Origin of the sequence: Paraburkholderia xenovorans (genome assembly GCF_046030735.1) — a bacterium.
GTDB lineage: Bacteria > Pseudomonadota > Gammaproteobacteria > Burkholderiales > Burkholderiaceae > Paraburkholderia > Paraburkholderia xenovorans_A.
On the sequence record NZ_JAQQBV010000010.1, the window covers coordinates 172,522 to 215,736 of the forward strand.

At 58.8% G+C, this 43,215-nt stretch carries 39 protein-coding genes and 1 pseudogene; 28 read left to right on the forward strand and 12 right to left on the reverse strand.

The window, feature by feature from the left end; all coding sequences use genetic code 11:
• Positions 1 to 74: 74 nt before the first annotated feature.
• The 5 genes from PQQ51_RS12405 (at position 75) to PQQ51_RS12425 (ending at position 5,682) form a co-directional block, all read left to right on the forward strand.
• Entirely contained in the window at positions 75 to 947 is an 873-nt protein-coding gene (locus PQQ51_RS12405) for an NmrA family NAD(P)-binding protein (RefSeq protein WP_408497071.1), read from the forward strand.
• Positions 948 to 1,140: 193 nt separating this feature from the next.
• Positions 1,141 to 2,250 carry an NmrA family NAD(P)-binding protein gene (locus PQQ51_RS12410; protein ID WP_408497072.1) on the forward strand — a complete coding sequence of 370 codons (1,110 nt, stop codon included), beginning with the start codon at positions 1,141 to 1,143 and terminating at the stop codon, positions 2,248 to 2,250.
• 79 nt (positions 2,251 to 2,329) lie between these two features.
• Positions 2,330 to 3,529, forward strand: coding sequence for an MFS transporter (locus PQQ51_RS12415; RefSeq protein ID WP_408497073.1), 1,200 nt, complete (start codon positions 2,330 to 2,332; stop codon positions 3,527 to 3,529).
• 112 nt (positions 3,530 to 3,641) lie between these two features.
• Entirely contained in the window at positions 3,642 to 4,676 is a 1,035-nt protein-coding gene (locus PQQ51_RS12420; protein ID WP_408497074.1) for a fumarylacetoacetate hydrolase family protein, read from the forward strand.
• A 184-nt stretch (positions 4,677 to 4,860) separates the two neighbouring features.
• Positions 4,861 to 5,682: a hypothetical protein gene (locus tag PQQ51_RS12425; RefSeq protein ID WP_408497075.1), complete on the forward strand. Its 822-nt coding sequence runs from the start codon at positions 4,861 to 4,863 to the stop codon at positions 5,680 to 5,682.
• Between the two features lie 69 nt (positions 5,683 to 5,751).
• Here the strand turns inward: PQQ51_RS12425 and PQQ51_RS12430 are convergent, their stop codons facing one another.
• Positions 5,752 to 6,552, reverse strand: coding sequence for an HAD-IIB family hydrolase (locus PQQ51_RS12430; protein WP_408497076.1), 801 nt, complete (start codon positions 6,550 to 6,552; stop codon positions 5,752 to 5,754).
• Positions 6,553 to 6,642: 90 nt separating this feature from the next.
• Positions 6,643 to 7,479 carry an alpha/beta fold hydrolase gene (locus tag PQQ51_RS12435; RefSeq protein WP_408497077.1) on the reverse strand — a complete coding sequence of 279 codons (837 nt, stop codon included), beginning with the start codon at positions 7,477 to 7,479 and terminating at the stop codon, positions 6,643 to 6,645.
• Between the two features lie 279 nt (positions 7,480 to 7,758).
• On the opposite strand from PQQ51_RS12435, the gene PQQ51_RS12440 reads away from it, so the two are divergent.
• The 5 genes from PQQ51_RS12440 to phaZ all read left to right on the forward strand — a co-directional run bounded on the left by PQQ51_RS12440 (position 7,759) and on the right by phaZ (position 13,065).
• Complete coding sequence (locus tag PQQ51_RS12440; RefSeq protein WP_408497078.1) at positions 7,759 to 9,402, forward strand: fatty acid--CoA ligase; 1,644 nt, start codon at positions 7,759 to 7,761, stop codon at positions 9,400 to 9,402.
• Positions 9,403 to 9,424: 22 nt separating this feature from the next.
• Positions 9,425 to 9,895 carry a MaoC family dehydratase gene (locus PQQ51_RS12445; protein ID WP_408497079.1) on the forward strand — a complete coding sequence of 157 codons (471 nt, stop codon included), beginning with the start codon at positions 9,425 to 9,427 and terminating at the stop codon, positions 9,893 to 9,895.
• 46 nt (positions 9,896 to 9,941) lie between these two features.
• The gene (locus PQQ51_RS12450) at positions 9,942 to 11,648 is read left to right on the forward strand and encodes an alpha/beta fold hydrolase (RefSeq protein ID WP_408497080.1); all 1,707 of its coding nucleotides are present in this window, start codon (positions 9,942 to 9,944) and stop codon (positions 11,646 to 11,648) included.
• A 63-nt stretch (positions 11,649 to 11,711) separates the two neighbouring features.
• Positions 11,712 to 12,134: a phasin family protein gene (gene phaP / locus PQQ51_RS12455; RefSeq protein ID WP_408497118.1), complete on the forward strand. Its 423-nt coding sequence runs from the start codon at positions 11,712 to 11,714 to the stop codon at positions 12,132 to 12,134.
• 85 nt (positions 12,135 to 12,219) lie between these two features.
• Positions 12,220 to 13,065, forward strand: a complete 846-nt coding sequence (gene phaZ, locus PQQ51_RS12460; protein WP_408497081.1) for a poly(3-hydroxyalkanoate) depolymerase — start codon at positions 12,220 to 12,222, stop codon at positions 13,063 to 13,065.
• A 60-nt stretch (positions 13,066 to 13,125) separates the two neighbouring features.
• Here phaZ and PQQ51_RS12465 read toward each other — a convergent pair whose 3' ends face one another.
• Entirely contained in the window at positions 13,126 to 15,855 is a 2,730-nt protein-coding gene (locus tag PQQ51_RS12465) for a winged helix-turn-helix domain-containing protein (RefSeq protein WP_408497082.1), read from the reverse strand.
• 232 nt (positions 15,856 to 16,087) lie between these two features.
• On the opposite strand from PQQ51_RS12465, the gene PQQ51_RS12470 reads away from it, so the two are divergent.
• The 4 genes from PQQ51_RS12470 (at position 16,088) to PQQ51_RS12485 (ending at position 20,437) form a co-directional block, all read left to right on the forward strand.
• On the forward strand, positions 16,088 to 16,837 hold the full coding sequence (locus tag PQQ51_RS12470; protein WP_408497083.1) for an electron transfer flavoprotein subunit beta/FixA family protein: 750 nt from the start codon (positions 16,088 to 16,090) through the stop codon (positions 16,835 to 16,837).
• A gap of 17 nt (positions 16,838 to 16,854) precedes the next feature.
• Positions 16,855 to 17,802: an electron transfer flavoprotein subunit alpha/FixB family protein gene (locus tag PQQ51_RS12475; protein WP_408497084.1), complete on the forward strand. Its 948-nt coding sequence runs from the start codon at positions 16,855 to 16,857 to the stop codon at positions 17,800 to 17,802.
• A gap of 14 nt (positions 17,803 to 17,816) precedes the next feature.
• On the forward strand, positions 17,817 to 19,607 hold the full coding sequence (locus PQQ51_RS12480) for an acyl-CoA dehydrogenase (protein WP_408497085.1): 1,791 nt from the start codon (positions 17,817 to 17,819) through the stop codon (positions 19,605 to 19,607).
• A gap of 68 nt (positions 19,608 to 19,675) precedes the next feature.
• A complete protein-coding gene (locus tag PQQ51_RS12485; protein ID WP_408497086.1) occupies positions 19,676 to 20,437 on the forward strand; it encodes an OmpW/AlkL family protein in 762 nt (253 codons plus the stop codon).
• A 1-nt stretch (position 20,438) separates the two neighbouring features.
• Here PQQ51_RS12485 and PQQ51_RS12490 read toward each other — a convergent pair whose 3' ends face one another.
• The 4 genes from PQQ51_RS12490 to PQQ51_RS12505 all read right to left on the reverse strand — a co-directional run bounded on the left by PQQ51_RS12490 (position 20,439) and on the right by PQQ51_RS12505 (position 24,361).
• Positions 20,439 to 21,758, reverse strand: coding sequence for an SUMF1/EgtB/PvdO family nonheme iron enzyme (locus PQQ51_RS12490; RefSeq protein ID WP_408497087.1), 1,320 nt, complete (start codon positions 21,756 to 21,758; stop codon positions 20,439 to 20,441).
• 130 nt (positions 21,759 to 21,888) lie between these two features.
• The gene (locus PQQ51_RS12495) at positions 21,889 to 22,698 is read right to left on the reverse strand and encodes a fumarate/nitrate reduction transcriptional regulator Fnr (protein ID WP_408497088.1); all 810 of its coding nucleotides are present in this window, start codon (positions 22,696 to 22,698) and stop codon (positions 21,889 to 21,891) included.
• A gap of 138 nt (positions 22,699 to 22,836) precedes the next feature.
• Entirely contained in the window at positions 22,837 to 23,304 is a 468-nt protein-coding gene (locus PQQ51_RS12500; RefSeq protein ID WP_408497089.1) for a universal stress protein, read from the reverse strand.
• A 463-nt stretch (positions 23,305 to 23,767) separates the two neighbouring features.
• Positions 23,768 to 24,361, reverse strand: a complete 594-nt coding sequence (locus PQQ51_RS12505) for an acyl-homoserine-lactone synthase (RefSeq protein WP_408497090.1) — start codon at positions 24,359 to 24,361, stop codon at positions 23,768 to 23,770.
• A 152-nt stretch (positions 24,362 to 24,513) separates the two neighbouring features.
• On the opposite strand from PQQ51_RS12505, the gene PQQ51_RS12510 reads away from it, so the two are divergent.
• Positions 24,514 to 24,831: a helix-turn-helix domain-containing protein gene (locus PQQ51_RS12510; RefSeq protein ID WP_408497091.1), complete on the forward strand. Its 318-nt coding sequence runs from the start codon at positions 24,514 to 24,516 to the stop codon at positions 24,829 to 24,831.
• On the opposite strand, the gene PQQ51_RS12515 is transcribed toward PQQ51_RS12510, so the two are convergent.
• Positions 24,815 to 25,519, reverse strand: a complete 705-nt coding sequence (locus tag PQQ51_RS12515; protein WP_408497092.1) for a helix-turn-helix transcriptional regulator — start codon at positions 25,517 to 25,519, stop codon at positions 24,815 to 24,817. The genes PQQ51_RS12510 and PQQ51_RS12515 overlap by 17 nt on opposite strands.
• Positions 25,520 to 26,131: 612 nt before the next feature.
• Here PQQ51_RS12515 and PQQ51_RS12520 point away from each other — a divergent pair.
• From PQQ51_RS12520 to PQQ51_RS12540, 5 genes are all read left to right on the forward strand, one after another.
• Positions 26,132 to 27,070 (forward strand): SMP-30/gluconolactonase/LRE family protein, encoded by a 939-nt coding sequence (locus tag PQQ51_RS12520; protein WP_408497093.1) that lies wholly within the window; start codon positions 26,132 to 26,134, stop codon positions 27,068 to 27,070.
• A 260-nt stretch (positions 27,071 to 27,330) separates the two neighbouring features.
• On the forward strand, positions 27,331 to 28,500 hold the full coding sequence (locus PQQ51_RS12525) for an extracellular solute-binding protein (RefSeq protein WP_408497094.1): 1,170 nt from the start codon (positions 27,331 to 27,333) through the stop codon (positions 28,498 to 28,500).
• A 115-nt stretch (positions 28,501 to 28,615) separates the two neighbouring features.
• Positions 28,616 to 29,695, forward strand: a complete 1,080-nt coding sequence (locus PQQ51_RS12530) for an ABC transporter ATP-binding protein (protein WP_408497095.1) — start codon at positions 28,616 to 28,618, stop codon at positions 29,693 to 29,695.
• Positions 29,692 to 30,570 (forward strand): ABC transporter permease, encoded by an 879-nt coding sequence (locus tag PQQ51_RS12535; RefSeq protein ID WP_408497096.1) that lies wholly within the window; start codon positions 29,692 to 29,694, stop codon positions 30,568 to 30,570. Before PQQ51_RS12530 ends, PQQ51_RS12535 begins: the two co-directional genes overlap by 4 nt.
• Positions 30,570 to 31,499, forward strand: a complete 930-nt coding sequence (locus PQQ51_RS12540) for an ABC transporter permease (protein WP_408497097.1) — start codon at positions 30,570 to 30,572, stop codon at positions 31,497 to 31,499. The genes PQQ51_RS12535 and PQQ51_RS12540 overlap by 1 nt, the downstream gene beginning before the upstream one ends.
• A 132-nt stretch (positions 31,500 to 31,631) precedes the next feature.
• Here PQQ51_RS12540 and PQQ51_RS12545 read toward each other — a convergent pair whose 3' ends face one another.
• Together PQQ51_RS12545 and PQQ51_RS12550 are read right to left on the reverse strand one after the other, a co-directional pair.
• Complete coding sequence (locus PQQ51_RS12545) at positions 31,632 to 32,237, reverse strand: short chain dehydrogenase (RefSeq protein ID WP_408497098.1); 606 nt, start codon at positions 32,235 to 32,237, stop codon at positions 31,632 to 31,634.
• Between the two features lie 233 nt (positions 32,238 to 32,470).
• Positions 32,471 to 32,926, reverse strand: coding sequence for a DUF3005 domain-containing protein (locus PQQ51_RS12550; RefSeq protein WP_408497119.1), 456 nt, complete (start codon positions 32,924 to 32,926; stop codon positions 32,471 to 32,473).
• Between the two features lie 297 nt (positions 32,927 to 33,223).
• On the opposite strand from PQQ51_RS12550, the gene PQQ51_RS12555 reads away from it, so the two are divergent.
• Both PQQ51_RS12555 and epsC read left to right on the forward strand, forming a co-directional pair.
• Entirely contained in the window at positions 33,224 to 33,457 is a 234-nt protein-coding gene (locus tag PQQ51_RS12555) for a hypothetical protein (protein WP_408497099.1), read from the forward strand.
• A 129-nt stretch (positions 33,458 to 33,586) separates the two neighbouring features.
• Positions 33,587 to 34,513 carry a serine O-acetyltransferase EpsC gene (gene epsC, locus PQQ51_RS12560; RefSeq protein ID WP_408497100.1) on the forward strand — a complete coding sequence of 309 codons (927 nt, stop codon included), beginning with the start codon at positions 33,587 to 33,589 and terminating at the stop codon, positions 34,511 to 34,513.
• A gap of 132 nt (positions 34,514 to 34,645) precedes the next feature.
• Here epsC and PQQ51_RS12565 read toward each other — a convergent pair.
• Positions 34,646 to 35,020, reverse strand: a pseudogene (locus PQQ51_RS12565) (metal-dependent hydrolase); the annotation flags it as partial.
• Between the two features lie 84 nt (positions 35,021 to 35,104).
• On the opposite strand from PQQ51_RS12565, the gene PQQ51_RS12570 reads away from it, so the two are divergent.
• From PQQ51_RS12570 to PQQ51_RS12585, 4 genes are read left to right on the forward strand one after another with little or no spacing between them, the layout of a single operon-like run.
• A complete protein-coding gene (locus PQQ51_RS12570) occupies positions 35,105 to 36,295 on the forward strand; it encodes a tyrosine-type recombinase/integrase (protein ID WP_408497101.1) in 1,191 nt (396 codons plus the stop codon).
• Positions 36,292 to 38,013, forward strand: a complete 1,722-nt coding sequence (locus PQQ51_RS12575; RefSeq protein ID WP_408497102.1) for a hypothetical protein — start codon at positions 36,292 to 36,294, stop codon at positions 38,011 to 38,013. Before PQQ51_RS12570 ends, PQQ51_RS12575 begins: the two co-directional genes overlap by 4 nt.
• An 11-nt stretch (positions 38,014 to 38,024) precedes the next feature.
• The gene (locus tag PQQ51_RS12580; RefSeq protein ID WP_408497103.1) at positions 38,025 to 39,848 is read left to right on the forward strand and encodes a site-specific integrase; all 1,824 of its coding nucleotides are present in this window, start codon (positions 38,025 to 38,027) and stop codon (positions 39,846 to 39,848) included.
• On the forward strand, positions 39,826 to 40,206 hold the full coding sequence (locus PQQ51_RS12585) for a hypothetical protein (RefSeq protein WP_408497104.1): 381 nt from the start codon (positions 39,826 to 39,828) through the stop codon (positions 40,204 to 40,206). Before PQQ51_RS12580 ends, PQQ51_RS12585 begins: the two co-directional genes overlap by 23 nt.
• Before the next feature lie 213 nt (positions 40,207 to 40,419).
• On the opposite strand, the gene PQQ51_RS12590 is transcribed toward PQQ51_RS12585, so the two are convergent.
• Positions 40,420 to 40,668, reverse strand: a complete 249-nt coding sequence (locus PQQ51_RS12590) for a helix-turn-helix domain-containing protein (RefSeq protein ID WP_408497105.1) — start codon at positions 40,666 to 40,668, stop codon at positions 40,420 to 40,422.
• A 367-nt stretch (positions 40,669 to 41,035) separates the two neighbouring features.
• On the opposite strand from PQQ51_RS12590, the gene PQQ51_RS12595 reads away from it, so the two are divergent.
• Complete coding sequence (locus PQQ51_RS12595) at positions 41,036 to 42,076, forward strand: type IV toxin-antitoxin system AbiEi family antitoxin domain-containing protein (protein WP_408497106.1); 1,041 nt, start codon at positions 41,036 to 41,038, stop codon at positions 42,074 to 42,076.
• A 244-nt stretch (positions 42,077 to 42,320) separates the two neighbouring features.
• On the forward strand, positions 42,321 to 43,215 hold an 895-nt coding region (locus tag PQQ51_RS12600), incomplete at its 3' end, for an IS481 family transposase (RefSeq protein ID WP_408497107.1).

Genomic DNA, 43,215 nt, shown 5'->3' on the forward strand with positions numbered 1-43,215 from the left:
CATGACTGTCATCGCGAAAACACGTGTCGGCGCACAGAATTTCCCCAACGAACGATGCGAATCTGGAGGGGCACATGTTTGCGGTTACCGGAATTACCGGGCAGATAGGTGGGGTTGTTGCGCGTGTTCTGCTTGCGGCAGGCGTAGATGTGCGCGGAGTGGTTCGTAATCCTGCCAAAGGAGACGAATGGAAAAACCAGGGGTGCGAGATGGCGATAGCCGAACTGAACGACGCAGTCGCGTTGGCGCGTGCCTTTGATGGGGCTGAAGCTGTTTTTATTTCTCTACCCCTGAATCTCGATCCGGCCCCCGGATGTCCAGAGGCGAAGGCTGCAATTGCCGCGTTTAGCGACGCGCTGACCGTGTCGAGGCCCAAGCGTGTCGTTTTCCTGTCCGCAATCGGCGCTCACGCAACGCAGCCTAATCTGTTGCAGCAATTTGGCATGGCGGAGCGCGCATTCCGCTTGTTGCCTATGCCAGTCACCTGCCTCCGCGCAGGATGGTTCATGGAAAACGCCGCGCTGGACTTGGAACCAGCGCTCGCGTCTGGTGTTATTCCAAGTTTCGTTTATTCGTTAGACAAGCCAGTTCCGATGGTGGCAACTGCCGACGTAGGACGCGTTGCGGCTAGCCTGCTTCGCCAGAACTGGAGCGACCACCGGATCATCGAACTCGAAGGACCGCGCCGGACGACCCCGAACGAAGTCGCTGAAGTGTTTTCTCGACTATTAGGTAAGGAAATACGGATGGAACCTGTGGCTCGGGTTACGTGGGAGAGGCTATTTGTATCGCAAGGAATGAAAAATCCGTTACCGCGTATCCAGATGTTAGAGGGATTCAACGAAGGATGGATTGAGTTTGAATTCCCGACGCGCACGGTCAAAGGAAGTGTTCCGCTGGAAACAGTACTGCGTGGGCTGCTTCATCACATGTGTCAGGTCGTGTGAAGTGAAATCGTCCGGCAGCATCGTCAGTCCGGTTTTTTACATTCTGCCTGTTGTCCCGATATCCCGATCTCAACGCGAGGCCGGCCAGCCGCGCACAGCACATGCGCTGCGGGGCAGTGTGCTCATCGTCAATGCTCAATGGTCAAGACATCAATGAATTTTTGTCACCATTACCGTGACACGGACGCGCTTCGTGAATCCGTTCGGGAAATCTATACTCGGTAAGACAGGGACGCTTATTCGCCACAGCCTCGTCAATCAGCATCGCAAAGAGAAATCTGGTCAATTACTTCGGATAACTTTTAATTTATCACGAACCGTAATCGACTCGCGTGAAACGGGGCAGTCGCAGGTTGCCAGTCGGCTCTTACTTTCCGCGTTGCTGTTGTACTCACAGCGGCAGCGCTATTCGACAATCCTTCTTAGGGTACACATGTTTTCGATTCTCGGAATAACGGGCAAGGTGGGGGGAGCAGTGGCCCGATCGCTTCTTGCCGCGGGCCAGCCAGTGCGCGCGATCGTGCGCAGTCAGGAAAAGGGCCGCGTCTGGGCGGAGCGTGGCTGCGAGGTGTGTGTCGCGGACCTGGACGATCAACAGTCACTGATCCCCGCGTTTCAGGGCTCAAAAAGTGTCTTTGTCATGCTGCCGTCGAATTTCGATCAGGCTGACGGATTTCCCGAGACGGTCAGCATGGTGACTTCCATTCGCCATGCACTTGAGACGGCGCGCCCGCAGAAAGTGGTCTGTCTGTCGACGATTGGCGCGCAAGCGACTCAGTCAAACTTGCTGAGCAAGCTTGGGATCATGGAGCGGAGCCTTAGCGTGCTGCCGATGTCCGTCATCTTTTTGCGCGCGGCCTGGTTTATGGAGAATGCTGCGCGGGACATTCAAGCGGCCATGACAACCGGAACGATTGCCAGCTTCTTGCAGCCGCTCGACAAACCTGTGCCGATGGTTTCGACGGAGGACATTGGTCAGGTCGGGGCGGAACTACTCCAATGCGATGACGCGACACTCCGTGTCGTTGAGCTTGAAGGGCCACAGCGGGTGACGCCGGCTGAAATTGCAGCCGCGCTCAGCAAACTGCTCGCACGGCCGGTGTGTGCCGAGGTTGTCCCCAGACAGACGTGGGCCGAGCTGTTCCGCTCGCAAGGGGCGTCCAATCCTGAACCGCGCATGCGAATGCTCGACGGTTTTAATGAAGGATGGATCGAATTCGACAGCGACGAATCCGCGATAAGGAAGGGTTCTATCACGATCGATCAGGCGCTGACACGTTTGGTACAGCGAATTTCACAATGAAGCAGTAACGGCCGGCAGATAGCTTTTTGCTTGTGTCCATGCGATCCACTACCACCATTACTATTTCAGGATTCTGCATATGGTCAAGAAAACGCATGTGGTTTGGCAACTGATACCGTTTTCTGCGGTGGCGTTTCTGGGCTTTCTCGCGGTTGGTCTTCCATTACCCGTGCTGTCGCTTTACGTTCACGAAAGCTTAGGTTTCGGCACGCTCATTGTCGGCGGTGTAATTGGTCTACAGTCGCTCGCTACGCTTTTGACGCGCCAGTACGCCGGTCGATTGTCGGATACACGTGGTCCCAAGCTTACGTCTTTGGTGGGACTCATTGTCGCGTCCTTAGCGGGACTGTTTTATCTGGTTGCCGGCACCCTGACTCAGCACCCGGCGGAAAGTCTGGCGTTAATTTGCGCTGGGCGCTTGCTTCTCGGCCTGGCGGAAAGCCTGTTCATTACGGCATTGGCCGCGTGGAGTATCGGTCGTGTTGGTTCTGAATATGCAGGCCGAGCGATGGCGTGGTCGGGCATTGCGATGTATGCCGCGCTTGCTGTCGGCGCTCCCGTGGGTTTGGCCATCTATCGTGCCGCGGGCTTCAGAGTCGTTGCGGTGTGTGCGGTACTTGCGCCACTTCTGGGCGCACTGGTTGCAAGCGGATGGAAGGCCTTTGCCGTCGAACGGGCAACACAGCACACATCTTTTTTACACGTGCTGCGCATGATCTGGGTACCAGGACTTGGCATGGCGCTGGCGTCTTCCGGCGTAGGTACGGTCAGTGCCTTTCTACCGCTGCGTTACAGCATGGCGGCGTGGCCTCATGCGGGTTTCGCGCTTGCTGCCTTTGGCGCTGCTTATATTTTGGTGCGTCTCCTACTGGGTGGGCTTCCTGATCGATTAGGTGGGTATCGGACAGGTCTCGCATCGCTCTTCGCAGAGACCATTGGGCTTGGATTGATCGGGTTGGCCAGTAACCCTCTGATCGCGCTGGTCGGAGCCACGATTACCGGGCTAGGCTATTCGCTTGTCTTCCCCTCTCTCGGCGTAGAGGCAATGCGGCGCGTGCCTGGAGAAAACCGAGGGCTGGTAATAGGCGCATATCTGGCGTGCTTCGATCTGGGGCTTGCGATCGCCGGTCCTGGCGCCGGCGCGGTCGCACGATTCTACGGAATACCCGGTGCGTTTACCGTTGCAACGGTAGCTGCGGTTTCTGCCTTGTTACTGATCTGCGTCGACTGGCGATGGCTGAGGAAATTCGGACCGATCGGAAATCCAGATTTGACGTAACCGCTGCGATGAAATGCAGTCGCCAACCTATGGCGCTTCGGTTCCCGCGCCGCTATTAAAGCGGAACCCAGTCGTGCGTAGCACTAGAGTGACCTTAATCAAGGAGTTTGACATGTTGAATCGACGAGCGATGATAAAAACAGTGGGCGCGCTTTCTCTTGCTGCGTCGGCCCTGACGACAAAGTCTGTGTTGGCGCAACGGAATACTACGGTCGTGGCTGGGGGTTCTCGCGCTGCTGAATTGCCGCGCGGCGTTACGTTGCTTTCCATTAATCAGCGCGATGGTTCCGAAACGTTGGGCGTTAAAACGCCCAATGGCATCCTCGATGTCGTAAAGGCCAACGTGTTGCTTAATACGAACGTTCCTGTGACGCTGGAAGCATTGTTGCGTGGTGGCGCGGGCGCGGAATTGACATCGCTGGTCGCGGCGGCGGCTCGCAATCCGGCCGCTGCGTCCGCCTATATCCCTGAATCGTCGATACGGTACGGCAGGCTGTTTACTTCGCCCGGCAAGATCGTCTGCGTGGGATTGAACTATCGTGAGCACGTAGAAGAGACGCATGAAGAATTGCCCAAGGTACCCATTCTGTTCAACAAGTACAACAACACGCTCGCAGCGCACCGGTCAACGATCAAGTTGCCGCCGCGCGATGTGGCCTACAAGTTCGACTATGAAACAGAACTTCTTATTGTGATCGGCAAGACTGCACGCAATGTATCTGAAGCTGACGCGCTCGATTACGTCGCCGGCTATGCGGTAGGTCATGACTTCACGGCACGGGATCTGCAGATGGACACCGGAGGACAATGGATGGTGGGTAAAACGTTGGATGACTTCGCGCCGATCGGGCCGTATTTCGTGTCGGCCGATGTCGTGGGTGACCCGAACAACCTGTCACTCCAAACGCGGGTTAACGGTCAAGTCCGGCAATCGAGCAATACGAGTCGGTTCATCTTCAACACACAAGCGATGATCGCCTACACGTCGAAGCTGTTCGCGCTTGAGCCGGGCGACATTATTTTTACGGGCACGCCGCCTGGCGTTATTCTCGGCAAGCCAAAAGATCAGCAGATCTGGCTTAAGGCGGGAGACAAAATCGAAAGTACGATAGAAAAACTTGGCACCTTGCAGTTCGATCTGGCGTAACGGCTGTGCCCTGGGCGGGAGAGTATTGAGTATTGAGGGGAACGCTGGCTTTGTCGGCTTCCCGCCTTTTCACGTATTGACGCAAATCGGAGCCGACATTTCGCTCAACATAGACGGCCCAATAAGCAATTCAAGTTTTTCGTCGTTCTGTCGTAATACGATTGAAACCTGAAAGGAGAAGCGAATGGGTATTTCGATCAACTCTGCGAACGTCACACCACTTGCTGGCCCCGATTCTGCACTTAACCTCACGGCTTCGGCATTGAGTCTCCCGACTTCGCCGGATACTCCATCAGCCGTCACCATTACCGCGGTTGATCCACAAGACCACAGCCGCCTCGACAAATACCTGAAGGCCTTGGGCGCACCTTTGCAGATGGGCATCGACGCACAGAACATTGCCAATGCACTTGTTCCGATAATGCAGTCGCTCATTAAAGAGCGCCCCGATCTGGCCAGCACCCAGTTCGATTTCTCGTCGGACAGCGGCACCATTGCCGTCACGTCAAAAACGATGAGCGATGCGGACAAAACATGGCTTCAAACGAAGTTAAACAGCGATGGCTCTCTGGTTCAAGCCGTGAGATCGTTTCATGACGACGCCGTCGCGGGCTATGCGACCTGGGCAGAGGCCGATGGCGATCCGCTTTCGCCATCCGAGTCTGACGCGGTAAGTAAGCAGGCGGATGGGCTGACGAGTTTCATGGATCTGTTCAAGAATCTGGGGACCGACGCCCAAGCCTACCTGATGACCGGAGGCACATACCACACGCCCAATGGTGCAAAGATGGATTTTTCGCGCGACCCAGGCAGCGCGACGGGTTTCCTTAGCTTTATGCAAAGTGTCCAATCAGCGTCGGACGGCACGGCCACCTTTACGACTTCATCCGGGCAGTCGATGTACGGCGTCCTTCGGATGAACATCTTCGAAATGAATAGCCAGGCTATGCCGAACTTCTTTCCGCCGTCGGAAACCCGATCGCTCGGGGTTGATGAGACGGCTTGAGTTCCAAATCTCCGCCTGCGCATCAATTTCTCCATTACCTCGGGGCACACACGGCACTGTGCCCTACGCTTAAGTCGTCTCGCGCTCGTCACGTTGCCGTGATTCAAGAACCGCGTCCGCGAATTCGACGAACCCGGCGCCGCCAGGACCATTCGCGATCCATCTGGGTGGAATGGGTAATTGAGGCAAATAATCAATGACGGTGCTTACGCCAATCGTATGCTTGAAGAACCCAAACATCGGCGCGTCGTTAGTCGAGTCGCCGGAATAGGCGACTAGTTCCGTAGCTGACTGTGCATCAACCCCGTAATTTTCAGCGAGTATCCGCAGTGACATCGATAGCTTGTCGTAGCCGCCAATCCAACCCAGTATCCAAAGGTTGTTGATGGTTGCATCGGCTCCCGCGCCGATGAGTGCCTCAACGATTCGATGATCTGCATCCGTTCCGGTACGCCTGTAAGCCAGACTGGTCAGTCGAAAGACCTGATCGTCCGCCTGCTGCGCGTGCGGCACAGCTATCTCGACTATTTCTGCAATCGAGCGAAGCCGATTGCGTATGTCTTCAAGGCTGTCCGACGGATGCCAGTGATGCCGTTCGACGTCATGTCCGTGTGGACTGCGACGAAAAAAGAGGCCGCCATTCTCTGCAATAACGCCATCTACCGGCCACATGCGTGCCATCTGATCGCACCACCCGGCAGGCGCTGCGGTAACGGGTATTACGCAGATGCCGCTGGCCTGCAACCGCTCAAGCGCCCTGTAGGTGTCGGCGGACAATCGGCCTCGATAAGTCAACGTCTCATCCATGTCGGTGAGTACGAATTGGACGGCGGAAAACTGATGCGCTGGCGCCAAAGACAAATTCTGCATACTGTCAGCTATTGAATGAACGTCCTCAATTATGAGGACGGATGGAGGAGCCGTTATGCCGATTTTATGATTGCTTATCGCAACTCAGGGTTAAAGGTGAACATTTCCGCGGCGATGTTCCATAACAATATCTTCACTGTCGCGCTTCAAGAAGCACTCGACGATAGTCGCGAAGTACGGTGGACATTCCTGCATCGGATAATGACCGCAATTTTGGATGACCTGCAATTCGGCGTTCGGATGCCACGCAAGGAATGTCTTTTTCATTGCCTGCGCATCGAGTCCCGGATCCTTATCGCCCACGATGACCAGATACGGTATGTCGAGCCCTCGAACATCGTCGACAAAGTTTGCACCTACCATCATGTCCAGGTATCGCAACCGACACTCGGGCGCGACCCTTTCCCGGTTTTGCCGCAGCTTGTAATTTGCCCACTCATCCGAAAGTCCGCCGGTGACGTATTTGACGAGCCGTCGGAACGACTCGTCGTCTTTGCTCGTGCTCGCAAAGAATGCAAGGGCTTCAGGGTTCAACCGGTTTCCAGCCGCAGAGATCGGGCACACGGCAATCGCGCCCTTGATGCGATGTGGAGCGTCCGCAGCCATGCGTTGCGTGATCATCCCGGTCATGGAATGGCCAATCACATGAAAGCGTTCCCAGCCAAGTTGATCGACGAGTGAAAAGCAGTCGGCGGCAATCTCTTCGATCGTGAAAGAACCGGTCAACTCGATGGATTGTCCATAACCGCGCAAGTCGACGAACACGTACGTGAAGGTACGGGGGTCGAGATAGGCCATTAGCGCATCGTAGTTCGAGTGGTCTCCAAGCCAGTCATGCATGACCAGCACGTGATTCAAGCCATTCCCGAGTTGCGTGTATCCCAGGCGAATATCGGATGCCGGGCAGAAGTGAATTCGCGATTTCATTTCAAGGAGTTCCTTTTTGGGTGCGGAAACCAAAAAAAACGCCCTCCCGGCGAACCGGGAGGGCGTCTTGAAACTGCTTCCATCCTATCAATCGGCCATGCACCAGTCAACCGGTGTCAGCGAGGGCCTCCCGACCTCATCCTCAATGTTCCCCTTTTTGGGGGATGTTTCCTCCTTGCTAAAAACTCGAAGATGGCTTCACTCGGGATGCCGCCGCGTGCCACAGGCACCGTCTGGATTGTGTCAGCCCGATCCATTTCTCGACCTGAGGAGACGTAGATGCAGGACGCCGTGCAGGGAGCGACACCATCCCCTTATGCCTATCCGCTGCTGATCAAACAACTGCTGCATACAGCGTTCGTTCAGGCACCGGATCAGGAAATCGTGTACCGCGGCCAGCTGCGGATGACCTATTCCACGCTGAGAGAACGCATTGCGCGGCTCGCCAACGGCCTTCACGAGCTCGGAGTGCGGCACGGCAGCACCGTGGCCGTCATGGACTGGGACAGTCACCGCTATCTGGAATCGTATTTTGCGGTGCCGATGATGGGCGCCGTGCTTCAGACGGTCAACGTGAGGTTGTCGGAGGCCGAGATCGCCTACACGATCAACCACGCTGGCGCAGAAGTGCTGTTTGTCCACACCGATTTCCTGCCCGTGGTCGAAGCGATCAAGGATCAGCTTGAAACGGTCCGTACCTTCGTATGGATCGACGAACCAGGCAGTGAACCCGGCGCGCACACCATTGCATTCGCCACCGAATACGAGGCGATGCTCGCTGCAAGCGCGACGAGCTACGATTTCCCCGACTTCGACGAGAATACCCGGGCCACCACTTTCTACACGACAGGAACCACCGGACTGCCCAAGGGCGTGTACTTCTCGCACCGTCAACTGGTTCTGCACACCATCACCCTGATGGCGGCGCTGTCGAGTCCGGTATCGGGACAGCGCTTTCATCGCGGCGACGTTTATATGCCGCTGACTCCGATGTTCCATGTGCATGCGTGGGGCATGCCCTACATCGCGACGGTGATGGGCGTGAAGCAGGTCTATCCGGGCCGTTATGTGCCCGATCGTCTGGTGCAACTGATCCGCGAAGAAGAGGTCACGTTTTCGCACTGCGTCAGCACGATCCTGCACATGCTGCTCTCGTGCGACGACGCGAAGCACACGGACTTCAGCAAATGGAAGGTCATCATCGGTGGCGGCGCGTTGCCGCACGGTCTCGCGCGCGCCGCGCTCGACCGCGGCATCGACATCTTTACCGGCTACGGCATGTCCGAAACGTGTCCCGTGTTGAGCCTCGCGCAACTTCCGCCGCACAGCGAGCCGCTCGATCTCGAAGAAGAGGTGCGCTTGCGCTGCAAGACGGGTTTCCCCGTTCCGCTCGTCGACTTGCGCATCGTCAACGAGGACATGCACGACATCGTGCACGACGGCCGCGCGTACGGCGAGATCGTTGCGCGTGCTCCGTGGCTGACGCAGGGCTACCTGAACAATCCGGATGCGTCCGCGCAGCTCTGGACGGGTGGCTACCTGCATACGCAGGACATCGCGAACATCGACGCGACCGGCAACATCCAGATCACGGACCGTATCAAGGACGTCATCAAATCGGGCGGCGAGTGGATCTCTTCACTCGAAATCGAAAGCCTGATTTCGCTGCACCCGGATGTCTCGGAAGTCGCGGTGATCGGGATCAAGGACGAAAAATGGGGTGAACGGCCCGTTGCGCTAGTGGTGCGCAAGTCCGGCACCGCGCTCACCGAGGAGGACATCAAGGCGCACGTCATGGGATTCGCCAAAACCGGACGGATCTCGAAGTACGCAGTGCCGCAGATCGTCAAGTTCGTCGATGCACTGCAAAAAACGAGCGTCGGCAAGATGAACAAGAAGTGGTTGCGCGAGCAATTCGCCTGACCCGTCGCAAGGAGCACACACGATGAGTATCAAAGGATATAGCGTCGCCGCGATCGACGACTTCGTTGGCCGCGAACTGGGCGTGTCGGACTGGGTCGTCGTCGATCAGGCACGTATCGACGCGTTCGCGACATGCACCGGCGACAGGCAGTGGATTCACGTGGATCCCGAACGCGCAAAACGCGAAAGCCCGTTCGGCGGCACGATCGCGCACGGCTATCTGACGCTGTCGCTGCTGGCGTCGCTCGCGATCGAGATCGGACTCATTCCTGAGGACGCATCCGCTGGACTGAACTACGGGCTGGACAAAGTGCGTTTCATGACACCGGTGAAAGCGGGCGCCCGAGTGAGAAACCGCGTAACGCTGATTTCGGTGGAAAAGAAGAACGGCGGCCGGATCATCGTGAAGACGATGAACGAATTGCAGATCGAGGGCGAGGAAAAGCCGGCGCTCATCGCCGAGACATTGGCGATGCTGGTCTCGCAAGCGTAAGCAGCGCTATTGACGAAACGGATAGAGATGTTCGAGGAGCAGCAAGATGGCGGCAACTGACGAAAGCAACGCACGCGGCGAGCAGACGAACGACCTTGCGGCGTCTGCTGCGGAAGGCATGCTCGGACCGAATCCGTTCGTGGGGTTGCGGCCGCAAGACGTGATGGCAACCGCGCAGCAGATCGGCGCCCAGGCGCTGCGGCAACCGACCTTGCTCATGGAACAGGAGGCGGCGCTGGTGCGCGATCTGATCGCCGTGCTTGGCGGCAGCGCGGACAGTACGCCGCCTCAGGGCGACAAGCGCTTCACCGACCCTGCGTGGCAGACGAATTCGCTTTACCGGATGACGCTGCAAGCTTACGTGGCGTGGCGCAGCGCATTGACAGGGTTTGTCGAGCGCTCTGCGCTCGACGCGAAGAGCAAGGAGCGCGCGCAGTTCGTGCTGTCGCTCTTCACCGACGCGCTGTCGCCGACGAACACGCTGCTCGGCAATCCGGCTGCGCTCAAGAGAATCATCGACTCGGGCGGCGCCAGCCTGCTTGGCGGCATGCGCAATCTCGTGACGGATATGCTGCAGAACCAGGGGATGCCCGCGCAGGTCGACAAGTCGGCGTTCAAGGTGGGCGAAAACCTCTGCATGTCGCAGGGCGCGGTGGTTTTCCGCAACGAGGTTCTGGAACTGATCCAGTACGCGCCGGCGACTGAACAGGTATATGCGCGCCCGCAACTGATCGTGCCGCCGCAGATCAACAAGTTCTACGTGTTCGACCTGTCCGAAGGCAAGAGCATTGTCGATTACCTGGTGAAGAGCGAGTTCCAGGTGTTCATGGTGAGCTGGCGCAATCCCACCGCGGCGCAGAGTCACTGGAATCTCGATACCTATGTGACGGCGCTCCTCGAAGCGATCGCGGCCGTGCGCGACATTACCGGCAGCGACGACGTCAACCTGCACGGCGCCTGCTCCGGTGCGATGACGATTTCGGCGCTTCTCGGCCACCTCGCGAGCCGCGGCGACACGAGCGTCAATGCCGCCACGCTGATGGTCGCCGTGCTGGACAGCACGGCTGATTCGCAGCTCGGTCTCTTTGCAACGCCGGAGGCCATCGCGGCCGCGAAGCAGAACAGCACATCGAAGGGCGTGCTCGCCGGCGAAGAAATGGGCCGCGTGTTCGCATGGATGCGACCCAACGATCTCGTCTGGAACTACTGGGTCAATAACTATCTGCTCGGCAAAGCGCCGCCCGCTTTCGACATCCTCTACTGGAACAACGACGCAACCCGGCTGCCGGCGGCGATGCATGGGCAACTGCTCGATATCTTCACGGGCAATCTGTTCAGCAAGCCTCGCGCGCTGACGGTTCTGGGTACGCCGATCGATCTGTCTGACGTAACGTGCGACAAATACGTGGTCGCCGGCATGACCGATCACATCACGCCGTGGAAGGGCGTGTACAACACGGCGCGCACGTTCGGCGGCAAGACGCGCTTCGTGCTGAGTTCGAGCGGTCATATCCAGAGCCTGATCAACCCGCCGGGCAATCCGAAAGCGAAGTTCTTCTTCAATCCCGATTTGCCTGCCACTGCCGACGCATGGCTCGCCAACGCCCAGGCTGAAAAGGACTCGTGGTGGGCCGACTGGCGCACGTGGCTCGCCGAACGTTCCGGCGAGCGGCGTGCCGCTCCGGCGAAAGTCGGCAACAAGCAGCACCCCGCTGGCGTGAAGGCGCCGGGAACGTATGTGATGGAAGCCTAGGGCACTCACGCATACGCATCACGCAACATTTTCTTAACGTAGTTTTTCAATGGAGTATCGATGATGGATTCAACCAATTTCAACAGCATTTTCGCCGAGTATAAAAAGGTCGTCGGTCAGTTCAAGCTGCCCGGCATCGACGTGGGCGCACTGCTCGAATCGCGCCGCAAGGACGTCGAGGCGATCGTCGAAGCCAACACGACCGCACTGGCCGGCGTGCAGTCGCTCGCTCAGAAGCAGTCGGATATTCTTCGCACGACGCTGAGCGAAGTGCAGTCGCTCGTCAGCCGCGTTGCCCAGTCGGGCGGCCAGCCGGCGGCCAACACGGGTGAAGTGGTGCAGCAGGCGTTGAACAAGGCGCTGGTGGACATGCAGGAACTCGCTGACACCGCATATCGCGCGCAGGCCGACAGTGTTGCCGTGGTCACGAGGCGCGTTGCCGAGCACGTCGAGGAACTGAAAACGCTGCTTCAGCCGAAGAAGTAATGCCGAAGAAATCATCCGACGGCGCCCATGCGGCATGCCGACGCGTCGAATGAAGCGTCCTTTCAGAAGATGATCCGGAAACAAAATGCACATGAACCCCGAGTCTCTTTGCAGCATGGAAATCCAGACGATCGATCTGGACGGTCAGACACTGCGTGTCGCAACATGGCGCGGCAGCGATGCTTCGCCGCCGCTCCTGATCTTCAACGGCATCGGCGCCAACCTCGAACTGGTGGAGCCGTTCGTCACGGCGCTCGAAGACGTGAGCGTCATCGTCTTCGACATTCCCGGCGTCGGCGGTTCTCCAGCGCCGGTCGTGCCGTATCGCTTTTCGACGTTGTCCGTGTTGGCGGACAAGCTGCTGACGCGGCTCGGTCACGACGGGGCGGTCGATGTGCTCGGCGTATCGTGGGGCGGCGCACTGGCGCAGCAGTTCGCGCGTCTATATCCGGTGCGCTGCCGCAGGCTGATTCTCGCGGCAACCTCGCCCGGCGTCATCATGGTGCCGGGCAAACTATCGGTATTGTCGAAGCTGATCGGGCCGCGCCGCTATACCGATCCCACCTACCTGCAACAGGTGGGCGCGGATATCTACGGGGGCGCTTACCGGCGCGATCCGTCGTTGCTGAAGGCGCACAGCCGGCACATACAGCCGCCGCGCGGCCGCGGCTACCTCTATCAGCTGCTGGCGGCGACGGGCTGGAGCAGTCTGTTGTGGCTCGGTACGTTGCGCCAGACCACACTGGTCATGCACGGCAACGACGACCCGATTGTGCCGCTCACCAATGCGAAGATTCTCGCAGCGCGTATCCCCGATGCGACGCTCTATGTGATCGACGACGGTCACCTGTTTCTCATCTCGCGCGCGAGTGAAGTCGCACTGGTGGTGCGCAGGTTTCTCCGGCTGTCCGGATCAACGGCACATTCGTAGGCGGGATGGCCGGCGTGCTGATTCATGCAGCCACACTTGCCGTCATGCGATAGACCTGCGCTAGCCGGTCGTCACCAGACCCAGCGCCTGCGCGCGCGAAACCGCGTGCGCGCGCTTGTCGACATCCAGTTTCACGAAGACGTTCTTGACATGAGACTTGACGGTTTCAGGCGTAATCCCCAACGTGCGCGCGATTTCCTTGTTCGACTGCCCCTGCGCAATCAGCTCGACGATGCTGCGCTCCCGCACGCTCAACGGCTCGCGCTCCATGTCGCGCCTGGGCGTGACGGGTTGGTACAGCGCTCGCCATCCGTCCAGCAGGCGATCGATGTAAGCGACGATCTCTTTCGTTTGCGGGGTGCACCGTGTGTCATCGCGAACCGCCTGCAGCAGCGGCCCGATTTCGCGCCCCTGGTCGAGAATCGAGCGGTAGATGCCGCTATTGGCGCTCAGGACCTCGCGAAATATTTCGACCGCGCGGGGCTGGTTGTTCGCACGCAACCACACGAGTGCGATCACGGTGCGCAAGCGTAGCGCGAGATAGTCGCCGTGCCGGCTTTCGACGCTTTGCAACGCGGAGGTCAACGCCCCAAGGGCTTCCTCTGTCCGGTTCTGCGCCATCGCGACCCAGGCCACCGCAATCGCGCGATAGGTTTCGATCTCCGGCGAGACCGCATGTTCCGCGGGGCAGTGGGCACCTGCGAGTCGATCCAGTTGCACGACACATGCGGACGCTTCCGTTACCCTGCCTTCAGCCAGATAGAGCCGCCCACGCTCGACGAGAACGCCGGCAATCAGCCGGTCCCAGTGGCGCGCGTAACCCAGGGTCTGCGCCTGATCGAGCAGCGCATAGGCTCGTTCGATATCGGAACGGGCGATGGCGATCCGCACGAGTACGCGGTAGGCGATCAACGTGCTGTCGAGCAGGACGGCCAGCTCGATCACCGGCATGAGATCGACCAGTAACGTTTCCGCCTCGTCGAGCCGTCCCTGCTCGTACCAGATCTGCGCAATCATCGGCGCGCACAATGCGGCCGAGATGGATTTCGGACCGGCATGGCGCTCGGCGAGCTGGATCGATTCGGTGAAATAGCGCTCGGCGAGCGTGAAGTGCATCTGCTGCATCTCCGCGTGGCCGAGCAGGCATAGCCGGTAGACCGAGGCGAACACGTTGCGCTGGTCTTCCTCCAGCGAATAGGGGATCCAAGGTGTCGCGTACAACGCTTGCAGATTGCCTGATTTCCAGTGCGCGAAGCGCACGACGTTGGAGACGACGTTGGTGGTCCAACTGTCGACCGACGACCGTTCAAGGCATGCTTGTGCGATCGCCAGCGCACGCGGCGCATCGTCCTGCAGCCCGGCCACCACTGAGCGGATCGCCTGGCACTCCCAGCGGATGTTGCCGGCGGCGTCGCCCGAATCGGTACCCGTGTCGTGCTCGATCTCATCGAGTATCGCAAGCGCTTCGTCGAAGCGCATCGCAAGCGCCATCCCCCATGCGATCGCGAGCGTGATCGTGACTTGCCCGCGCATCAGATGCGCGGGGAACTGCCGTTGCCAGCCGAGCAGCGTAAGCAGGTCCCCCTTCGTGACGAGCGCCATTGCGCAGTGAGCCATCAAGGCGACAGCGTGTTCCGTATCGCCCGCTGCGATCGCGTGCTTGACGGCGTCTGTCCAGCGCGCCTCTTTGGCGTACCACTCGCATGCACGACGATGCAGGTCCGCCACCTGATCGGGATGCCGGGTTTCGAGCCGCCGATACAGGTACTCGCCCATCAGATGGTGATAGCGGAACCAGCGTCCTTCGATATCGAGCGGTTCGAGCAGTAACTGGCGTGCGGAGATCGTATCCAGCATGCCCTGTGCGGCCACCATGCCGGTCACCGCTTCGCATAGCGGCGCAGTCAGGCGATCGAGTATCGACGTGCGCTGCATGAACTCGACCATCCCGGCCGGCAGGCGCTCGAGTATGTCTTCAAGGTAAGCGGCGAACGGCCGGGAGGCGCCGGACGGCGCGCTCATGTCCCAACCCGGTTTGCCTTCGTTCCGCGACAGCACTGAGGCTGAAATACGCAGCGCCGCAGCCCAGCCTTCCGTACTCGCGAACAGCGACTTGACGCGGGCAGCGCGCGGCTCGCCTGGGCATTCGTGTTCGACGAAGCTGCGTGTTTCGTCGAAGTTGAAACGCAGTGTCGACGCGTCGATTTCCAGCAGGTTGTTCCCCGCTCTCAGTTTGGCGAGCGGCAGCGGGGGATCGGTGCGCGTGCAGACCACGACATGTACGTTCGACGGTGCATTCACGATGAAGTACGACATGGCGTCGTGAATGGCGGGCAGGCTGATCAGATGATAGTCGTCGACGAATAGATAGACCTCGTCGTCGACGTCGACGAGTTCGTTGATCAGCGTCGACACGACGGAGTGCGCCGGCACGAGCGACGCCTCGGTTGTCAGGCTGATTGCGGACGCGCCGACGCTTGTGCAGGCGTTGCGCAATGCTTGCGCCAGATGATGGAAGAAGCACGCGGGTTCGTCGTCGTCGCTGTCGAGCGACAGCCACGCGACATAGGCGCCGCTTGCATTCAGCCCGTTGAGCCACGTGAGCGCGAGAGAAGTTTTGCCAAAACCGGCGGGCGCCTTGATGACGGTGAGGCGCTTGTATTCCGCCTTCCCGGCGAGAGAGAGCAGGCGTGGCCGATCGATCAATCCGGCGGGCAGGCGCGGCGGGAACACCTTGGTTGCGAGAAAGAGAGGCGGCCTGATCGGCGACGGCGCTTCTATCACGTGCATGAGTTGCTCCGGGCGTTCGGGTTGACCCTGGCTGCCATTCACACTCCGCGCTATCGCGTTCCCCTGTAAGGGGGATGTTGCATAGCGTCGCGCCGGGACACCATTGATTCCACAGAAATCATACGCCCAACCCTCGAATGAGGAGACATGTCGCCCGCAACGAATCGCATTGCGGCGCACAAACGCGGTCCGCGCGGGGCAACCCCTCAGCAATCTTCAAATGGAGTAGTCAATGAAAGTCGTTGTTCCCGTCAAACGCGTCGTCGACGCGAATGTGAGGGTTCGCGTCAAGGCCGACGGCAGCGCTGTCGATATCGCCAACGTGAAGCTCTCGATGAACCCATTCGACGAAATCAGTGTTGAAGAGGCAGTGCGCCTGAAAGAAGCCGGCGTCGTGAGCGAAGTGATCGCGGTTTCGTGTGGCGTACAGGCGTGCCAGGAAACGTTGCGCACCGCGCTGGCGACGGGTGCCGACCGCGCCATCCTCGTCGACACGGATGCGGAGTTGCAGCCGCTCGCGGTCGCGAAGTTGCTGAAGGCGCTAGTGGATAAGGAGCAACCGCAACTGGTGCTCCTCGGCAAGCAGGCGATCGACGACGACTCGAACCAGGTCGGCCAGATGCTCGCCGCGCTGCTCGGCTGGCCGCAGGCGACGTTTGCCTCGAAGGTCGTGATCGAAGCGGGCAAGGCCACGGTCACGCGCGAAATCGACGGCGGCCTCGAAACGATCGAAGTCGATCTGCCGGCAGTCGTTACCACCGATCTCCGCTTGAACACACCGCGCTATGCCACGCTGCCCAACATCATGAAGGCGAAGAAAAAGCCGCTCGATGTGGTGACGCCGGACGCGCTCGGTGTCGACGTCAAACCGCGCCTCACCACGCTCGGGCTCGCGGAGCCCGCCAAACGCGAAGCAGGCATTCGCGTTGCCGATGCTGCCGAACTGGTCGACAAGCTGCGTAACGTCGCCCACGTCATCTGATCCACAAGGGGAGAAGAATGCCCGTACTCGTTATTGCCGAGCACGACAATCAGGTGCTCAAAACGGCGACTCTGAATGCCGTTACCGCCGCCGCCCGACTCGGCGACGACATTCACGTTCTCGTGGCCGGCTCGCAAAACGCGGCAGTCGCCGAACAGGCTTCCCGCATTGCCGGCGTCACGCGAGTTCGTTTCGCCGACGCCGCGCACTACGGTCACGCGTTGGCCGAGAATCTGGCGGCGCTCATCGTGAAGATCGCGCCTGACTATAGCCACGTGATCGCATCCGCTACCACGACCGCGAAGAACGTGATGCCGCGCGTGGCCGCGTTGCTCGACGTCGCGCAGATCTCCGAAATCATTGCCGTCGAATCCGCCGATACGTTCGTACGCCCGATCTACGCGGGCAACGTGCTGGCAAAGGTGCGAAGCGCCGATCCGATCAAGGTGATTACCGTTCGAACGACGGCCTTCGCGGCCGCGCCCGCGGAAGGGGGCACCGCCGCCATCGACGCGTTGGAGCCCGCCGCCGACGCACCAGGCTCGCGTTTCGTGAGTCAGCAACTCACCCGCTCGGAACGCCCGGAGCTGACGTCCGCGCAACGCGTGATCTCCGGCGGTCGCGGCATGGGTTCCGGCGACAACTTCGCGCTGATCGACGACATTGCCAGCAAGCTCGACGCGGCGGTCGGGGCGTCGCGCGCCGCGGTCGATGCCGGCTTCGCGCCCAACGATTATCAGGTGGGCCAGACCGGCAAGGTCATCGCCCCGCAGTTGTATATCGCGGTCGGCATCTCCGGTGCGATCCAGCATCTGGCCGGGATGAAGGACTCGAAGGTGATCGTTGCGATCAACAAGGACGAGGAGGCGCCGATCTTTCAGGTCGCCGATTACTGGATCGTGGGCGACCTCTTCAAGGTGTTGCCGGAGTTGTCCCGCGAACTCGGCACGTTACAACAGGGTTAATGCGGGAGCACATGATGAGCACTTATATTGCGCCGCTGCGCGACATGCGTTTCGTGATGACGGAACTGGCGGGGGGCGGTGAGTTGTGTTCGCTGCCGGGCTACGAGGAGGCGACTCCGGAACTCGCGGAGGCGGTACTCGAGGAGGCCGCAAGACTCGCGACTGAAGTACTGGCGCCCCTCAACAAGCCGGGCGACGAACAGGGCGCGCGGCTGGCGCCTGATGGTGTGGCGGCCGCCGACGGGTTCGCGGCTGCGTACCGGCAGTTCGTCGCCGGCGGTTGGAGCGGCCTGAGCGGCGACCCCGAGTTCGGTGGCCAGGGCTTGCCTGAACTCCTGCAGGCGGCGACCGTGGAAATGTGGAACTCGTCCAACATGGCGTTCGCGCTGTGTCCGCTGTTGACCGCGGGCGCCACCGAGGCGCTGCGGCAGCACGGTTCCGATGAATTGAAAGCCCGCTATCTGCCGAAGATGGTCAGCGGCGAGTGGACGGGCACGATGAACCTGACCGAGCCGCAAGCCGGTTCGGACCTCGCCGCGGTGCGCACCAGGGCTGTACCCGACGGCGATCACTATCGCCTGTCCGGCCAGAAGATCTTCATCACATGGGGCGATCACGATATGACGGACAACGTGATTCACCTCGTGCTGGCGCGCACGCCCGACGCGCCGGAAGGCGTGCGCGGCATCTCGCTGTTTCTCGTGCCGAAATTCCTTCTCAACGCCGATGGATCACCGGGCTCGCGTAACGACGTGCACTGCGTGTCCCTGGAACACAAACTCGGCATTCACGCGAGCCCGACCTGCGTGATGAGCTTCGGCGATCAGGGCGGCGCGATTGGCTATCTGGTGGGGCAGGAGAACAAAGGCCTCGCGCACATGTTCACGATGATGAACGAGGCGCGCCAGAAGGTGGGTATCCAGGGGCTCGCGATCGCGGAACGCGCTTATCAGCAGGCCCGTGAATACGCGAAGGAACGCGTCCAGGGACGGCTTGCGTCGAGCAGGTCGGGGGGCGCCGTGGCGATCATTCATCACCCGGACGTGCGGCGCATGTTGATGACGATGAAGTCACAGATCGAAGCGATGCGTGCGTTCGCGTATGTGATGGCCGCGGACATGGACCGCGCGCATCGTGACCCGGACGTCGGTGAGCGCGCACGTCGCCAGGTGCGTGTCGATCTTCTGATTCCCGTGTTGAAGGCATGGTGCACGGAGCTGGGCGTCGAGATCGCGTCGACCGGCGTGCAGGTGCACGGCGGGATGGGCTACATCGAAGAGACGGGCGCATGTCAGTTTTTGCGCGACGCACGGATCGCGCCGATTTACGAGGGCACCACCGGCATTCAGGCTGCGGACCTTGCCGGTCGCAAGCTCACGTCGGATCAGGGGGCGGGGATGGCCGATCTGGTGGCGGAGATACGCGAGGTTGCGCTGGCGCTCGCGCGCAGCGCGGATACGCAAGTGACCTCCGTGGGCACGGCGCTCGCGGCCGGTGTAGAGGCGCTTGAAGACGCCACCGCCTGGATGCTGGAAGCCTTGACCACCCAGCCCGATGCTGCGCTTGCCAGTTCCGTCGACTACCTGATGCTCACCGGCTACGTGTGCGGCGGCTGGCAGATGGGGCGCGCAGCGGCCGTTGCGGCCGCCAGAAGCGCAGCGAACGAGGACCCGGACTTTCATCGCACCAAGCTCGCCACGGCACGCTTCTACGCCGACAAGATCCTGCCGAAAGCGAATGCGCTTCTGCAGACGATCCGCAGCGGGGCGGCGGGTGGGGCGAGTCTGCTCGTCGAGCAGTTCTGAGCGGTCGTGCAAGAACAGGTGTCGACGTAAAACTATTCATAGGTAATGCGAAATAAAGTGGAGGAGCTATGTTTAGAAAACTTGCATGCCTTGCGTTAATTCCCGGCTCGATATGTGCGAACAGCGCGATGGCGCAGAGCGCCGGCAGTCTCATTACCAGCGTGGGTGGAGTCTGGCTCGACTTTGCCCCGTCTTCCGCTACATCGTTGCAGAGCAGTTCGGCTTTGGGAACATTCACGTCAACGGGCACGGGTGGTCAGATACATAACACGTTCACGCTGGAGCTCTCGAACACGTATTTTGTAACTGACCATATTGCCGTCGACCTGGCGGCGGGTATTCCGCCCAAGCTCCAGCTCTTTGCGCAGGGCAAGGCCTCACCATTCGGTGCGGGCGGGCCATCGCTCGATCTCGGGAATCTGCAGCCGCTCGCGACTACCCGATCGTGGTCGCCGATTCTATTCGTGAAGTATTTCTTCTTCGACGCGCAGGCGAAGCTGCGTCCGTTCGTCGGCGTGGGCGTGAACTACACCTGGTTCTCCCACACCAATCTCAATTCGACATTCGGCGGTGCTTTGCAACAGATTGCAGGTCCCGGCGGACAAGTGACAGCGTCGCTCAGTCCGTCATGGAATCCCGCGTTCGTCGCGGGCGCGTCGTACAACATCAGCAAGAACTGGTACGCGACTGCGTCGGTGACCTATCTGTCTCTCAAGACAAACGCGACGGTCAATGCCGTGGGTGCCAACGGTCAGACGGTGTTGTCCAACAAGACGCGCATCACGGCGGATCCGGTAATTGTTTTTCTTGGAGTTGGATACCGGTTTTAGCTCATCGGTCGTTCCTGACGCACCGAAACCCCGCATACACGTATTGATAATGCGCCTGAAACCAGTTGCGGAATGCCGGTCTCAGCATGCACTTCGCCGTGCGCGCCGAGCCGCCTTTCAGGACGTAATGCTGGCCGTCGAAGAAGTTCGCGGAGTAGCCTTCATAGAACGGAAACGCTTCGAACCCCGGCAGCGCGTCGAACACCGTCGCGGTCCACTCCCAGCCGTTGCCGAACTGACCTTCGACGCCGAACGCGCTGACGTTATCCGGATGCACATCTACCGGCATCGGGTCCCAACTGCGGAAATCGAAATTGCCCGACGCGGCATGTGGCGCGCCGTGCGCGGCGCGTTGCCATTGCGCTTCGGTAGGGAGCGACTTGCCTGCCCAGCGCGCGTAGGCGCTGGCCTCGGCGTGACTCACGTAGGCGGGCCAGTCGAGCGGCAGCGGCACTTCGTCGAACATCGTGCGCAACGCCCATGCGTTTTTGCAGTCGCCGCGTCGCGACCAGAATGCCGGATGCTCGATATGCTCGGCTTCCTTCCACGCCCAATCCTTTTCTGACCACCAGCGTGCTTCGCGATAGCCGCCGGCCTCGATGAACTCGAGAAACGCGCCGTTCGTCACCATGTGGCGGTCGATCTCGAACGCCGGCACGTCGACGCGCATTTCGCCGAATTCGTTATCCCACCCGAAGCGACCGCTGTCGCGCGTCATACCGAGTACCGTCGGACCAGCCGGCACACTCACCATCGACGATTCGGGCGCGCTGCGTTCACGTTCAGCATAGGTCTGCGGCGACTCGCGCGCCGCGCTGACTTTCTGCGCGACCGGCAACTGGTGCAGCATGTAGGCCAGCGTTTCGGCATGCATCAACCGGTGTTCGATCGCGACGTTCAGCAACTGCTCTGCCGCTTCGCCCTGCGCGCGGTCACGACCCACCCGACCCGCACTGGAGAGTGCGTCGAGCTCACGGTCGATCTGCTCCCGGGCGCGGTTCGCGTAATCGCGCACGGTGTTGAGCGACGGCCAGTCGCTCGGTTGATCGGTCGGAAAACCGCCGTCGACGGGATCGATTCCGAAAGCGAAAAGCTGGTCGAGACGCGGATCGAACGCCGGCAGATCGCACAGACGTTGGTCGAACAGATTACGGTCGAAAGCTTCCAGATGGCCGATGTAGAACACGATCCGGTGGCGCTCGCGGATCGGGCGGTCATACAGGAATTCGGGCTTGACGATGGAAAAGAGGTTATCGGTGACTTGCCGTGCGTCGATCAGACGCTGGACAAGCGGGTGGTGCGGGGCGGGATCTCGATTCATTTCGCCGGGTCTCCTTGCGGGGGACAGACTGAAGACTGTACCCGTTCGCATGACCCGTGCCAAGGCAAAAACGCCCCAAACGACCGTGGAGAACGGCGCGGTAGCGCTGAGCGCGCCTGAGAAAGGCTGCTTAGACTTGCCGCAAACCGTCCTGATCGACGATCCGGATATGTTTGCCTTGTATGTCGATCAGGCCGCGCTTTTGAAATCTTGACAGGGTGCGGCTGACGGTTTCCAGCGTCATGCCCAAATAGCTGCCCATGTCCTCGCGCGTCATGCGCAAGTTGAATTCCGCTGACGAATAACCCCGCTGCGCATTGCGCTCCGACACGTCGAGCAGGAATGCGGCGACGCGTTCGTCCGCCGAAAGCGAGCCGAGCACCATCATTTGTGAAGCTTCGCGGACGATTTGCTCGCCCATGAGTTTGTGTAGACGTTCCTGCATTGAACCGATTTCACGGCATAGCGACTTAAGCGCGGTGTAGGGAACGATACAGACCGTACTGTCTTCGAGCGCGAGCGCGCTGCATGCATGCACGTCTTCGCTGATGCCGTCGAGGCCGAGCGCCTCACCGGCAAGGCGCAGACCGGTGACCTGTTGGCGGCCGTCACGATGCGCCATCACCGTTTTCATCGAGCCGGATCGGATCGCATAGAGGTTTTCGAAGCGGTCGCCGCTGCGGTACAGCGCCTCGCCACGCTGCACGGAGCGCGCGCTGCAGATGAGCGCTTCGAGTTTTTGCAGTTCACCGGATGACAAGCCCTGAGGCATGCACAGTTGCCGCATTGAACAACTCGAACAGCGAGCCGCGGTGCGCGAGGCGACCCGTACCGGCGGCGGCACGGCACGCCGGCGAGTGAGCGTAGGCGGTGAATCTTCCGCGATGCCGGCGGGGCGATTGGAGCGGGCGGTGCGAGTCACTGCGGCAGGATTTAGCATGGTCTACAGCCATTGGTCAGGGTAGCGATTCATTGTCCCACCGGCCACTGTTCTCATTCAGAGACAAAATGACGCGTTAGTGCAGCGAGTCGGGTTGAGCGGCGACATGCAGTCGCTTTGTTGCCCGCTATCGAGATGTCAGGCCGGCTCGGCGTCTTTGCCGGCCGCGGATGGAATCAGCAGTACCGGCAAGCTTGCCTGGCGCACGCAACGCTCGGCGACGCTGCCGAGAATCAGGCGTTGAAACCCGCGCCGGCCATGCGTGCCCATGACGAGCAGATCGGCGTTGAAGTGGGCGGCGGCCTTCAGCACGACTGTCGACACGTCGTCGAGCGACGATGCCTCGCCTACCGCGAGTTCGCCTTTGACGCCTTGTGCGGCCATGGCCTGCGCGAATTCGGCACCCAGTTCTTTGCCTTCTTCGATCAGCCGGTTACGCAGAATGGATGGGTCGTAGCCTGGCGCTTCGAAGTACATAGGTGTGTTTTCAACGACATACAACGGCTGCAGAACCGCGCCGCTGGACTTTGCCAGCGCCAGTGCTGCATCGAACGCACGGCGTGAGGTGTTGCTGCCGTCGACCGCTACTAGGATGCGTGTGTACATATCAACTCCTGTCGCTTTACGAACCGTTCATTTAATTATTCTAACGGAACGAGTGGACGGAATTCGCAAGCAATCACGGAAGCTTGCGGTAGATCAATGGGTAAGTGCGTAAAACTTGACAATGCTGCCTTGACAGCGATCGTGAGTTGCGTTTGATGCAGTCGTTTCTCGCACTGCCGAATAATGATTCGGCATGCGTATCAATATCGGCGGAATATATCGGTTCATGTAGGGGCAAATACGTCGTCTCAGCCGTTATCCCCGCAGTGCGAGATTTTTTAGCGGCGGTCGATGCTTACGCTTTCAGCGCGGCGCGATGTCACAGCCGGCGAAGTCGCCTGGGGATATTGGAAGGGGCAGGCGAGCGCATCGGAAAAAATGCGCTCAAACGGATATAGAGCCTGATAAGGCAGGGACGCTGCGGCACGACTGTGCCGCAGCGTCCCGCCTGCGTTCCGCCAGGTTAAGCGGCGACCGCGATCGGCCCGAACAGCGCCATGCGAGTCTTTGGACTGACGGCAATATCCAATGCCACCGCGCGCTCCACGCCGATCTGCAACGGAGAGCCGAGACGACTCACGTCGATGCCGGTTTTGCGCAACAGCCGTTCGATCGGCGTCGTGGTGACGGTGACATAACGCGTGATGCCCATCCGGTCAGCGAAAGTCACGAGTTCGCGAATCGAGCGCATTGTCAGGTCGGCAAAGCCGAACGACCGTTCCTCTCCGCTCGTGTCGATCGCGAACCGGCTCAATTCCCAGATATGCCGCCCAAGCGGCGCCGCTGCGCCATGCAGCAACTGCGGGAACGTGTCTTTGAGCATGTTCGGCCCTTCGGTCGGCATCAGGCGCCAACACCCGCGCACCTGGTGGTTGTCGTCCTGAATCAGCATGTAGTGCGGGCCGAGCGCGTCGTAACCGTCGATTTCCATTCCCGCGATGGTCGGGATGTCCCATCCCAGCCTGCCCTGGAACGTCCGTGCCCGTAGGCGGTACATCTCGTTGATGTGCTCGTTGTCGAATTCCTGCCGCATTCCAATCCGGATCGCTGTTTGCATGACGTTCTCCTGAACGTGTTGGGTTGCCCAATACGCAGGAAAACTTATGCATTTTGAATCGTTTTGCCACCTACCTACCTGGATAGGTGCGCATGCTTATCGGATAACGCAAAATCGAGATAACACTTTGTAATCAACCGACGGGACACGACATGGAACTGATCGAAAATCACTGGCAACCGCAAACCGGCATCCAATCGCGCGCGGCAGAGCCTTCGTCCGCTGTGGATCGCGTTCTGATCATTGCTTACCGCAAAAAGAAAAAAGAAAGCCAACGCCGCTTCTGGGCTCGTTTCGGTGTCACGCAATCGCGCGGCAGCCGGTTCGAGTCGGGTGCCGAAATCCCGGCACCGGTTTCCATCCTGCTGGGCCTCTACTTCACCAAAACCGTTTCAGACGCCGATCTCGGCCGCGCCGAGCGCGTGCTGTTCAGCCGCGACGCCGCAGCCTGGATCAACCCGGGTCAATAAGCCCCATCTGAGCCGCAATCACGGCCGCCGCGCGCCGCGAATTCACACCGAATTTCGTCCTGATGTTTTTCATGTGGAAGTTCACGACGGCTTCCGAACAATTCAGGATGTGGGAAATCTCCCAGGTGGATTTGCCGCGCGCGGTCCATTTCAGACATTCGCGTTCACGCGGCGTGAGCTTGGGCAACAACGTCTGAGTGTGCATGTTCAAATGCCGCTGGGCCGTGTCGATCACCAGATCGCGCAATAACACCAGATTCGGCAATGCAACGTCGACGTGGCGCCAGAAGGCCTCGCTCGGATTGCTGTCGTTGACGAAGCACATCATGCCGGCCTCCTGATTCGGGCCGTGGATCGGCAACGTCACACCGGCGCGCAAGCCGTGCGAGCGGGCTTCCTCGTACATGGTTTGCTGCGGTTCGGTCTTGAAGATATCCGGCGACCAGATCAGCGGCGACGAGCGCGTCGCACAATGCGAAACCGTTGGGTCGATGTGTACGAGCCCCTGCTCGTCATAGGTACGCCGCCACGTCGGCGAATAGGTGCTGCGCACGTACGCGTCTTCGAGACGGATCGTGGGGCGCGGCAGCATGGCGATCAGCAGCCTGTCAAACCCCCATGTGTCGGCAAGGGACGCGATTTTCCCGAACCATTCCGCTTCGTCTGCGGCGTTCAATAACGGTGCCATCTGCTCGATAAAATGTAGCGGCAATTTGGTTCTCTCAGACTCGCAAGCTTTCAGCTGCGGTTAATCGCGGTCCGGCCCCGTGGCCAGTTGTTTTTCTGCACAATCTATCACTAAAAATATTTCGCAAACTGGCGCATTTCTTCGCATGAAACGGCGGTGGCGCGGCCGTTTGCGGCAAATCGAACATTTATCCTTTTATATCGGATTTTGACGCTCCGATTAACATTTATTTATCGATAAGTTAGATATTTTTGTCGCAGAAGATTGTGGCTGAGTTTCGTTTGCGATGTTCAAGGTCGCTCCGTTTGAATACCGTAATCGTCGATAGGCGGTCAAAATCGACGGCTTCCCGTTTCGCCGATACATCATTTGATCCAGAACCGGGCGAATGCCTGAGCTGCTCAGACTCTATTGTCATACAAAAGCATGTTGTTGCGCTGTCCCGACAGGGATTCGAATTGACCTGGACGCGTTATATCTCGACCGAGTTGTCAGACGACATGGCTGGTCATCGTTCTGAGCGTCATGCGAAGATCGGGCATTGCCGCCAGAAACCGCGCGGATACGAGCGGCTTTTTGACGCCACCTAACTTTCCCTCTTCCAGGCCCAGCATGACCGATAACAGCCGACGCTATCCCGATCCCGCCATTCGCACATTCGACCCGCGCTTCAAGTCGTTGATTCTCGCGTCCGCGTCCGTCGAATGCCTGTATCAGGGCGCGCGCTGGTCGGAGGGGCCGGTGTGGTTCGGCGACGGCCGTTACCTGCTGTGGAGCGACATTCCGAACGACCGCATCCTGCGCTGGGACGAGGCGAGCGGCACGGTCACGCCGTATCGCCAGTCGTCGAATAATGCGAACGGCAATACGCGCGACCGCCAGGGCCGCCTCGTGACCTGCGAACACCTGACCCGCCGCGTGACGCGCACCGAATACGACGGCTCGATTACTGTGCTTGCCGACCGCTATCGCGGCAAGCGCCTCAATTCTCCGAATGACGTGATCGTGAAATCGGACGGCTCGATCTGGTTTACCGATCCGACCTTCGGTATCGACAGCTTCTACGAGGGCGAACGGCAGGAGTCGGAGCTGAGCGCGTGCGTGTACCGCATCGATGGTTCAAGCGGCGAGTTGACGATGGTCGCCGACGACGTGCTGGGTCCGAACGGCCTCGCGTTCTCGCCGGACGAGTCGGTGTTGTACATCGTCGAATCGCGAGGCGAGCCGCGCAAGATTCGCGCATTCGACGTCGATGACGACGGCGCGACGCTGTCGAACAACCGCGTATTGATCGACGCCGGTCCTGGCACGCCCGACGGTTTTCGCGTCGACACGCAAGGCAACTTGTGGTGCGGCTGGGGCATGGGCATCGACGAACTCGACGGTGTGCGTGTGTTCACTGCGCAAGGCGAGTTGCTCGGCCACATCGCGTTGCCCGAGCGTTGTGCGAATGTGTGCTTCGGCGGACGGCATCGGAATCGGCTGTTCATGGCGGCGAGCCACGGACTGTATTCGCTCTACGTGAATGTGCAAGGCGTGCAAGGCGGGTAGGCGCAAGTAAGGGCAAGTAAGCGCAAATAAGCGCAAGTGAGTACAGCCAAGCCTGACATACCGCGGCTCACACGCAACACGAGTCCGGGTTTGCCCCTGGATGCCGTACACGCCGAAAGCCCTTAATTTCGCGGACAAAATCGACTCCCCAGCATTTGCTTGACACCGGCGCTCCCGCTTCGCTATGTTGCTTCGGTGGTACGACACCGCCCGCAGCGCATCTGACCGGCGGCATCCATACAAGAAAGCGAGGAGACGCAATGACTGTTTCAGGCAGTTTGACGCTCAGGCTGGTGTCCGTATGTCTCGCGGCAAGCGCCGCTTTCTCATCCACTGTGCGCGCCGCCGATCCGGTCACGCTCAATATCGTCGACGTGGCCGGCGATCTTCAACTCACGCAGAAGGGTTTCGAGGCCTTCAAGGCGAAGTATCCGAACCTGGTTGCGAATCTCACCTTCACGAATGCGCCGGCGCCGCAATTGCCCGGCAAGATCAAGGCGATGCAGGCCGCGGGCCGCTCGGACATCGACATCGTGCTCACCGGTACTGACGCGCTTGCTGCCGGCATCGAACAGAATCTGTGGATCAGGCTGCTGCCCGATAACGCGGCGGCCTTTTCCGGCGTGCTCGACAAATACGCACCCGGTCCGCGCAAGATGCAGGCCCTCGCGCAAGGCTACGGTCTCGAGGTCGCGTATATGCCGGCCGGTCCGCTGCTCGAATACAACCCGGCCAAAGTCAGCGATCCGCCGAAGACGCCCGACCAACTGCTGCAATGGTGCAAGGCGCATCCGGACAAGCTGATCTACGCAAGGCCCGCGAATTCGGGTCCGGGCCGCACGTTCCTGATGGGCTTGCCTTACGTGCTCGGCGACAAGGACCCGCAAGACCCGATTCACGGCTGGGACAAGACGTGGGCGTTCCTCAAACAGCTAAACGATTGCATTCCTTACTATCCTGGCGGCACCGCGGCGGTGATGAAGGAACTCGGCGAGGGCTCGCGCGACATGACCGTCACGGTGACAGGCTGGGACATCAATCCGCGCGCGCTCGGCATCGTGCCGGCTGAATTTCGCGTGCAGGCATTCGACAACATGACGTGGGTGAACGACGCGCACTACATGGTGATCCCCAAAGGCGTGCCGAAGGAAAGGCTCGACGTCATCTACAAGCTGATGAACTTCATGCTCGAACCGGCGCAGCAGGCCATGACTTACGACGACGGCTACTTTTATCCCGGCCCCGCGATCAAGGGCGTCACGATCGAGCAGGCGCCCGCGCACAGTCAGGACGTGCTGAAGAAATACGGCCGGCCTGAGTACGCGAAGCTGCTCGCGGAGCGGCCGCACGCATTGCCGCTGAATGCTGCGGCGATGGTCGCGGCGTTCAGGAAGTGGGACAGCGAAGTCGGCGCGCAGAAGAGCAAATAGCGCAGGCGTCAGACCGCGGTGCAAGCCACTGCGATTCGCGAGCGACATAGCGTTTGTGCTGCGTCGCGCTGATGAGCAACCCGCTGCAACCTGCCGCAATTCGTTGGAAAGCGCGATGAACCCTCATTTCGAACAGTTGCGGCTCGACTCGGTGAGCCGCAGTTTCACGAACTCGGAAGGCCACGCGATCGCGGCGCTGCAAGGGCTCGATCTCGACATTCGGCGCGGTGAGTTCATCGCGCTGCTCGGGCCTTCCGGCTGCGGCAAATCGACCGCGCTCAATTGCATCGCCGGTTTGCAACCGCTCAGCGGCGGCTGCATCTGGCTCGACGACAAACGCATCGACGTGCTGCCGCCCGAGAAACGCGGCTTCGGCATGGTGTTCCAGAACTACGCGCTGTTTCCGCATATGAGCGTGCTGGATAACGTCGGCTTCGGTTTGAAGATGCGCGGTGTCGGCAAAAGCGAAACGATGCGCCGCGCGCGCGAAGCGCTGCAACTGGTGCAACTGGTCGGCCACGAACGCAAGTTGCCGGGCCAGTTGTCGGGCGGTCAGCAGCAACGCGTGGCGATCGCGCGGGCCATCGTGATCGAGCCGCCGCTGATCCTGATGGACGAGCCGCTGTCGAATCTCGACACCAGGTTGCGCATCGAAATGCGCGCGGAAATTCGCCGCATCCACAGTCAACTGGAGCGCGCGACCCTCTACGTGACACACGATCAGGACGAAGCGCTGTCGATGGCCGACCGCATCGTCGTGATGAAAGAGGGCGTGGTGCAACAGGTCGCGACACCGAAAGAGGTGTACACGCGGCCGCGAAATCTGCATGTCGCGCGCTTCATGGGCTATCGCAACGTGGCCGAATTCGCGCTGGACGGCACGCAAGGCGAGGGCGTAGCCGTGAGCGCCAACGGCGTGCGCCTGATCGGCACGCCGATGGCCGGCTTCGACAGCAAACGCGTCAGCGTCGCGCTGCGTCCCGAAGACATGGAGCGAGCCGCGCCGGGCACGGACAATACTTTCGACGCGCTGGTGACCACCGTCGAATACGGCGGCCACGATTCGCTGCTGCGCGTGAAAACGGTATTCGGCGATCTGTGGGCGCGCATCGCCGGCGAATTCGCGGAAGGCGAGCGAATCAGTCTGCGTGTGGCGCCGTCGCGCACGCTGGTTTATCCGCTGGACGCAGCGTGAATACGCCCGAGCTGTTTCCACCGCTCGTCCCGCGCGACGCCAAAGCGTGGCTGGTCACGCCGGCGTTGCTGTTCATCGTCGCGCTGTTCATCTATCCGTTCGCATATGGGCTCGTGCTGTCGTTCCAGCCGATGAACGGCGGCGGCGTGTGGGCCAACTATCTGACGTTCTTCACCGATACGTCGATGTGGCCGACGATCCTCGTCACGCTCAAGCTCGCGGTGCCGGCGACGCTGATCAATGTCGGCGTATCGGTGCCCGTCGCCTTTGCGTTGCGGCGCAGTTCGCGCGGGCAGAAATTCGTCACCACGCTGCTGGTGATTCCCGTCACGCTCGGCACCGTGCTGATCGCGGACGGCATGCTGACCTACTTCGGTCCGAACGGCTGGCTTCCGCAGGCGTTGCAAGGTCTGCATCTCTACACGCATGAGGTGCGTCTCACGCACAACTTCTGGGGCGTGCTGATCTCGCTGATCGTGTCGGGTTTTCCGTTCGCGTTTTTGCTGACGCTCTCGTACGTGACCGGCATCGACCCGACCCTCGCGCACGCGGCGGCCACGCTCGGCGCGAGCCCGTGGCAGCAGTTTCGCCGCATCTATTTGCCGCTCCTGATGCCGGGGCTGACGATGGCCGCGTGCCTGTCGTTCGTGCAGTCGTTTTCGGTGTTTCCGTCCGCGGTGCTGCTCGGCGCGCCCGCCGGGCCGACGCGTGTGATGTCGATCGCGGCGGCTGAAGCCGCGTTCGAAAGTTACGATTACTCGCTCGCGTCGGCGATCGCGATGGTGATGGGCCTCGTGCAACTCGTGGTGGTCGCCGCGCTGCTCGGCACGCGCCGTTTCTTCTACAGCGGTCCGGTGACGGGAGGCAAGGGCTGATGGCATCCGATCACCGGGCGGCGCGGCCTTCGTGGCCCGCCGTCAAATCGAACGATCACGACGACGGCGCGCACGAACCCGGCAAGCGCGTCAGACAGCAAACCAGTGTGCCAGGCCGCGTGTGGCAGGTGCTGGTGTGGTGCACGATGGTGTTTTTTCTCGTCAACGTGGTGCTGCTGATTGCGACCGTCGCGGTGAATTCCGTCGCGACGCGCTGGTTCGGCACGTTGTTGCCGCAGGGCTTCACGCTGCATTGGTATGCGCAGGCGTGGGGCGATTTCCAGTTGGCGAGCGTGTTGTGGGTGACGGTCGAAGTGGTCGGCGCGGTCGTGCTGCTGTCGGTGCTGCTCGGCGTACCCGCTGCGTACGCGTTGGCGCGCGTGCAGTTTCCGGGCAAACGCGTCGCGATGCTGATTTTCCTGTTGCCGTTGATGGTGCCGCCCGTCACGTACGGCATTCCGCTCGCCACGGTGATGTATAAGGTCGGCCTCGCCGGCACGCTCGGCGGCGTGATCCTCGCGAACCTGGTGCCCGCGCTGCCATTCGTGATTCTGGTGATGACGCCGTTCATCGAACAGATCGACCCCAATCTCGAAGCGGCGGCGCGCATTTTCGGCGCCAATACGTTCCGCTACTTCCGCTACGTGCTGCTGCCGTTGCTCATGCTCGGCATGCTCGCGGCGGGGCTGCTGGTGCTGGTGCGTACCATCGGCATGTTCGAGTTGACCTTCTTTACTGCGGGGCCGGCGACGCAAACGCTGGTAGTCGCGTTGTACTACGCGGTGTTTTCAACCGGCGTGCGCGCGCCGCAATCGATCGACGCAATGGCGATGATCTATATGGCGATTACGCTGATCTGGGTGCTGATCGCGCTGCAGTTCGTCAGCCCGACGCAGATCGTGTCGCGCGTGAAAGAGCAGAAGCGTTGAAAGTGCGCGGGGGCCGCAGAGCCACCTCACGCAGGGACGGGGCGCGAGCGGACGAACCGCATCGCGTGACCTTATTTGCTGCGTTGCGTCTGGCGAATGGACTGCGGCAAAACCGCTATCCGCCGATCCGGATCACGAACCGACGCGATATACACAGCCTGTTTGCGCGCCTTCCACGCTGCGCACATAGGCGAGCGCGGCTCGCTGCGCGGTGACGGACTCGAAGCCGCGGAAGTAGGACCCGTAAGCGTCGAGCGATTCCGTCAACACGGTCGGGCTCACCACGTTGATGCGAATGCCGCGCGGCAGTTCGATCGCCGCGCCGCGCACGAAACCGGCCAGCGCCGTATTCACGGTGGTCGCGTTCGCGCCTTCGCGAATCGGCTCGTCGCCGACAATACCGCTCGTCAGCGTGAACGAGCCGCCGTCGTTGACGTATTGCTGGGCTGCGAGCACCACGTTGATCTGGCCCATCAGTTTGTCGCGCAGGCCGACCCAGAACTGCTCGCTGGTCATCTCCGCCAGTGGGCCGAAATGCAGTTTGCCGGTGGTGGTCACCACGCCGTCCACCTTGCCGATTTCGCGAAAGAGCCGCTCCACAGCGCCGATGTCCGTGCTGTCCACGCGATACTGGCCGCGCGTCGCGCCGACTTCGATCACTTCATGGCGCGCCTTCAATTCCGCACTCACTGCCTGGCCAAGCGTGCCGGTTGCGCCGATCACTACGATTTTTTTCATGCGTGTGCTCCGTTGAGGATCCATTGCGAATTGAACGTACGGTCGATTGTGCGGATACACGGCAGTCGGAAAAAGCCGTTTTGACGCGCAGGTCCTGCAACCCTGAGTTTCTAATCGACGATAAAAGCGCACGCCATTATTCAAACGGTGTGCGCGGGTCTATTCCTCAGTTAATCGGTGTGCGCGGCATGATTCAAACAGATGCGTCAAACAGCTGCGCAAAAAGCGAATGCTTATTTCACCCGATGTAATTCGATCACGCGCGTAGGGCGCAAATGATTGAGCGCGTAATGGATGCGGCCGCGGTCGCGGTGCATGCTCATCGGGACTGCGTCGTCGAACAGACGCTCTGTCGATTCCGCGCCTTGCGGCTCGACCATGCCTTTGTCGATGACCGTGTAGCCGGGCTCGAGCGCAAGCAGCAGATGATTGCCGCCGACCCGGCTGTCGAAACCCGCCATGCCGTCGCGCGACTCCGGCACGCTGTTGACGAGGGTCGCATTGCTGGTGGTGATCTCATCGGGCGCGATCGGGCTGTAGCCCGCGATACGGGCCGCTTCGAGGTTTTTGCCGTCGGTATCCACGGTGCTGTCGTGCGAGCGGTCGTTGTGCAGTTCGGTCGAGTTCGGACCGGGGGCGCCAGCCTGTTGGCTCGGGTCCGCGGGCTTGCCGGTTGCGGTGCTGTTCATCATGCATTCTCCGTTGAAGAGGACATGGTTGAAGGTCAGCAAAACCTGTACCGCATTGGCGGCGCAGCGACTTTTTCGAATGCGCGGTGCCCGCGGTGCAGGGTGTTTTCGCGTAGCGATTGCCTGCGAGATTCTTTTCGTTTTTTTTAATGGACGCGTATTTTCTACAGAGTATGATCTTATTCCGACGAGCGAAGTGCGGTTAAATTGACGAGACGTGCCGGTCATTTTTTCATGACCGGTTCCAAACGGCCGCGCTACTCAAAAACTTTACGGGGCCGTCAGGGCGGGTGATACATGCATTTCGATGCTGCCTTCTCACATCGCGGTTATTTGCTGAATTGCTCGCCGGCGCGCGCGTGCGACGGTAGCTGGCAAGCTTATGTGGTCATCTCTCGCTCGAGCGACGGCGAGCTGGTCGCCAACCGTTTTTTCCCCACCGATTTGCGTTTCCCCGACGAAGCCGCCGCGATCGCTCACGCACGCGATTGGGCCGTGCGCTGGATCGATGCGAGCAGCGTGACGATCTGAAGCGTGCGTCGCAAGCGCGGTCCTGCGCGCCTTCCGGCGTACGCGCTGAACGCGCGAGCCGCGACAAAACACGGTAATCTCTCGGGATAATCACTTTGAGCCGTGCGTTCCGCTCGGTGCTGTCCTGCTATGTCAAACCCGTCTTCCCATAACTGGGGTCTCGAACAGATCGTCGCGGATTTGCGCGCGTCGCGTGAACAGTTGCACCGCACGCGGCATCCTCTCGGCATTCGGGAGTTGCCGTCGCGCGAAGCGGTGGTCGGCATCGTCGCCGGCCTGCGCGCGGCGCTGTTTCCCACGCACTACGGCGCGCCCGACCTGACCGACGAAACCGTCGATTATTACGTCGGCCATACGCTCGAGAGCACGTTGCGCCTGCTCGCCGAGCAGATTCGCCGGGCGCTGCGCTTTCTGCCGAGCCTCGGCGAAACGCCGGAAGCGGAACTGAAAGCGCGCGCATTCGAAGTCGCGCGGGAGTTCGGCACGCAATTGCCGGCCATCCGCGCGCTGCTGGTCAGCGACATCCAGGCCGCTTTCACCGGCGACCCGGCCGCGCAGCACATCACCGAAATCCTGTTGTGCTATCCGGGCGTGTGGGCGATGACGCACCATCGTCTCGCGCATGCGTTGCATCGTCTCGGCGTGCCGTTGCTCGCGCGCTTCATCAACGAGATTGCGCATTCTGCAACGGGTATCGACATCCACCCGGGCGCGACCATCGGCCCGAGTTTCTTCATCGACCACGGCACGGGCGTGGTGATCGGCGAGACCGCGATCATCGGCGAGCACGTGCGCGTCTATCAGGCGGTCACGCTCGGCGCGAAAAGCTTTGCAGCGGATCTCGACGGTGCGCTGATCAAAGGCAACGCGCGCCATCCAATTGTCGAAGACGATGTGGTGATCTACGCGGGCGCGACGATTCTCGGCCGCGTTACGATCGGTCGCGGCTCGGTGATCGGCGGCAACGTGTGGCTCACGCACAGCGTGCCGCCGGGCAGCAGCGTCTCGCAGGGCAAGGTGCGCGAAGGCGAGCGTTCGGCCGAAGGCGGGCGTTGATGAATGCGTCGGCGCGTTCGGCGTTCGATGCGTGGCATTGCACGGTTCGCGTAGTTCGCTTGCGCGCCGTGCGGTCCTTGCACTGAGAGACGATCGATGCCGCGCGGTCGCATCCATATGCCCCGCATCGCTTCATCCCACCCGCAAGAAATGCAGGAACGAAGGTCCCATCACACCGTGCACGCCGTGTAACCACAAGTGCTGGCCGACCATCCACGCAGCAGCCCACGACGCCGCGACGACGATCAGATCGCAATGTCCGCTGTTCCACAGATTCAGCGAATGCCGCCCGGCAATCCACGGCACGCCGAGCGGATTCGGCCAGTCGGCAAGCAGATGCATCAGGCCGCCGCACGCGAATCCGAACGCGGGCGCAGCGTAAACCGAATGTCCGAGTTCGTGATAAGAAAACGCCAGCAGCGCGAGCCAGCCGATGCCCCAATGCGTCAGCGTGCGATGCGTGATCCACAAGCGCCGCGCGCGCGACCACCACGCTACTTCCAGCCATTAGGTGTGGAATTTTGTCTGTCTACATTCAGTTTGCCTCTTCGCCAGCTATATTTGTTAGGTAATCGCGATTAGGGGCGAATTATGGCTAGCACGAAGCGCTACAGAACGAAACTGATCAGACCGTCGATTGACCTCGGTACATTGCCACGGGCGTTTCAGCTTGCCGGTCTCGAGTTCGATGAATCCCTTCACCCGAAACTGTTTGACCTGCCCTTAATCGCCGTCGTCCTTGATCATGATCGACCGGTCTGGATGCCGACGCTGTTTTTGGCGGATGTCGGCTTGCAAAGCCGTTCAGTAACGGGAGATACAGTACGGACTTATTCGGAAGCTCTCCTGTCTTGGCTTCGGTACCTCGACGATAACGCGGTGTCGTTGAATCGGGTCACAGAAGAGACGATTGCAGTGTACCGGGCGCACCTCGCACATGCCCCTCGCTCCGGGACCGGCGAGCGCTACGCGAGCGCTACCGCAAACAACCGTGTTGTCATTCCTGTCCTCTTTCATGCATGGGGTCAACGGCGAGCAATGATGCCTTCGCCCCTCGGACGGTTTCTTTGTGATCACACCACAGACGCAGGCTCGCGCCGATATTCGACGAATCCCCGATATGCCTCCCGAGCAAATTCAAAGATATCCCCGCCTAGAGTCATTAAACGGCTACCGTTGACTTTAAGCCATGAAGAACTCCAGCGCCTGTTTGCATTGGTGCCGATGCCATACAAATTGATGTTCAAATGGTGTTTGGCAACGGGGCTTCGTCGATTTGAGGTCTGTGCGTTAACCCGAGGCGACTTGCCAACGCCAGAGCAGATCGAATCCGCGACTGATGGCTTGGTTGGACTGAAAATTTTGAGGAAGGGAGGACGTGAGGTTACGGTATATGCCCCTGCCAAGTTGGTCGAGGAAACTAATTGGTACGTTCTGACGGAAAAACCAAAATTGTGTTTTCCGAACGAAGACTTCGTTTTTCTTAACAAACAGGGTAAGCGGATTTCACGACAAGATTTGACGCGAATCTTCAGGGAATTTGCAGATCAAATAGGCTCCAAAGCGAATTTACATCGTCTTCGACATACATTTGCGTCAATTGTTCTGAAAATTCTTGAGAAGCGTCTATCGATAGGCGATGAGATCAACCCGCTTAAGACATTGCAGGTTTTACTGGGACATGCATCTATAGAAACAAGTGAGATATATGTCCAGGCAGCGGACGTGTCAAGCGATGCGGTGATGGAGGCACTGGATTTTCTTTATGGAGCTTCATTATGAATGAGGGCAAATTTACTCCCCCTTTTGAAAATGGAGCCGAAGGTCGGAATCGCCACAAGGTGAAGGAAACGGTAATCGTCGTCGAGGACCGGCCGGGAAACAAAGCTGTTTTTGATTTCTCGAGGCTTAAACTAAAAAATAATATAGCTCACGCATTGCAGCGGTCCTTCGTGGCGACAGTAGGTCATACTGCTGTTGCATCACAGCGGACAGCATTCAGAAGCTTGTTACTTCTTTCGGAGTGTTTGAGAGAAGCTGGGAAGCAAAATTGCATTCAATTGCCGCATGACGTAGTGGCGATATTCTCCACATGGCTTGATGAGTCCACGCTAGGTTCAAGCGCCCAGTGGCACCTTAGTCTGATCTTGAGGTTGCTGAGGTGGTGTTCAAGAAACATACCTGGGATCGTTTCACCGAAAACAAGTTTGGTAAAACCCCAAATTCGCGATTACAAGGAAACTGAGCGGAAAGTTGTCGATGAACATCTAATAAAAGAAATATTAAAAGGCTGTTATATCGATATCAAAAAAAATGAGGCTGATCTGGAGCGTGGACGTAAGCTTCGAGCTGGTGAACGCGGACCTGAAACCGTAACTTCCGATTTCGACGTGATTGCTAAACTTCTCGGATTGGGCGGCAACTATATTCCAAACTTGAGAGTCTGCAAATCCTCCAGAGAAGGAGTTTCAAAGAAAATTTACGATATCGGAGGACTTACTAAACTTCGGGAGTTGCTTTGGCTATCGCCAAGGACCATTTTTCCGTATTTTCTTGCCATCCTGACGCAGACTGGCGGAAACACTGGCCCTTTATTGGATCTCGAGCGTGATTGTATTGTTCCACATCCGTTGCGTTCGGACATCGAGCGACTTATCTGGGACAAATCGAGGAGTACGCACGAGCAACAAGCAGAGTTTCCAGTTGGCCGGGAGTGGAGTGCAGCCAACTTGGTGCGGCGCGTTGCTGCGTTGAATGCGGCTCTGGTTGATGACGCGCCGGCGCATTTGCGTAATCGGACCTTTATCTGCCTTTCTGCTAAAGATGGACGCGTCACCATATTTAACAAAAAGCAAGCAAGTCAATATCTTAACGAATTTATAGAGCGACACAATTTGTGCGCGTTCGACTTTAAAGACTTGCGAAGATCCGGCGCACGGTTGCATCACCTAGCAGGGAAAAGCCTATTGTCTGCTCAGCGTCGCCTGAATCACGCGCGCCTGTCTACGACGGCAAAGTACACGAGCCTCGCCGACCGCGCAGACGAACATGACGAAGTGATTAGTCGGTTCCAGGGAAAGATGATTAAGCTCAGTTTGCAGTCGTCTGATAAACGTCATTCAACGGTCCAGCAACACGGAAAGGTAGGTGCGGCTATGGAAACCGTGTTTGGATTCCAATGCCGTGATCCGCTTTCCGGTATTGCTCCCGGCAGCAGGCAAGGCGAAACATGTGGTCAGTTTACAAAATGTGTTACGTGCCCTGGTTCAATAATTCCTCTAGATGCGCCTGAAGTTATTGCGCGGATACTTGCCGCCTTGAACGCACTTCAGGACGCGCACAAACGATCTGTCAAAGATGGTTGGTATCCCAGATTTTCGCTAATTTACGAACCGACTCTTCAAATAATAGTTGAAGAATTGGTTCCAGCGATTCACCCATTGATTTTGGACGAAGCCAAGAAATACATTAATCCGCGCATTATTCCATATCTTGAATAAGCGAAAAAGTTATGGATTCCACTTCCATTCGACATTCTGGTCACTGCTGGTATATCGCGCCAGATATGCTCCATGATGATAAAGAACTTGTTCTAAATTGGCTGAATTTAGTTCCTAAAAATATTGGAACTGAAACTCAACGGAGTCGCCTTATATGTGATGCTCAAAATATTTTTTATGAATTTTTCAAATTTCCGAGGAGAGGTTCTCGGGAAATCGCTAACGCTACCGTTGCAAACTGGTTTCGTTCGCTGAGCCGGCTGACGCGATGGATGGCTAGTAGAAAAATCTGGAAATTTTCAGATATCTCAAAGCATGATTTGGCAGATTATATCAAGTTTTGCTCCGTTCGAATGAAAGGGCAGGAGCCTTTGCATACGCGTGGAATACTTGCTCATATTCAACTGCTCCGAGAGATGTGGGAGTTAGGCAAGAGTTGCAAAAGAGGGCTGGTAGTGAGCCCTGATGGCTTGGACCTGACGCTTCCCCGCGTTCCGCGGCGCTTATCGGGGTGGCGTGCGCTTGATGAGTCTATTGCTTTGCCTTTGCTTGGAGATGCTATAAAGTGGTTAGACTCCCATCAAGAGTACTTGCTGTCGGTCATAAAAAGAAGATCTGTTTATCAACACAGTCTAATTAAATTAAGCAGATCTTGTCGTGCTCGTATGATGGCACAATTTTATAAGGATATTTCTAAAGAAGAAGGGTGTCGAGCACTTCGTCGAGATCTTCGCTCTGAAAAAGCGAGCACGTATTGTCTTTTCAGGAATGCCATGGCCATGACGGATGGAGCGTGTATCACAATCATTCTATTTTTGGAAGGTATGAGAGCAAGCGAACTGATCCGCCTGGATTTCGATTGCCTCCGACCAAGGCGAAAGGTTGATGGGGCGAATAATATAAAAATGACGGGCATCGCGGCGAAGCGCGGTGGCGTGCGTAGGACATGGATTGCTTGCGAGCCGGTCGTTGCTGCCGTAAATTATTTCGAGGAAGCATACGCTGATGTCCGAAAAAAATTTGAAATGAAGGCTTTGATTGTCAATCAGAGCTGTAGTAATTCCGCGCTGAGCAAGCGCGCCGGACGTATCTCTAGAAACGGTATCGCCGAAAGATTGCGAGCGTTTGCAAAATCTCCTTATCGCAAGGGCCCTCCCGTATCAAGAATCCATCCTCACGTCGCGAGAAAGACATTCGCCCGTTTTGTGGTTATGCGAGATAAAAATGCTTTGGAGTCTCTTGCATATCATTATGGGCACATTTTCCGGGCAATTACTGATGGATCTTATGTCGGTAGCGACTTGCAGCTTCAAAAGCTTCTGCAGGAAGAAGGTCGGCTTGATCTCGTCCGTGGATTGACTGATATCCTCAGCGCTCAACATGTCGGTGGTAAGGCGGGCGAGCGAATCGCCACAATGCGAGATTCGAAGCAGCTCGCGTTTCGAGGCAAGAAAGGCTTGGCGAGCTTGATTGAGAAGCTGATCCGCGAGGGAGTTCAACTAGCGCCCTGTGACTGGGGATATTGTGTTTACGCGCAGTTGTTTTCGGCATGCCAAGGAGATGCTGACGGGCCGAACGAAGCACGTCGCTCGGCGGACGTCTGTTCTGTATGTCCGAATTTTGCTGTTACTGAGCGGCACAGGCCGTGGTGGGAAGCCAGGAAGACTCGCGATGATGAGTTTCTTCAGCGCGACGACGTGTCAGAGCAGGCTATCAAATGGGTCCATCGGAGACGAGCAAACACGGAACGTATATTGATTGGACTCAACGGGAGCGCATGGGCGGAGCAGTCGGATTTCGAGGAGAGGACAAGTGAAGAAAGTGGAAAAACTTAATGTTGAGCAGAAGGTCCGCGCTGCTGCCTATGCTCGTGCCTTTGAGGACCCGGGTGCAAAGATGTCGGTAAGCGAACTCGCCCGTGTTGCGGGCGTTAACCGCACCGGACTATATGCGCATCATGCAACTCTTATCGATGAGCTCCTACCCCATGTGCGTGATGTGCGTCGGGGCTTAAAAAAAGAGGCACCCCGAGAAAACCCGCAGAAGGCTCAAAAGAGAAACCTAGAGCGGGAAAACAAGGCACTCCTGTACCTCTGTCTTGAACTTAAGCTTGAGAATAGATCACTCAGGTCTGAAACGGAAAATGCATGCTCCGCGGGGCGGCCCCGGTCCCGAAAGCAGTCGAAGAACTAAAACGGACTTTACTCGGATCAAGCGAGGCCTCCGTAGGGGGAAGTAGCCTTGCTCGCTACCTTCTCATCCTGATTGAGCTCTTTCTTTGCCCAAGCCGTTTGGACGTGCCCTTATCCCCTCCAAACGCCGCGAAAGTTGTCGGGTTTCGGAGAACCAATCTAATTCAGGCTGAAGGACTTGCGCGGGGCATGAAATCTCCCGTGGCGGGCGACGTTAATCGCTTGTGATGTCGTATTGCTCAATCCCGGAAATCTCCGAGCGAACTATGCGCCCCAGTTCAGTAACTTCCTGTGGTTTCAGGCCGACTGCGTAGGCGTAGTACAGAACGCTGAGGGGATGAACGCCGATGGCCCGTGCAATTTCGTCGAACTTGTCTAGCGTAGGCGTCTGCTTTCCAAGCTCGAGTGCACTCAGATATGTTCTGCTGGAGACACCAAGACCGTCTTGAGAAATGCCGCGCATTCTGCGAGCTGCCCTCAATCCGCGTGCCAGGCCAAGACGAAGCGACATCAGTCATAGAGATAAATTTGAAGATGTTACTGTCGTCGGATGCACACGATTACGCTACAATTGATAATGTGCAAAGTGTAACGAACACTCCTTGCTGGCCGCCTGTTACCCAAACAACGCTGGAACTCGCAAGCGCTTCGCTTGAGCAGGGACACCGATGACTTCTGCCCGTTGACTTTTCACGAAAAGATGCTGTTTACAAAATCTCCATGGGAGACGCCGTTTCGGATCAGACATGACCTGTTCAGCCGTTGGCGCCTCGCTGGCATCAATCACATAGCGACGACATTTCTGGTGCGGTCTGCGGAGGTGCGACGAGATGATCCTGAGGGCTACTCGTTTATCGTCGCTGATCCATCAATTCTTCTTTCGGTTCTCGAAGGGTATGGAGCCACCAAGCCTCGCTTGCTGGCGATTGATTGGGAAACGTTGGTTCCCGTCTCAAGCGTTTGGTCGTACACGTACGCTGAAGATGGCCGCAATTATCTCGCTTATGCGGATGCGCACGGCCGTCTTCGAGCCTGCGAACCTCAGCAACCTGATCCTCTTGAGGCGCGAAGCAAGGTCCTCGTTTGGACACATGCGGGCTCGGATGCGCCGTGATGAGCTTGATTCAAAACCTATTAGTGATGCGCGAATGGGCGATGCACTACCTTTGGCACCGACCGAGCTATTCGATACATCGGCTGACAAGGACATGTTGAATTCCACTGAAATCGTGCAGTTTCTGATGGACTTCGCGCCGAGATCGCAGCCGCTCGGTCTGCGCTACTTCGCGGCAATTGGAGTTGACGCGAAGCAGGTAGGTGAACTCGTGCAGCAGGGATGGTTGCGACGGTTGTCCGATGATGCTTATCTGGTTCGCGGCGACCAGCCGGGCGTCGATGGAACGATTGCGTATTTGCGGGCATTTATCCCAAGTCTCCACGTAGGGGGGCGAACGGCGCTAGAGTGGCATCGGATGACGCATCATCTTCGTTTCCGAGACCGGATTGATTTATGGGGACGCGGCTATTGCAGCATTCCGTCCTGGGCGGTGGAGAGGCTCATCTGTACCTACAATTCCCACTCCTTGTTTGACGCGCGGATGGACGAAGGCTATGGACTGAAGCCGCTTGCGTGGCGTCACCCACAGGTGCTGGTTTCGGTTCCGGAACGCGCAATTCTAGAGTACGTGAGTGTTTCACTGGACCCGGTACTGATAGAAGGCGTAAGAGAATTCATCGGCAGCCTGAGGAACATTCGGTTGAATGTTCTGCAGGATCTGGTCGATTGCTGTCTCCGCAGGGACGTAGCTTGGGGGCTGAAGTTTCTTGCGGAGGATGAGGGCGTGGATTGGGCACAGCAACTACGTGCCTGAAAATACCTCGATGTGGTGACAGCGTACTGTGACGTTCATGCAAGCGCTGGTATCCCGGTAGGGCGCCCGCATGGCCGTTTGACCGACGAGTCAAGAAAACCATCGGTGTTTTGACCCACCACGGACGGTCGCAGGGTTGGTTCGATTCCTGTTTTTACCAGTGAGCGTCAATGTCTCCAGTGAACTCATGCCGAGCCACATCAAGTGTGTGATTCACAGACATCGTTTCAACTAAAATGAGGCGATGGACCGCGAGACTGCGACTCGATTACGTTGGGTAATGATGTATCACGAGACCGGCAACGCCGGTCTCGTATGCGCGCGGTGTGGCATCTCGAGACCGACACTTCGCAAATGGTTACAACGCTACCGGGATGCTGGAGAAGAAGGTCTTCGCTCTCAAAGTCGCCGCCCTCTCAACAGTCCAAACCGGAAGGTCACTGAGGCTGATCGGGCGACGATTCTCCGGCTCCGTGCAGAGTACAAGGGAGCGCGGCGGATCCAAAACGAGTTGCGGCTCCACGAACAAAGAGAACTGTCGCTCGCGACCATTCATAAGGTTCTTAACGAAGCGTCCGTGAAGCCGTTAGTGCGTTCCAGGCGGCCGGCGCATCCCAAACGCTATAGTCGCCCGGTTCCGGGGGATCGGGTCCAGATGGACACGATGAAGATCGCGCGAGGCGTCTACCAATACACGGCCATAGACGACTGCTCGCGCTTCCGCGTGCTGGCTGTCTACCCACGCAGAAACGCCCGTAATACGCTGCTTTTTCTTGCTCGTGTCATCGACGAGATGCCATTTCCGATCCAGCGTATCCAGACTGACAGGGGCGGCGAGTTCTTCGCCGAATCAGTGCAACGGCGCCTGATGAACGAGTGCATCAAATTTCGGCCGATTCCGCCACGCTCGCCACACCTCAACGGCAAGGTCGAGCGTTCACAACTGACTGACCGAAGCGAATTCTGGTTCCACCATTCTCCGACAGAAGGCGAGATTGAGCAGCGACTTGAAGAGTGGCAGTTCGACTACAACTGGCGCCGCCCGCATGGTTCACTCGGCGGCAAGACGCCCGTCGACCGCATTGCAGAAGTAAGCGAAATTACGCCTCTCTCGGAGCAGGTGGAAATCATGTATGACA

Bases quoted from the DNA above. Each gene is read 5' to 3' on its own strand.
- PQQ51_RS12405 (WP_408497071.1), top strand. From the start codon at position 75: ATGTTTGCGGTTACCGGAATTACCGGGCAGATAGGTGGGGTTGTTGCG.
- PQQ51_RS12415 (WP_408497073.1), top strand. From the start codon at position 2,330: ATGGTCAAGAAAACGCATGTGGTTTGGCAACTGATACCGTTTTCTGCG.
- PQQ51_RS12420 (WP_408497074.1), top strand. From the start codon at position 3,642: ATGTTGAATCGACGAGCGATGATAAAAACAGTGGGCGCGCTTTCTCTT.
- PQQ51_RS12425 (WP_408497075.1), top strand. From the start codon at position 4,861: ATGGGTATTTCGATCAACTCTGCGAACGTCACACCACTTGCTGGCCCC.
- PQQ51_RS12430 (WP_408497076.1), bottom strand. From the start codon at position 6,552: ATGCAGAATTTGTCTTTGGCGCCAGCGCATCAGTTTTCCGCCGTCCAA.
- PQQ51_RS12435 (WP_408497077.1), bottom strand. From the start codon at position 7,479: ATGAAATCGCGAATTCACTTCTGCCCGGCATCCGATATTCGCCTGGGA.
- PQQ51_RS12440 (WP_408497078.1), top strand. From the start codon at position 7,759: ATGCAGGACGCCGTGCAGGGAGCGACACCATCCCCTTATGCCTATCCG.
- PQQ51_RS12445 (WP_408497079.1), top strand. From the start codon at position 9,425: ATGAGTATCAAAGGATATAGCGTCGCCGCGATCGACGACTTCGTTGGC.
- PQQ51_RS12450 (WP_408497080.1), top strand. From the start codon at position 9,942: ATGGCGGCAACTGACGAAAGCAACGCACGCGGCGAGCAGACGAACGAC.
- phaP (WP_408497118.1), top strand. From the start codon at position 11,712: ATGGATTCAACCAATTTCAACAGCATTTTCGCCGAGTATAAAAAGGTC.
- phaZ (WP_408497081.1), top strand. From the start codon at position 12,220: ATGCACATGAACCCCGAGTCTCTTTGCAGCATGGAAATCCAGACGATC.
- PQQ51_RS12465 (WP_408497082.1), bottom strand. From the start codon at position 15,855: ATGCACGTGATAGAAGCGCCGTCGCCGATCAGGCCGCCTCTCTTTCTC.
- PQQ51_RS12470 (WP_408497083.1), top strand. From the start codon at position 16,088: ATGAAAGTCGTTGTTCCCGTCAAACGCGTCGTCGACGCGAATGTGAGG.
- PQQ51_RS12475 (WP_408497084.1), top strand. From the start codon at position 16,855: ATGCCCGTACTCGTTATTGCCGAGCACGACAATCAGGTGCTCAAAACG.
- PQQ51_RS12480 (WP_408497085.1), top strand. From the start codon at position 17,817: ATGAGCACTTATATTGCGCCGCTGCGCGACATGCGTTTCGTGATGACG.
- PQQ51_RS12485 (WP_408497086.1), top strand. From the start codon at position 19,676: ATGTTTAGAAAACTTGCATGCCTTGCGTTAATTCCCGGCTCGATATGT.
- PQQ51_RS12490 (WP_408497087.1), bottom strand. From the start codon at position 21,758: ATGAATCGAGATCCCGCCCCGCACCACCCGCTTGTCCAGCGTCTGATC.
- PQQ51_RS12495 (WP_408497088.1), bottom strand. From the start codon at position 22,698: ATGCTAAATCCTGCCGCAGTGACTCGCACCGCCCGCTCCAATCGCCCC.
- PQQ51_RS12500 (WP_408497089.1), bottom strand. From the start codon at position 23,304: ATGTACACACGCATCCTAGTAGCGGTCGACGGCAGCAACACCTCACGC.
- PQQ51_RS12505 (WP_408497090.1), bottom strand. From the start codon at position 24,361: ATGCAAACAGCGATCCGGATTGGAATGCGGCAGGAATTCGACAACGAG.
- PQQ51_RS12510 (WP_408497091.1), top strand. From the start codon at position 24,514: ATGGAACTGATCGAAAATCACTGGCAACCGCAAACCGGCATCCAATCG.
- PQQ51_RS12515 (WP_408497092.1), bottom strand. From the start codon at position 25,519: ATGGCACCGTTATTGAACGCCGCAGACGAAGCGGAATGGTTCGGGAAA.
- PQQ51_RS12520 (WP_408497093.1), top strand. From the start codon at position 26,132: ATGACCGATAACAGCCGACGCTATCCCGATCCCGCCATTCGCACATTC.
- PQQ51_RS12525 (WP_408497094.1), top strand. From the start codon at position 27,331: ATGACTGTTTCAGGCAGTTTGACGCTCAGGCTGGTGTCCGTATGTCTC.
- PQQ51_RS12530 (WP_408497095.1), top strand. From the start codon at position 28,616: ATGAACCCTCATTTCGAACAGTTGCGGCTCGACTCGGTGAGCCGCAGT.
- PQQ51_RS12540 (WP_408497097.1), top strand. From the start codon at position 30,570: ATGGCATCCGATCACCGGGCGGCGCGGCCTTCGTGGCCCGCCGTCAAA.
- PQQ51_RS12545 (WP_408497098.1), bottom strand. From the start codon at position 32,237: ATGAAAAAAATCGTAGTGATCGGCGCAACCGGCACGCTTGGCCAGGCA.
- PQQ51_RS12550 (WP_408497119.1), bottom strand. From the start codon at position 32,926: ATGAACAGCACCGCAACCGGCAAGCCCGCGGACCCGAGCCAACAGGCT.
- PQQ51_RS12555 (WP_408497099.1), top strand. From the start codon at position 33,224: ATGCATTTCGATGCTGCCTTCTCACATCGCGGTTATTTGCTGAATTGC.
- epsC (WP_408497100.1), top strand. From the start codon at position 33,587: ATGTCAAACCCGTCTTCCCATAACTGGGGTCTCGAACAGATCGTCGCG.
- PQQ51_RS12570 (WP_408497101.1), top strand. From the start codon at position 35,105: ATGGCTAGCACGAAGCGCTACAGAACGAAACTGATCAGACCGTCGATT.
- PQQ51_RS12575 (WP_408497102.1), top strand. From the start codon at position 36,292: ATGAATGAGGGCAAATTTACTCCCCCTTTTGAAAATGGAGCCGAAGGT.
- PQQ51_RS12580 (WP_408497103.1), top strand. From the start codon at position 38,025: ATGGATTCCACTTCCATTCGACATTCTGGTCACTGCTGGTATATCGCG.
- PQQ51_RS12590 (WP_408497105.1), bottom strand. From the start codon at position 40,668: ATGCGCGGCATTTCTCAAGACGGTCTTGGTGTCTCCAGCAGAACATAT.
- PQQ51_RS12595 (WP_408497106.1), top strand. From the start codon at position 41,036: ATGATCCTGAGGGCTACTCGTTTATCGTCGCTGATCCATCAATTCTTC.